The following is a 56,690-nucleotide window of genomic DNA, read 5'->3' as shown; positions in this document are numbered from 1 at the left end:
GAATTGAGAAATACATAAGGTTTTATAACCGAGAGCGACCACAGCGGAAACTAAAGAAACTGACGCCGGTAGAGTACCGACGCCAGTTTGCAGCCTAGGTGTTTTTTTTAATGTCTACTAAATGGGGTCTTGACCAAGCAGCATACGGGTTGTTTTCTCTGACAAGGCTCCAAGGAAGAATGCAGGCAAGCTCCAAAAAGTGCAGCTTCATCTTGCCAAACGACATACGGTTATCTTATGGCCGTTCCCGGATCATCTCCACGAAATTCATGGCGGCAGCGGATAACGCTTCATGCTTGCGGGTGCAGACCGCAATGATATTTTGCAGCTCGATGCCATCGACGTATACCTGGCTGAGCTCACCGCGCTCCACGTATTCCCGCACCACGAGCGAAGACACGAAGTTGGCCCCGTATCCGGCAATGACGGCCGTGATCGCTTCATGCAGGCCGTTGAATTGCAGCGTGATACGGGGCGAAGGGGAGCTGTGGGTGCGGCATAAGGCAAATAACCGTTCCCGCGTCGAGCTTCCTTCCTCCCGCATGACAAAAGGCTCTCTCATCATTTCATCCAGGGAGATATGCTGATTGGCATAACGGTGGTCGGGGGAGACGACAAACCACAGCTCATCCCGGAACAGCTCCTCGGTCTGTATCGTATCCGGCGATTCCTCAGGGAGGCCGCCGTATATCGCAAGATCCACGTCCATGTTCAGCAGCTGCTTAAGCGCATCGCTGGAATTCGTGGTGGTAATGCTCATTTCGACGTCTTCGTACCGCTGCTTGTATTTTGCAAGCCAGGCCGGCAGAAGAAAATGGGAGGGGAGGTAGGTTGCAGCCAGTCGGATATGCCCCCTCGAACCGCTGCGGTAATCCCGGCAGAATTGTTCGATCTGCTGCTCCACCGAGAAGAGCCTTTTGGCAAGCGGGAGCAGCTCGGCGCCAGCCTGCGTCAATCCGATGCCTCTGCCCTGCGGCTTGAACAGGGTAAGGGAAAGCTCCTTCTCGAATTTCTTAACCTGTGCCGTTATGGCCGGCTGGCTTATATTTAATAATTCGGCAGCCCGGGTGACGCTGCCCGTTGTGGCAATGACGTGAAACAGCCGTAAGGCATGTAAATTCATATGGAGCCGCACTCCTGTCTAATTTATATATTTTATTTATATAACCTACTTAATTATATATTATTTTTATAATATTAAATCACATACAATGAATGTGTAAAATCCAATTTGAAGTTTAAGGGAGGAAACAGGCATGAAAGCGAATGCGAATGATGCTGCGACTTGGGGCAAAGTGGACGATTATGTGACGGAACATTTGATTCCTTATGACGAGGTGCTGGAGAAGGTATTGGCCGCAAACCGGGAGGCAGGCTTGCCTGAGATCGATGTATCTCCCGCTCAGGGCAAGCTGCTGAACGTGATCGTTCAGATCAAGGGAGCGAAACGAATCTTGGAGATCGGTACGCTTGGCGGTTACAGCACGATTTGGATGGCTAGGGCGATCGGGGCAGAAGGGCGGCTGATTTCATTGGAGCTCGATCCGCATCATGCGAAGGTTGCCAAATCCAACGTAGCGTTGGCTGGACTGGAGGATAGGGTCAGCATCCGCGTAGGCGATGCATTGGCGCAGCTGGAGCAGCTGGCTAAGGAAAAGGCGGAGCCGTTCGATCTGATCTTCATCGATGCCGATAAACCAAACAATCCGAATTATTTGAAATGGGCCTTGCAGTTCTCCAAGGCTGGCACCGTCATCATTAGCGATAATGTCATCCGGAACGGAGAAGTCATCGATTATCACAGCACAGACCCTCGGGTGCATGGCATCCGAAAATTCATGGATCTGCTGTCGGCAGACTCCTCGATTGCCGGCACGGCCATTCAAACGGTTGGAAGCAAGGGATATGACGGGTTTTATATCGGAATTGTGCAGTAGAGGACATAACGGCCCGTACCATGCTCTGAATGCGATAGCCCTGCCCTTACGGGAGAGTAGTATGAAGATTCCGATGTTTGGGAGGAAACGACAAAAGGGCTGCATCCCCCGTATGCCTAACGCGGGTGCAGCCCTTTTTATCGTATTCAAATTGTTAATTACATCTTCAGATCATGTCCCGTTCTGGAAGCGTCGCCCTGTTCCTTAGGGCTGAACGGCCACCAGTTGGCCCGGCCGAAGATGCGAACCATCACCGGCACGAAGAATGGCAGGAACAGGAGTGCATAAAGCACAAGTCCAACCAAGACGACCGTGGCGATCTGCATCATGGACAATACGCCGGATGGATACATGGCCGCAAAGGTGCCGCCAAGAATGACCACCGCGGACAGAATGACCGTGCCCATGTTGCGCATGGCATGGAGAATGGCATCCTGAACGTTCCAAGTTTTGTTCTCGTTGAAGCGTGCCATCAGGAAGATGCTGTAATCCACCCCTAGCGCGATCAGCATGACAAAGCTGAAGAACGGCGTGGCCCAAGTAATGCCGGAATATCCGAAGCCGTGGACGAAAATCATCTCTGTAACGCCGACGGCGGTAAAGTACGTGATGACCAGCGAAATAATCAGGTAGATCGGCATCACGATGGATCGCAGCAGCACGACCAGGATAATGAAGATTCCGCTCAGCATGAGAATCACGGTACGCGTGTAATCTTCATTCGAGATGCTCTGCAAATCGTTGTTGGTGCTGGTAATGCCGTTGATGGCAACCTCGGCGTTCTCCAGCTTCGTGTCTTTTACTGCACGGTCGACGGCTGCCTGAATCTGTTCGACGCTGCCCAGCGCTTCTTCGCTGTACGGATTGGTTGACAGAACCACATCCAGCGTCATCACTTTGCGGTCATCGGACAAGTAGGTATCGAATACCGTCTGGAATTCTTCGTTCTCCAGGGCTTCCTGCGGGATGAAGAATCCGCTGAGATCCTCATCCTGAACGTCCTGAATTTGCTGCAGGTAATCCTGAGCGGAATGCAGTCCGTCCGAAATTTGTTTCAGCCCGTCGGCGCTGGAATTCAGTCCTTCCGTCAGCTCTCCGATCTGTCCGGTAAGATCGCCGAACCCGTCGGCAAGCTGCTTCTGGCCGCCCTGCAGCTGGTCCAGTCCGCCCGTAATGGAAGGGATCTGGCTTACGATTTGGCCCTGCCCGTTAGCGGCTAGCGAGAGGCCGGATTGAAGCTCTGCGATCCCGGACACAAGCTGCTGAAGACCGTCGGCAAGCGCCGTTTGCCCTGCGGCTGCCTTGGCGTAGCCGGCGTTGGCTTCCGATAAGCCTGCCGATGCGCCCTTAAGCTGCTCGGAGATCTGTCCCAACCCCGCGGCCAGCTCTGCCGTGCCTGCTGCCGTTTGGGTAACGGTGCCTTTAATCGTTTGATAATCGATATCCTGAACGAGTTCTGGATGGCTGCTCTCCAATCCCGTGAAGGAGCCTTCAAGTCCTTTCAGAGCCGCGGCAACGCCGCCCAGCTGTTCCTGGATTCCGGCAACGCCTCCGTTTAGGGCCGCTAATCCGGTGTCGAGCTGCTTGTAGCCTTGTAGAAGCTGGTCGTGGGCAGCGGCCAACTCTTTCGCGCTTTGCGCTGCCTTGGCGAGTCCGGCTTTGAGTTCACCGGCACCGGCGCTTCCGCTTTGAATCCCTTTTTGAATGGCGCTGAGACCCTGACCAAGCTCGGTGATGCCGTCCTTCAGGTCGGCCGTTCCCTTCGTCAGCTCTTGCGCTCCCGCAGCAGCCTCATTCAGCTTCGGCGCATTCTCGCTGAGCTGCTTGCCTGCTTCGGAAAGTCCGTTCTGAATTTGGGTCAGCCCGTCTTTGGACTCTCCCAATCCTTCGTTTAACGTTTTGACTTGAGTCGGAATGAGGAAATCGTTGATTTGCTCGCCGGTTGGACGCGAAAGTCCGCGAACGCTCGAAACGCCTTCAACCTTTTCCACTTCCCGGCTGATTTTTTCCGCGAGTCCCATGTACTCCGGCGTATCCATCCGGTCATCGTTCTTGATCACGATGGTGGAAGGCAGCGACTGCCCGGGACCGAAGCTGTCGGAAATGATATTAAAGCCCTTGACCGAATCATAACTCGGGCCGATTTCCTCCAGGCTGTTAAACGACAGCTTGCCGCTGTACGTAGCGAGGAAGGGCCCGACGATGACGGCCACGACGAGCATGGCGGCCCAAGGACGCTTGAGGGAGAAGGAACCGGCCGCTCCCCATAGTTTATTTTCGCTGTGTTCCAGCTTGCCGCGTGACGGCCAGAAGAGTTTCTTCCCGAGGACCGCCATGAAGAACGGCACGACCGTGACTAACGCAAGAAGCATAACCGCGATGCCGATCGCAACCGCAACCGCGGATTTATACAGAATGAACTTGGATAAACCTATGGCTGCAAAGCCGACGAATACGGCAAGCCCGGAATAAAGCACGGTGCCGCCGGCTTTCCGATAAGTTTCGATAATGGCCGATTGGGTATCTTCGGATGTGGTGAGTTCTTCCTTAAACCGGCTGATCAGTAGGATGCAGTAGTCGGTTCCGATCCCGAACATGACGGCCACCATAAAGATCTGGGTGAAGGTGGATATCGGGAAGTTGAACTGGTCCACGAGAAAGGACACAACCGACTGGGACACGAGATAACTGAGTCCTACGGTCAACAGCGGCACGAACGGTGCCACGAAGGAACGGAATACAACGAACAGGATCAACAGAATAAAGATGACCGTAATATATTCCGTTTTCTTCAGGCCTTCCTCGGAGCTGACGATGGTATCTTCGTTGATGAGACCTTCGCTGGTCAGGTAATGGTCGGCTTGAACGCCTTCGAGCACCTGATCGACCTTCCCGGGCAGCTCTTTCACGGCTTCCTCGCCCCCGCTGACCTGAAGCGCGACCATGATGGTCTTGCCGTCTTTGGCAATGAGCGTGTCTTCCAGCTCCGTCTGCGTGAACGGTTCATTTATGGAATCGATGTGAAGGCTGTCTTTATTGTCGTTTAAAGCTTGAACGCCCAGCCGGATGCTTTCTTTATCCGCTTCGCTTAACCCGTCGGGTTTGTTGAAGACAAGTGCAACCTGGTTCAGGGTTTCCCCGCCCTCGCCCCCGGAGGCTTCCTTCAGAATTTCAGCCGCGCGCGAAGAGCTATATCCATCCGGCACGGATAGCTGGCCCTTCTCCCGCACCAGGTCCGCCATGGAAGGCGCGAACATAAACAGCGCGACGGCGGCCACCAGCCACAGCACGATGATGGCCCATCTTGCTTTCAGTATAGCTCTCAATTCTTTCTCCCCCCTGATTCAAACATCAATTGCCCCAGTTTCTCGAACATCGAGATAAACATTTCGATATCTTTTTCTTCAAAATGCTGCAGGTAAGGGGAGATGATCTCCCTTATCTGCTCCTGGGCCGATTCAAAAATCGTATGTCCGTACTCCGTTAAAGTCAGATACACCAGCCTGCGATCCGCTTCGTCCCGGGTCCTGTCGATAATGCCGGCATCCACGAGACGGTTGACGATGGCCGTAACCGAGCTTTTGCCGACCGCGAGAGCTTCCGCGAGATAGGACGAAGTACAGCGATTCATGCCGTTGATCAAGCGGACAACCTGAAACTGGTCGCTGGTGAGGTCTTCGCCGAGCTGCTCCCGGATCTGGGCATTGATCCGCCGCGATACCAGCAGGTAGACATCGACATAACGGTCGATCCACTGCCTTGCTTTGTCGTTCAATGATAGTTCTCCTCTCAAACAGTTCACGTATGAAATAGTTTCATTAATGAACTATATGGCAGAAGGAAGGAAAAGTCAATCTCAGCATGACAGCACATGCAGACTGCCTCGGAATCAAGCCCTTAGGCAGGTCTGCAAGGCCTTTCGATAACGCGGGCAATGTCTGAGACAAAGAAGAGGGATGGAACGTTATCGCGGATAATACGAATATCCCGGATACTTTACGACAGGCCACTTCTCCTTGCGCAAAGCATCGGTGACTTCGTTTCCGACGTTCAGGTTATCCCGGACCAGGTCCCGAGGCGTCAAGGCCATCCATTGATTCAAGGATATATCCTCGAACCGGTCGCTTCTGAACATTTCCAGAAACCATAAGGATTCCGTGCCAGTATTCTGTATGTAGTGACCGAAGGCAAAGGGCACGTAACCGACGTCGCCGGCTCTGTAATCGAAGGTCCGAGCTGCTCCATTGCCGGCGAATACGGTCATTCTTCCCTGCCCGGTCAAGTAATACTGCCATTCGTCCTGATTCGGATGCCAATGGAGCTCCCGCATGGCGCCAGGCTTGATCTCGACCAGCGCGGCTGCAACGGTTTTGGAGATCGGGAAATTGCGGGAATCCACGATCCTTACGCTTCCGCCAGGGGTTATGATCGGTTCCTGCGCCAACAGCCGGTGCTTGAAGCTGAGCGGCACCGTTCCGTAGGGAGATTGCACCTCCTGGCTGGCAAGCGAACCCGGTACCTGGTCTTGAAAAATATAAACCTGCTCCTTCGGGATATGGGCAAACGCGTTCTCCGGCACGCCGAAGTTGGCGGACAACACGTCCTTAGGCGTGTGGGCAAACCAGTCGGAGATCGATAAGGTGTTCAGGTCCGAGAAGTGGCCGTCGTCAAAGACCAGCAGAAATTCACAGCCTTCCTCGAGTCCTTGGATCGAGTGGGGGAGGCCGGCCGGAAAATACCAAAGGTCGCCCGGTCCCACATCCGCTATAAAATTCCTGCCGCTTGCATCCATGGCCGTAATCCTGGCGCTGCCCCATATCATATAGGACCACTCCGCCTGCTGATGCCAATGCAGCTCCCGAACTCCGCCGGGCGTCAGGCTCATGTTCACGCCGGCCAGCGTGGTCGCAATCGGCAGGTCCCGTACCGTAATTTCCCGCGACCAGCCGCCATGATTCAGCTGCATATGCGTGTCGGAGAACGACATTTTCAGATTCGGCATCAAGCCCGCATCCGTGACCGGAGGTACTAGCATGTCGGGATTCTCGATATCCCTCATCACATCCCGCGGACCATAGTCCGGCCCGCCTGCACCGTCGCTGCGAATCGGCTGGGGTATACGGCCGGCATTTTCTCGTTTCTGGTTCTGATCCTCCATCATCGGTATCTCCCTCCATATGGTTTGTACGTAACGTATCCGGTTTAACTGCCATCCATTAAGCTTATGAGCCGGCGCTTGGCTAATATGTTGAGGAAAACGAAGTCGTCCAGGGAGAGATTCGCAATGACATATCTCACGTTTAATCGAAAAGAGTGTTGACTTTTGAAAGCGCTGTAATGCACGTTATCGGAGCCTACGTATTTATGCGGTGCGGCGCGATCCGTTTCCCAAGCGTTAAACCGAACCAGACCAGAAACAGAATGAGCGGCATGGAGATCAAAGTTCCCATTACGAATGCCGTGGCATCAACGATTCCAGTGGACAGCAGGCGGTTAAGCGCATAAAGTCCGTATGGAATTTCAAGGACCGCAGCTGTAATGACGCCAGGGGTGTATGCCTTCAGCGCGATTGAGGCGCCAACATGTTTCACGCCGTCCAGCAGGAACACCGTAACGAAGCCCGCGAACAGGGCGTTAGACGGGCTGCCGATATGGAAGGTATGCGCCGTTAGAAACGTTACGCAGGTGAGAACGATGCCAATCAGCAGTACGGCAAAGGAGAATTGCAGGGTGATGTTCTTATCCCACGGAATGGATACTGGCGAAAATTTCGTGATCCAGGGGCTGTTCTTGTTCTTCCTGAGCCACCATTCCATCGTGGCAATCTCTTCCCCGTCGTGAATGAAAAATACAACCGGCAGCAGCCACAACAACATGACGAAATTCCAATCCGGCATGAATGACAGCATAATCCTCATTTCTCCCTTCAATCTAACCATATTAGCGATGCCTAAAGAATAGAAACTGAGTAAATACTCAATTTCAGAGGATAAAAGAAGCCGATGCGGCATGCTATATACGGCCATCAGCTTTTTGTACTTCGCTCTTCACCTAGAAAAACGTTATGATCCGGATTCTTCGCCCATCCCATGCAGCAGCAGCCGGACGAGCTCGCGAATATAGGATTCGTCCCCGAGCGGGAGCGCTTCCTCTCCGAAACGGGAATGGAGCATGCAATAGACCAGGATGGAGGAGGTCATCATCATCATGGCAACCTGAACCGTGTGTTCCGGTTGATGATCGGGTCCCGCTGTCTGTCTGAGCATGCTGCTGCCTGCTGCCCCAAAACCTCCGATCAGCCGCGATACCTCTTTTGATACCTCGGCATCCCTTATGAGTTCAGGTGACCAAATGAGCATCAGATAATCCATGTTCGTCCTGAGGAATTGGAGATATGCCATGCCGTATTGAAACAGGGCCTCGTCCGCAGGAAGCTTCGACAGTTCCCCGGCATCCTCTTGAAGCTGCGCAGCAAAGGAAAAATTGTTCACAAGAAAGAGCAGCAGCTTCCGTTTATCACCAAAGTGGTAGAAGATCAGTCCTTCGGCCACGCCGCTTTCGGCCGCAATCTCTTTGGTTGTCGTTGCATGGAATCCCTGCTGGGAGAACAGCTTCAGAGCGGCGTTCAATATCCGTTCCTTCTTGGCATTTCGACGGGTTGTTGTTGGCATAGGCAGATGTCTTTCTCCTTTGAAATGAAATAGGCAAAGCTTCCTTGCGGAGCTACCGGTTTCCATGGATGCTAAATAGTCATGAGCGATGAATTCGAAAAAACTGAGTGTTTACTCAAAAGTATAATCATTCCCCAAATATTGTCAACCCTCGAAATATCAAAGCAGGGAAAGATCATTGTAGTCTTGTTCTACCAAGGTCCACGGACAGACGCGTGCCCAAGTGAGAATAGCCCGAGAATGAAACGGCGCTGCAGGGTTTGGAATTTCGATAACATAAAAAATCCACGTCGTTTACGACGTGGTGGTTATGTCTCAATTACCGTGATCCGCGTAATATTCAACGAGGTAATCGCGGAAGGAAATCGCGGCCTTGGACAAGTATCTGGATTCCAGCCATGCGATTTGAAATACCCGGCGTGCGAGAGGTTCTTGAATGCTGAGCTTCGTCAGCTTTAATTCCTCGCTGCTTCTGCATTCCCCGATTAAAGCCACGCCAAACCCCGAACGGACCAGATCAGCGATGGTCCTAGGGTCTTCCACCTCGCAGACGACCTTCGGTTGAAAACCGGCTTGCTTGCAAAACTCGTTATTCATCTTCTGATACGGATGGCCTTCTTTATAACCCACAAAGGCTTCTCCGGCAGCCTCAATTAAGCGGATGCGATTGTTTCCGGCTAAGCGGTGGGTGGGGGGAACGGCCAAGAACACCTCTTCCACGTGCAAAGGCAAGCTGCGTATATCCGGATGCCGAACGGGCATGGAAGTCAGAAAGAAATCCACTTCATTATGTTCAATCGTCTGAACCATATCCTCCATCGAGGACTGGATAATGTGAAAGTTGATCTTCGGATGCTCGCGCAGAAACAAGCGTAAAGGCTCGCGGAGCTGCTCCATGTTGGATAAGGCCAAATGAATGCGCCCATGCTCCAGCCCCGCAAGATCTTCCACTTCCCGCCGTCCCTCTTCCAGCAGCTGCAGGGCAGCTTTGGCTTTCGCCAAAAATGCTCTGCCGTACGGATTGAGACGGATTTGCCGGCCTTGGCGTTCAAATAACGGAACCCCGAGATTCTCTTCGAGTCTGGAGATGGTTTTGCTGAGCGCAGGCTGAGCAATATGGAGCTCCTCTGCGGCTTTGGTCATATGTTCAAGCCTTGCTACGGTAACAAAATACTTCAGCTGCAACATTTCCATTACGGTTCACCGTCCCTGCTTATATACTCCAGTATATATATACATAGACTATTTTGTATTTTTTATTATCTATCGATGATTATAGAATGGTCTCAGATACAAGATCAAGCGATGCAGGAAAGGATGATCGATATGAAAGCAGCTGCGTTCAGTACGATTGGACCGCCGGAAGTTTTGCGCGTTATGGACTTCGACGATCCTCAGGCCGGCAACGGCCAGATAAGAGTTAACATCAAGGCGGCAGGCGTGCAGCCGGCCGACTGCGGAATCAGGGGGAGCGGCTGGGCGCCGCCCGGTGTGACATTGCGGATGCCGCAAATCCTCGGTAACGAATTCGCCGGAACGGTTGATCAGGTAGGGGAGGGAGTGACGGATTTTAAAATGGGGGATGACGTCATTGGCTGGTCATTGCTCGCTTGTTACGCTGAATATGTCGTGGTCAGCGCAGACCAAGCTGTACGGAAACCCGATTCGATGCCATGGGAGGAAGCGGGTGCCTTGACCGCATCGGGGCAAACCGCCCATACGGCACTTGCGGTGCTAGGGATTGGCCATAGGGATACGGTTTTGATTCATGCGGCAGCGGGAGGAGTCGGCTCTTTTGCCGTCCAGATCGCTCGAGCCTGGGGAGCGCGGGTCATCGGGACCGCAAGCGAGCGAAATCATGATTATCTTCGTTCGCTGGGCGCCGTTCCCGTTGTTTATGGACCAGGCCTTGTAGACCGGGTCAAGGCTTGCGCAACCGAGGGAGTGACAGCCGCGCTTGATGCCGCCGGCGAAGAGGCGCTGCGGGCCTCGGTGGAGCTTGTCGGCGACCGGAGCCGCATCGGAACGATCGTGGCCTTCGATCTGGTGGAAGAATTGGGGGTGCGCCCCATCCGCAGCCAGCGCTCCAAGGATCGATTAGCGGAACTGGTCCAAATGTATGATCAAGGGAAGCTGAAAATCCATGTGTCGCAGACGTTCTCGCTGAGCGAAGCGGCGGAAGCGCATCGTGCCGTGGAATCCGGCCATGTGCGGGGAAAGGTCGTGCTGCGGATAGGCCAGCCATGAGATCCTCGCATGATTTTAGAGAAAAGGGATGTTCCAAGAGTAGATCTTATACTGCGGGAACTCCCGGGCAACAGCGATTGGAGGAATGATTCGTACGTGCATCATACAAAAGACGGAGGGGGTGTCCCAGACTAAGGTCCAGGAAGAAACTGGTCCGCGGCAGCGTGTGAACTTTTCCCTCCACGATATAATGGACATATACATAAACAGGAATGGACGTGGAGGATTTGAAGAGAAAACAGAGCATGATGGCCGTGAAAATTTCGTCGCTGTTGATATTTGCCGTGCTGGTCGGATGCGATGCTGCCCTAAATGCAGATGAATCGGTAAACCGGGAGCTTGATAAATTAGCGCAAATCGGGAACCTAGCCGGCGAATCGGCGATAGCCATCAGCGATCAAGTAAAACGGGAAGGGAAGGAGTTCGAATGGACGACGGCTCAGGAAGCCGGCACGGCCGAGGGACTGGTCATCGACCATGCCGTAGGCAATATCGAGCTTATCGCGGTACCCGGTAGCGAGGTCAACGTGAAAACAACCGTATGGTTCAACGACAGTTTTTTCAAGAACGATAACATTCGCACCCAGGTGACGGAGCAGGCCGCTACCTCCTTGACGCTCCAGGATGGCATGCTGGAATTAAGGACGCATCCTAGAGACGACTCCGGCATTAGCCTGTGGGACTGGTCGCAGAAGCAGTTCGGCGATTCCGGATTCATGATTGATTATGTGATCGAGGTACCGGAAGCCCTGCAGAATATCCGCATCAAGAATGATGTCGGTAAGGTAAGGGTGAACGAGTTGAAGGGGGCTTTCGAGCTGCAGCTGGGAGCCGGGGAAATTCAGCTCAACCAAACGGAAATCACGGGCAGCTCCAGGATCGTATCCGGAGCGGGCAGCATCAAGCTGGATCTTAAGCAGATCGACACGGACGGCTCGCTGACGGCCAACACATCGGCAGGCAGCATCACCGCTGCGTTCGCGCCGTCCATGAAATATACGCTGGATACCGAAACCGAGCTGGGACAGATTACAGGAGCAAGCCGGGGACAGAGTGACGTCAACGGCGGCGGAGCGAAAATATCCCTGACGACCTCGGTCGGTTCCATCAAGGTTAATCCATAAGCGGCACATACACACAAACAAACCCGGATGAGGCTCCGGGTTTGTTTTTTTGATACAGCAAAAACCAATGTGCGAATGGATAGCGATTACATTAACTTCAATACTTGGCACAACTGATATAAGTAGTGCACGCCGCGTATTTGGTTATGATTGAGGTAGTTGAGGTACACCAGCGTGTCCTTGAGGACCCGTCTGGCGTTATGAACCTGATGATGCTCGAGCTCTTGCAGGACGTCCTTGATGACTTCAAGCGGGTAATTGGCTGAGCGGAGAATCCGAATGATCATAATCTGCCGGATTTGGGCACCATCGAATTTCCGGTAGCCGTTATCCTGATCCCGCGGCAGGATAAGGACGCCCTCCTTCTCCCAATGGCGGATGGCCGAGGTGGGAACGCCGATCTCGGCTGCAACCTCCCCGATGGTCAGCTCTTTCTTGCGGCCTCGGGCATCGACTGCGTCAAGCTGCTCCGTTTCCAGAATGCGGATGGTGCGCTCCGCAAGGATTTTATCCTGCTGGAGGCGGGCCTGGGCCTCGCTTACGATCCAGAGCGCATCATCCAGCTCCCTTTCCTGCAGCTTCTTCATGACTTGCTTCGTCACGTCTACGCCGAAACCGGGGAACATGGCGCGGATGCACTCGAAATAAGCGGCATGCTCCTCGGTATATAACCGGTAGCCGTTCGGCGCACGCTCGGCAGGAGGGACGATTCCCCATTTCTCATAGTGCTTGAGCGCACTTGTGGTGATCCCCAGTTTCTTGGCGATATCAATCGGTCGGATGCCCATGATGTCCCCCCCTACCTCATTCGGATCTGCCTGAATCCTTACTTATTGGGGGATTGTATCATGAAGTGCGTTTCCGTGAAAAGACGGATGAAAAAATAGCTTGTCACCTTGGGTTTGAATCATGCTCAGAATCATTGCCGTTCCAAAAATGCCCGGATGTATTGAACGATTTCCGGTCCATGGGATTCCAATGCAAAATGACCGGCCCCCTTCAGGAGATGCAGCTCGGCATGAGGCAAATCACGCAGATACGGATGGGCGCCGTTCTCAGGGAAGATGTGGTCGCCTTGCCCCCACACAATCAGGGTTGGCGGCTGAGCATGGCGGAAATATTGCTGCCAAGCCGGATACAAGGGAGGATTCGATCCGTAATCCAGGAACAAATCCAGTTGAATTTCCTGATTGCCTGGACGGTCGAGCAGCGCTTGATCCAAGGTATAGGTGTCCGGGCTGATGAGGGAGGCGTCAGCGACTCCATGCGTATACTGCCACTTCGTTGCCTCGATGCTGGTTAGCCGGCGCAGGGTCTCGCGTTTATCCGGATTCGCGGGATCTTCCCAGTATGCTTTAATGGGATTCCAGAATTCTTCGAGTCCCTCATGGTAGGCGTTCCCGTTCTGAATGATCAGGCCTCGGATTCGCTCGGGATGTCGCGCCGCGATCCGGAACCCGACGGGTGCACCATAGTCCATCAAGTACATGTAGAAGGTCCGGATATTTAATTGTGCCAGCAATTCTTCGATGAGCTGACTGAAATGGTCAAAGCTGTACCGGAACTGATCATGTTCTGGCGCGCTGCTGTAACCAAATCCCGGATAATCAGGTGCGATCACATGATACTGATCGGCAAGGGCCGGAATCAAATGACGATACATATGGCTGGAAGTCGGAAAACCATGCAGCAGTAATACGACAGGCGAGCCGTGAGCTCCTGCTTCACGGTAAAAAATGTCCAAACCGTTGATTTGAGCCGTATGATACTGGACTTTATGTTCCATTGGATAAACGCCTCCTTGAATACCTGCGATTTTTTTATGAAGCGATTGCTATTTAGATCCTTTTGGCTGGTCGTTATGTTTGTAGAACACCTCTTTTCATTTTATTAACCATCATAACTAACTTAAGGGTATTATATATCCCGAAAATTAACCTGTAAAGTTTTATTTTGGGTATTAAAAAAGGAATCTTAGACGGTTTATCTAAGATTCCTTCGTTTGTTGTTTCTGACGCTCCAGATAGGCAGCGACCTTCATGCGGTTTCCGCATGTTTTGGGGCTGCACCAGCGCCTTGTGCCGTTTTTGCTATTGTCGTAAAAGCGAAGCACGCACGCCGGATTTTCGCATTTTTTCACCAGCTTCAAGTCATGGGTCGTTAAAAAATCAACGGCGGATACGGCGATCGGGCTCAGCAGGTCGAGCGGCTTCCGAAAAAGCATCCGGCTTTTGCGGCTGTAGGCGCTGCCTTCGGCCACAAGCACGGTGCGCATGATTTGCTCCTTCAGCAGCCCGTTAATGAACTGCAGGCTTGCTTCCGTTGAACTCTCGTTCGCACTGCCCGGCTGAATCAGATGAAAGAGGTGTTCGCGGAGCAATCTGGCGGACTCCACGATCCGGGCTTCCTCTTCGTTGCCGTTATACACCGCTTTGCGCAGGTTGCGTTCCACCTCCGACAGCAGGTTCGCCTTCACCATCCAATCCAATAAAGAATCGAATGTATCCAGCAAATCCAGCGGCTGACCGCTGACAGCGATCTTGGTATTCACGAAATCCAGCACGGGATGGTTGCCAATAAAATAAAATTCGGGTGCGATTTTTTTCGGCATGGGTACCTCTCCTCTGAAAACACATACGTAGATATCTATAGCCTATTATAAAGTCAACTGCAGTGCATAGACAACCAACAGGGCTTCAAACATTGTACATAAACCTTAAAGCTCCGTGACGGCTTTCGCCGTTATAAACAGTGATGGAGCAACCTTTGCAGGTTTGAAATTTTGTACTTGCATCAATGTTGTAAGATGGGTTTGTAAAATGAAGGATTGGAGCTAAGCTTCCAAACGAAAGCGTACGCTTTCGAAACGAGTTTCATGGCGAGGGCCTTAAATGAAGCTATGCTCCGCAAAACTTTTAGGAGGTAGGGAAGATGGAAGGAACGATTAAGATTCGCGGTGCCAGGGAGAACAATCTGAAAAATGTTTCGCTTGAGATTCCAAAATACAAACTGGTCGTCATGACAGGTCCGTCCGGCTCGGGCAAGTCTACGCTGGCCATGGATACGCTGCAGCGGGAATGTCAGCGGCAGTACATGGAATCCATGGGCATGGTGTCGGACTCGGTCAGCAAGCCGAAGGTGGATTCGATTGAAGGGCTCTCCCCGTCGATCAGCGTGGGTCAGCACATTACGAACCGAAACCCGAGATCCACCATCGGAACGGTGACGGATATCTACACGCTGCTCCGGATACTGTTTGCCAAGCTTGGGGAACGAAGCTGTCCTTCCTGCGGCGACAGGGTGATACCGAGCGTGGACGGAGAAGCCTATCACGGTCCCTCTGACGAGGAAGAGATCAGCGATTCCCACGAGACGGTTCATTGTAGGCGATGCGGTCATGGCCTCGACAAATTGACGATGTCGCATTTTTCCTTTAACAAGCCGGAAGGCGCATGCGAAACGTGCAGCGGACTCGGTCAAACGGTCAGCCTGAACCTGGATGCCGTGTTCCAGCTTGACTTAAGCCTAAGAGACGGCGGGGTGGCAATATGGTACAGCGCTCTCACCGATTATAACATCAGCATTCTGAAAGCAGCAGCCAAATATTACGGGTTTGTGTTCGATGAGTTTATGCCGCTTCGGGATTATGGCGACGTTCAGCGCGATCTCCTGTATTACGGCGTGGAGAGCGAGCCGTTCAGCCGGCATTTTCCTGACGTGAAGCCGCCGAAGTCCGTAGGACAAGGCAAGTACGAGGGCGTAGTCACAGGAATATGGAGAAGGTACCGGGAGAAGGGGAGCGAGTCCGGAGAAGCGTCCCTGTTTCATGAGCATGTCTGTCCGGATTGCCACGGAACAAAGCTGAAGGAGGACAGCCGCCGCGTCCGGATTGACGGCGTCTCCATTAACGAAGTTAACGCATGGTCGATCGGGGAAGCGCTGAATTGGATGGAGGCGCTGCTGAAGAAGCTGACGGCGGACCAATTAACGATCGTGGAACCGCTCATTTATGATTCCGTCGTGAGACTAAAGCGCATCATGGATGTCGGGCTGGGTTACATGTCCATGGAGAGGCAGGTCGTCACGATGTCGGGCGGGGAAGCCCAGAGGCTGCGGCTCGCATCGATTCTGGGCTCCGGCCTCACGGGCGTGCTGTACATTTTGGACGAACCGACGACGGGTCTGCATCCCAAAGATACCAGGGGACTTATCCAGGTTCTGAAACAACTGAGGGATCTCGGCAACACGGTGCTTGTCATCGAGCATGACGAAGAAGTGATGCGGGCCGCCGATCATATCATTGATATCGGACCGGGTGCGGGAACGATGGGCGGCACGGTCGTCGGTCAAGGAACGCTGGAGGAATTGATAGGGAATCCCGAGTCCGTGACCGGATCGTATTTCCGGGATCCCACGATGCTGACGGCTCCGAGTCGGCGCAGGACCGGAAACGGCAGCCTGCTGACGATTGAGGATGCACATCTGAGAAATCTGAAACATATTACGACCTCTTTTCCGCTAGGCTGTCTCATATCGGTGACAGGCGTATCGGGATCCGGTAAATCCACGCTTTTATTTGATCTTCTGGCGGAATCCGGAAGCGATCAATCAACTCCAATCGGCTGCAAAGCCATCACGGGCTGGGAATCGGTGGGACAGCTGATCAAGGTTGACCAATCGCCGGTATCCCGAATGCAGCGCTCTAACATTGCTACCTATACGGATGTTTACACTCATATCAGAAACTGGTACGCCAGCTTGCCGGAAGCTAAACAGAATCAATTGACGGCCAAGCACTTCTCCTTTAATACGCAAGGCGGGCGCTGTGAGACATGCCAAGGCCTTGGCGTCGTGTCCGTGCATATGCACTTTCTTCCGGAGCTGGAAGTACGCTGCCCGGACTGCAAGGGCAAGCGCTTCAAGGAAGAGGTTCTCCGCGTGACTTTTAACGGTTACACCATCTCCGATATTTTGGATATGACGATTGAGGAAAGTCTTGCCCTGCTGGAAGTGAAGCCAAAGATCATGGAATTGACCCGGCTGCTCTGCGATGTCGGACTTGGATATTTGAAGTGGGGACAATCGGTGAGCACCCTGTCGGGCGGCGAGGGACAGCGGATCAAATTAGCAAAGGAACTGAGTAAAAAAACGAAAAACCACACGCTCTATTTGCTGGACGAACCCTCGACCGGGCTTCACCCGGGAGATGTCCGGCAGCTTCTCGTCCTGTTAAACCGTTTGGTGGATGCGGGGAACACCGTGATTTTGGTTGAGCACAATCTGGACCTGATCTGGAATTCCGATTGGATCATCGATATCGGGCCTGGCGGGGGAGCAGCCGGCGGATCGCTGGTGGCGACAGGAACACCCGAAGAAGTGGCTGCAGTGGTAGCCTCGTTTACCGGCCGCTTTATCAAAGAAATCTATATGTGACAGGTTGAACGAGAAGGGAGGAAGTTTGTATGGAGCAAACCGTAGATGAGAAAGGCAAGGTAACAAAAACCACGGTTCGATATTTTATCAAGCTGCTGCGTTCTTCGGGCATTCCGAAGCTGGTGCTCTTTCTGGCGATCGTATTAAGTTTGGTCGGGGCGGTGACGGGACTTATCGTCCCGCTCATCACCGGCCAGCTCATCGATAATTTTGCCGCAGATGCGTTTAATATTCGCATGGTCGGCTTTCTGGCCGTCCTCTTCCTGCTGGAAGCCGTGGCCAGCGGACTTTCGTATTATATGCTTGCCTATGTCGGGAACCAGACGGTGAACAAAATTCGGAAACGGCTCTGGACGAAGGTGCTGGCCTTGCCGGTTCCGTTCTTCGACAAGCATCGCTCGGCCGAGACGATGAGCCGTGTGACCAACGACACGAATGAAGTAAAGACGCTGATCACGGATCATCTGATCGCTTTTTGCTCGAATCTGCTGACTGTTCTGGGGGCCGTTGCGATCCTGTTTTACCTGGATTGGCGGATGACCCTCATCATCCTGATTGCCGTTCCGGTCGGGTTCGGCATTTTGATGCCCATCGGCGGTAAAATGTACAAAATCTCCATCAGCATGTATGGACAGCTGGCCCAGCTGTCCGCCATGCTGACCCAGGTGATCGGCGAGATCAGGCTGGTGAAAGCCTCCAATGCAGAGCGGAGGGAGGAGAAAAGCGGGTATGAGGATATGGACAGCCTGTACCGTTTCGGCATGAAGGAAGCCAAGATTAACTCGGTTCTGATTCCGTTGATGTCGATGGTCATGGTCGTTCTGCTCGTGGTCATCATCGGATACGGCGGCGTTCGCGTTTCTTCCGGTGCGCTCAGCGCCGGCGAGCTGGTATCGTTTATCCTGCTGCTGTTCCAAATCATGTTTCCTTTCAGCCAGTTCGCCACGTTTTACTCCCAGCTCCAGAAGGTGATGGCGGCAACCGAGAGATTGCGGCTTATCCTAGAATTCGAACCGGAGAGCGATCATCGTGCGGTGCGACCGGCACCGGAAGGCCATCGGAACGTTGAATTCAAAGAGGTTACGTTTGCTTACCATGAAGGCGAAACGATTCTGTCCGATGTGTCCTTTTCCATTCCAGCCAAGAAGGTCACTGCCCTGGTCGGGCCCAGCGGCAGCGGCAAAACCACGGTATTCTCCTTGATCGAGCGGTTCTATGCACCATCCGGCGGGGAGATTTGCTTCGGCTCGGAAGCAATCCGCGATTATACGCTGGAGTCCTGGCGGCGAAAGCTCGGATATGTGTCCCAGGACAGCCCGCTCATGACCGGAACGATTCGGGACAATATCGTTTATGGACGGGAGGAGCCGGTCTCCGACGAGGAGATTGCGGAAGCAGCGAGGCTCGCCTACGCGGAAGGGTTTATCGAAGCTCTGCCGAGAGGGTACGACACGGAGGTTGGCGAGCGGGGCATCCAGTTATCCGGAGGTCAGCGCCAACGGGTCGCGATTGCAAGGGCTTTGCTGCGGAAACCGGACATCCTGCTTCTGGATGAAGCGACGGCAAGCCTGGACAGCGACTCGGAGCACGAAGTGCAGAAGGCGCTGAACAATTTGATGGTGGAACGCACGACCGTGGTCATTGCCCATCGGTTATCGACCGTCGTCGAGGCGGACCAGATTATTGTGCTTGAGAAGGGTCATATTACGGGAAGCGGTACGCATGAAGAATTGATCCGAAGCCATCCGTCCTATGTCGAGTGGGCGAAGAAGCAGTTCCAGACCGGGGAATAGGGACGGGGCAGGAAGGATTATTTACTGCCTGAAACGAATATAACGACAAAGTGACATAGCCTTTAGTTTAGATGAGTTTAGAGGAGATGAGCAGAGCATGGCGCAGATCAAAATTTACGGCGTCCGGGAGCAGCTGAACCCGGTGAAGGAGCAGCTGTCGGAAGTGATACATTCGTGCGTGGTAGACGCATTTGAACTTCCGGCGGATAAGAAATTTCATCGTTTCTTCCCCATGAGTCGGGAGGATTTCCGCTTCCCTGACGGGAGAACGGATCGTTACACGGTGATCGAGATCAGCATATTTGAAGGCCGGACGGTGGAGGCTAAGAAACAGCTGATTCGATTGCTGTTCGAGCGGATTCAGCATACGCTGCATGTTTCTTCCCAGGATGTGGAGATTACGATTTTCGAAACGCCGCAGCACAACTGGGGAATCCGGGGGCTTCCCGGGGATGAACTGGCTTTAGGGTATAAGGTGAATATTTAGAGGCTTAGCCTAGTCTTACAATTGCAAACAAGCGCTCGATTACCGCTGGCTCGGAAAGACTGGTGATCGGCGCTTGTTTTTTGTAATTATTCGTATCTATTTACGGTGGCACTCCCGATTTCGAAAGGCGTGTAAACCCCCTCATACATGAGATGCATCGACATCCCGGCCGCGGCATGGTCCAAATTGTGGCAGTGATCCATCCAAAGCCCCGGGTTGTCGGCTTCAAATGCAGCTTCATACGTCTCGCCGGGCGCTACATTCAGCGTATCCGTCCACCAGGGACTTCCTTCGACAGGTTCTCCATTACGCTTCAATACGAGAATATGGTGACCATGCAGATGCATCGGATGATCCATGAAGCCCCGATTCACAAACTTCATTTTTACGATATCCCCTTCGCGAACCATGAGAGACGGCGTATTCGGAAAGACATAACCGTTGATGGTCTGCACATTGGTCATCATGCCGTTATAGAAGCCCACGCGGTTGTCGAGAACAAGCGTAAAGTTACGGTCATAGACGGTATCAGCGTCAAAAGGAACCGAGGACGGCGTGCCGTATTTGGCCGGATTGAATACCGGGCCCTCCCGGCCAGGAAGCGGCAGGTCCCGATCATTGCCGGCCATAACAATCGCTTCGCTCCGTTCGTTGATCGCATCGGCAGTATGCGTCAACGATACCGCATGATCCGACATGGCAAAGGAAATATCGTAGCGTCCGCCGGCAGCCAGCAGCATCTTTTGATTTTGTATCCACTCGGGACCGCTCAGATCCACGCCGTCAATGGAGGTTACTTTAAAGGAGGCTCCTGACAAATAGAACATTTTAGGCATGTTATGTGCATTGATTATTCTTAACCTCACGGTTTTGCCCGGCATTACGGTCTGCCGCTGGAGCTTTCCCGTGGCTCCTAAGGTGATCGTTGTTCCATTGCTCGTTCCTTTCGGATGAGCCAACACGGTTAAATCGACATCTTCCAAAACGGTAGCGTCATCCGGTTCGATGACTAGCGTGCCATACAGCCCTTTGGCAACCTGGACCGAGGATTGCTGATGGGAATGATACCAGTATGTGCCCGTCTGTTCCGCGATGAACCGGTAGATATGCTGTTCTCCAGGCATGACGGCATTCTGCGTTAATCCTGCCACGCCATCTTCTCCGTTCGGAACATTTAGCCCATGCCAATGGATCGTAACGCCATCCTCCACATCGATATTGACCAGGGTAACCTCGACCAGCTCGCCTTCCTGAATACGGAGTTCCGGACCGGGAACGAGGCCATTAAAAGCCCATACCTCTTCGGTTTCGCCTGAGGGCATGGTGAGCAGCTTTTTCTGTGCGCTTAATTCGAATTTGCGGTCAGGCGTTGAGGTCTGCGGTCCGCGCAAGCTGGCTACACTGATCGATTCTATATTCTCTGCAGATATGCTCGATGCTTCCGCGTGACTTCCATGATGGCTATGGTTCCCGGGGCTTCCGCTGCTGTCATGACGACCATGGTCCATCATGCTCATTCGGTCCGGCAGCCGGGACGAGATCAAGCCCGCGGAAACCATTATGGAGGTGATGGCAATGACAAGCAGGCACTTCCATGAGAATCGGACAAGTCTCTGCTTGTAGGTTACACGGTGATCCATGTTCAATGAATGCTGCAATTCCTTGAATTGTTTTCTGCGTGAAACCCACGCCATGCCCATCAGAATACCGAATGCAATCCAGATGGTTATAAAACTCCTGAATCGGAGTGGAGATTGCGAGAGAAACAACATGTATAAGCAGGAGCATGCTGCTGCATAGAACGCTGCCGAAAAAGGTGCCACAAGGAAGCGGTTGTTCAGGTACCCGCTTGAACCGTCGTTTAACTTATCATCAAGGACTGTTAATTTGCGACTCGTTAATACGGGCAGTGAGAAGAAAAAGACGGCGGAAATCGAGATCGCATAAAGCGGCCACTGGATGAACACCTTGTCTTCGACAAACGCCCAATCGGCATTCCACAGCACCGCACCCGCAGCGAATTTAAGCCCTGTCATGATCATGGCGGGCCACAACCAGAAGCGAAGAATGTTTAGATGCTTAAGCAGGTCTTCCTTCGGTTGCGGCAGGCATGTTTTTTTTACTCTGTAATAGACGATCCACCATATAAAAAAATTTAGAAACGTTAGTACGTATTCAAACATTAGCCAGCTTCTCACCATTGTGTACGCCCCTTTACATTGGTTTTGCATTCAGTGTACAGATCAAATGTGTAGAACTGTTGGAGATGATCTTTTCATTCTGTGTAGGATCACTTCTTATGCTGGAAACGGGTTATAATGGTTCTAAAAAGTGAGAGGGTTATTCGCAATGGAGATGACGCTGTTGCTTGTGGAAGACGAAGTGGCGATGCTTGAAACTATGAAGCTTTATTTAGAAGGCGAAGGGTTCCGGGTTCTTGCCGTGACCAATGGTCAAGATGCGCTTGAGTGCGCCCGAAGAGAGCAACCCGCCCTTGTGGTGCTGGATTGGATGCTGCCTGGAAAGAGCGGAATCGAAGTGTGCAAGGAGCTGAGGCAATCCAGTGCTTGTGGAATCATCATGGTAACGGCGAAATCAGAGGAAACGGACAAAATTATTGGCCTGGAGCTTGGTGCGGATGACTACATAACCAAACCCTTCAGTTTGCGGGAACTGACTTCCCGCATTCGATCGGTTCTCAGACGAACGGCTCCAATCCAGGTTGAGGCGCCGCCCTTGCAGCGCGGGGATCTGTTGATATCGGAAACCCAATGCCAGGTTACGCGAAACGGGGAGCTCATCCCGCTGACCCCGACCGAGTTCAAGATCTTGCTGACGCTGGCCAACAGGCCGGGGGTTGTGTTCAGTCGATTGCAGCTTATGAAGGCAGCTATGGACGATGATTTCATGAATTATGAACGCACCTTGGACTCTCATGTCAGTAAACTGCGTAAGAAGCTTGAGCCTGATCCTGACCATATGAAATACATTCAAACGGTGTATGGGTTTGGATATCGATTCGGTGAGCCGAGATGACGGTGCGCGGCAAAATATTCATGGCGATGGGCGTCCTTGTCATGCTTGTAACGGCCGCGTATATCGGCACAACGCAAGGCTACTTGGGAAGCCTGTTTGCCCGGTATGTTCCCGAGGGAAGCGGGGGTGGCCTCGAAGGTCTCGAGGGGCTAAGCAAATATGTGCTTGGCGAAATGAAGCTCAAAGCTCTTATGGTGACGTTGTTTGTTGCATGCGCTGTGGTCATTTTGGGTTATTGGCTTTCAGGTCTAATCATTCATCCGCTCCATAAACTGATCGCGGTTATGCGAAAAGTAGCCGATGGAGACTTGACAACGGAAGTGCCGATCAAGCGAAAGGACGAGTATGGTCAGGTTGGGGAGGCGTTCAATTCCATGACGCACCAATTACGAGAGGCCATGGACCTCCGAAAAAGACTTGTCGAAGATATAGCGCATGAATTAAGGACGCCGCTATCCATCGTTCAATCCAAGCTGGAGTTGATTCAGCAGTCCCCAACCGATGTGAAGCCGGAAGTTTTGCTTCCCCTTCACGACGAGGTGCTGCGTCTGGTGCATTTGGTGGATGAGCTTCATCTTCTGAATACGGCAGAAGCGGGGGAGTTAGTCTTACATAAAGAGAAGACCGATCTGAACTTGCTATTGGTCAATCTCATGGAGCTCTTACAGCCGGAGGCGGATGCTTGCGGGGTTACGTTAAGGTCTGAATATCGGGATTCAGCATGGGCCCAGGTCGATCCGAAACGGCTGAAGCAGCTATTACTTAACTTGTTAACCAATGCGCTGCGGCATACGCCGGAAGGGGGAAGCATTTCGGTTCGAATCGATGCGAGGGATCTGTCCGGGCAGATTGCGATAGGCATAACGGACACGGGCACAGGAATACCTGCTGATGCACTTCCTCGTGTATTCGACCGTTTCTACCGGGTGGATAGCGGAAGAGGCAGGTCGACAGGAGGCTCCGGTCTGGGGCTTTCGATTGCTAAGCAGATTGCAGCGGCTCACGGTGGATACATCCAAGTACAAAGCGAGCTTGGCAAGGGGACGGAATTTACGGTAATCCTTCCCTGGAGCCATGATAGCAGTAAAAATTAACGTGCGAATGTTATCCTTGATAGTATAAAAAAGGGGGAATCACATTGACCTTACAACAATTAAAGTACGCCATCGAAGTTGCCAACCGTGGTTCCATGAACGAGGCGGCCAAACGATTATTTATTTCCCAGCCCAGCCTGTCCAACGCGATCAAGGATCTGGAAGAGGAGCTTCGTATTACGATATTCGAGCGGACCAACAAAGGCATATCCTTGTCCAAGGAAGGCGCGGAGTTTCTAGGCTATGCGCGGCAGGTGGTGGAGCAGGCTGAGCTTCTGGAGGGGCGTTATTTGAACGCAAAGCCTTCCCCGCAGCATTTTTCAGTATCCACGCAGCACTACGCCTTTGCGGTCAATGCCTTCGTGAAGCTGGTCCAGGAATACGGGCAGGATGAGTACGAATTGGCGCTGAGAGAGACGAAGACCTACGAAATCATCCAGGACGTCAAAACCCTGCGCAGCGAAATCGGCATTCTCTACCTCAATGAATTCAATGCCAAGGTGATCAACAAGTTGCTGAAGGATGCAGGACTGCAGTTTACCAGCTTGTTTACGGCGAGGCCGCATATTTTTATCAGCATCAAAAATCCACTGGCCAAGCAGTCGATCGTGACCATTGACGAGCTTCAGAATTATCCGTATTTATCCTTCGAGCAGGGGGAATACAATTCGTTCCACTTCTCGGAGGAAATTCTCAGCACGCTGTCTCATAAAAAAAGCATCCGGGTCAATGACCGTGCAACCTTGTTCAATCTGCTGATTGGTCTGAACGGTTATACCATTTCGACCGGGGTGCTGAGCGCCGACCTGAACGGGAACGAGATTATTCCGGTTCCGCTCGCCTGCGATGAGACGATCAACGTCGGATGGATCAGCCATAAAAACGCAACCCTGTCCAAGCTTGCCGCAGCTTATGTCGAGGCGCTGCATGAGGCGATTGCCACCTGATTTTTTCGATATAGATCAATAGGCTAATAGCTGGAGCTGGCTATAGTTTATTAGAGTTATTTATAACAACAGCATGATGGATACCTTCTTACTCACCCAAACGGAAGAACAGTCGTTGGAGAAGCTGAGATTCATTAAAGATTTCGCATACGAAATTTGGACCTCGTCATCATTCATTCGCCCTTTAGCGTTCATATAGGCAGGCTGACAGGCAGACTACCTATCGAATGCTGAGGGGATTTTTTTGCTAGAAAATCTAATATAACATATTTATGTACAGGATATTGCATGCGTGTGACTTTTTGCATACAATGGAAGGGTAAATGATATGTACGTTAAGATACTTCGGATCCACGGGAGGAATTTCATATGTCCAGTCAATCGTTAAGCGCTTTCTTACAGGATAATCTAACGGAACTCAAGCAGCAAGGGCTTTATAATACCATCCAGCCTCTTGAAAGCCCGAACGGTCCGCTCATTACCATTCAGGGTCGTGAATTCGTGAATTTATCTTCCAACAACTATCTCGGACTGGCAAATGATGAGCGACTGAAAGAAGCAGCCATCCGAGCTACGACCGATTTCGGAACCGGAAGCGGCGCCGTTCGCTCCATTAACGGAACCCTAATGCTGCATGTTGAGCTTGAGGAGAAGCTTGCGCAGTTCAAGGGAACGGAAGCGGTACTTACGTATCAGTCCGGTTTCAATTGCAATATGGCGGCGATCTCGGCGGTGATGGGTGCCGGGGATGCGATTTTGTCGGATGAGCTGAACCATGCGTCCATTATTGACGGCTGCCGGTTGACCAAAGCCAAAGTCATTCGGTTTAACCACTCGGACATGGATGATTTGCGTTTGAAAGCGAAAGAAGCGAGAGAGTCCGGTTTATACGGCAAGATTATGGTGATTACCGATGGCGTGTTCTCGATGGATGGCGACATTGCAAAACTCCCCGAAATCGTGGAGATCGCCGAGACCTATGATCTGATCACTTACGTGGATGACGCGCATGGATCGGGCGTGCTTGGCGGCGGTGCAGGCACCGTGAAGCATTTCGGGCTGTCGGATCGGGTGGATATCCAGATCGGAACCCTGTCCAAGGCGGTTGGCGTTGTCGGCGGTTATGTTGCCGGATCGCGGGACCTGGTGGATTGGCTCAAGGTCCGCAGCCGGCCGTTCCTGTTCTCCACAGCGCTGCCTCCAGGTACCGTAGCGGCTTGCATTACCGCTATCGACATCCTGCAGAACAGCAAAGACCTGCAAACGAAGCTATGGGAGAACACCCGTTATCTGCAGGAAGGACTTAAGCGCCTTGGTTATTCCGTCGGCCGCACGGAAACTCCGATTACGCCTTGCATCATCGGAGATGAAGCAACGACCCAGACATTCAGCACGAGACTGTACGAAGAAGGCGTGTATGCCAAATCGATCGTGTTCCCGACGGTGCCGAAAGGCACGGGAAGAGTTCGGAATATGCCAACCGCCATGCATACGAAGGAGATGCTGGATCGCGCACTTTCCGCATATGAAACCATCGGGCGCGAGCTGGGTCTGATCTAATAAGGGGGCACGAGCTTATGAGACGAATTATGGTAACCGGTGCACTCGGTCAGATCGGCTCAGACCTGGTGGCGAAATTGCGCCAGAATTACGGCGAAGAAGCCGTTCTTGCAACGGACATTCGTCAAATCCATCATGAAACGGTCCTATCGGGACCGTTCAAAACACTGGACGTAACCGATCACCATGCATTTCACGAAGCGGCAAAAGAGTTTCGGGCAGATACGATCATTCATCTAGCGGCTCTGTTGTCGGCCAAGGCAGAATCCAATCCGGCACTGGCCTGGAATCTGAACATGGGCGGTTTGTTAAGTGCGCTGGAGACGGCGCGGGCCTTGTCCTGCCAGTTCTTTACGCCGAGCTCCATCGCGGCATTCGGGGCAGACACCCCAAAAAACGCAACGCCGCAAGACACGCTGCAGCGCCCGCTAACCATGTATGGAGTCAGCAAGGTCTCCGGGGAGCTGTTGTGCGACTACTATTACCATAAATACGGAGTGGATACCCGGGGATTGCGCTTTCCGGGACTGATCTCCCATTCCGCGCCTCCGGGCGGGGGAACGACGGATTATGCGGTTGAGATGTATGTGGCCGCGATCCGCAGCGGAAGCTATACTTCTTTTATTGATAAAGGGACCTACCTTGATATGATGTACATGCCGGATGCGATCTCCGCCATCATTGCATTGATGGAAGCGGATCCGGCTAAGCTGAAGCATCGCAATGCTTTCAATGTTACGGCGATGAGCGTCGATCCTGAGGGAATTGCGGCCAGCATCCGCCGGCATATTCCGGATTTCAGCCTCGACTATGACGTGGATCCGGTCCGTCAAGCGATTGCAAGCGAATGGCCGGACTCGATTGACGCAACTGCGGCACGCGAAGAATGGGGATTTGATGTACAATATGATTTGAACCATATGACTGATGATATGGTGTCAAAGCTTATGGAGAAGCGGCGGGCTGATCAGAGCAAGATCAGTTAACGGCTTAGTTTCAGAAGGAGGATATGGTTACACTTGGAACCCATTCATAAAAAGGTAGGGAGAAATCTGCAAGCCATTCGTAAATCACGGGGCCTCAGCCTCGATAACGTAGCCGAGTTGACCGGTGTCAGTAAAGCCATGCTGGGACAGATCGAGCGTGGGGATTCTAACCCGACGATCTCGGTATTATGGCGCATCGTCAGCGGCCTCGGCATTTCATTCACCACGCTCATCGAGGAGGCGGAAACCGAAGTGACCGTGGTCGCTCCGGATGACGTGGAGCCTTTTCACGAGGCGGAAGGCGCATACCGGGTGCACCCCTTGTTCTCCTACAACCTGCGTACCAAATTCGAGTCTTATATGGTCATCATGGATCCGGGCTGCGACCACGGGTCCGAAGCTCATAATGACGGCGTGGAGGAGTATATTTTTGTGCATCAGGGAGAGCTTGAGCTTTGGCGCGAAGATGAAAGCTATACCGTGCCTGCCGGAAGCTCCGTCCATTTCTCGGCTAACCGGCCCCATCGGTACGTCAATCCTGGCAAGGAAACAACGAAATTTTACACGATTATATTCTATGCGGATGCCGCAGCCAGGGGATGATTGTATTGGCGGGCCAGTGATCGTGGTACCCTAAGCGCTAGTTTACGAGTTAAACGTGCTGTGAGTTGAGTTGTATAGCGGTGTGAGGGGGATTCTTATACAGGTGTATGAGCGGTACCTTCAGGGTGCTTGTCAGTGTGGCGCGGCTAAAGTCCGGCAATGCCGCTTGGTCTTGTGGTGTGGCGAAAGCCTGACAATGCCGCTTGGCCGTGTGTGGCGGCGAAAGTCTGGCAATGCCGCTTGGTCTTGTGGCGCGTCCAAAGTCCGGCAATGCGGCTCGGCCGTGTGGCGCGGCTAAAGTCCGGCAATGCGGCTTGGGCGTGTTGAGTGGTCAAAGCCTGGCAATGCCGCTTTGTCGAGTGGCGGGTAAGCCTGGCCTTGCGGAACAACGGTAATTGCCGCTCTGCCATGCCTCCATGAAGTTGCCCCGCGTACACGTGGTGTTTAGCGGACCACAGGGGACCTTATTTCGTAGAAAATAGAGGTTTGAGCGAAATTAACGGACAGGGAATCCGTTATTATCTGAAAACGGCGTTATTTTGGCCGTTTGCGAAGTAAGTAACGGATCTGGTGTCCGTTAGAACGTTTAATGACCTCTTATCTGGGAAATAACGGATCTGCTGTCCGTTAGCATGATACAGGGGCTTCTTATCTGGGGGAAAACGTATCTGATGTCCATTTGCTACGGCGTTGGGCGTTCGGCGGATGTTCTTGTCCGCCGTCGCCGCAGCTTCAATCTCGGCAGAATCACCAAAACCGAGTCTGGACCAACAAACGCTAGTTTCCTTTGCCGCCTATGCTCCTTTAAGTAGTTAGTTATCAATTTGTCTGACAGTGGATCACCGTTTTTTGCATACCCATTATGATCAGAGGCGAGATCAGGAATGTAGCCTGAAACTTGCCTTTTTGTTTTACCCTCCTGAAAGACAAACTCCGGTAGTATGGGTCATCCTGGTCATGTCCCAACCTATTCTCTGTGTACCTTATCCCGCATATTTCTCAAAGTACCGTTACCAGTTACCGCATTTTCCCCCATGTCTCTATTCAGAAAAAGAGGGGCATTTCTGCGCTTTCCCTTCCAAGTCATTCCCCCGTGTATCCAATCTCAATAAACACACTATGATCGACAGCCAACCAAGCAAGCCCGGACCACGCACCGTGGGCACGATGCACTTTACTTTGACAAAATAAATTAACTTGTGTTAATTTATTTATAAGAGTTAATCAAAGGTGGTGTGTTCCATTGCAACATCCGGATATCCCATTAAGGGAGTTAAAAAAAGCCAAGAACAAAATTGCGCTGTACGAAGCCGGATTATCCTTGATGAAGGATCGGATGTTCAGCCAGGTCATGCTGGAGGACATCTGCAGGAGCGCTGAAATATCCAAGGTCACTTTTTTCAAGTTTTATCAACGCAAAGAGGATCTGCTGATTTATTTTATGCGGGTTTGGCTGACCGAGCGGATGATCGAGATCGGCCAGGAAGGGATGGAAGGGTTTCAGGCATTCCGCCATCTGCTGTCCGAGGTCGCTAAGGAGCATCAAGTAAGGCCGGGCATGATGCCGAGTTTGATCTCTTTTCTCGCGGAGCAGAACATGCAGCCCTGCATGCCGGAGCTCAGCCGGGCGGAAGTAACGCTGCTCTTTCCCGGGCACGAGGAAGCGGGAAGCGAATCGCCCAACATGTATGCATTATTCAAGCGGTTCATGAAGGAGGAAGCTCAAGCCGGCAGGCTGAATAAAGCCTTAACCTTGGAGCAAGCCGTACAGATTTGTTTCACCGTTTTTTACGGGGCGTTTCTGACGGCCCAGTTGTACAATTCCACGGAAATCGGCTGCTTTTACGAAACGCACCTAGGTCTGCTCGAAATAAAGGAAGGGGAGTGAGCAAGCATGAGCAAAGTGATTCCAGGTCGATATACCGCCCACATGGACGGTTCTTTCGTTGTATTCGTCATCGGGTTTCGAATTAACAAATGGTGGGCGGTACATAAGTGGCTGCCGGTCATGAACGCCATGTCCCCGATGCTGCAGGAGTTATACCGGAACAAGGAGGAGCTCGGCTTCATGGACGGTACCTATCATTTTTCGGGGCGCGGGCTTACCCTCATCCAATATTGGAGAAGCTTCGAACACCTCGAGCACTATGCCCGCCACGGAGCCAACCACCTGACGGCATGGCGGGAGTTCAACCGCAAGGTCGGAACGGGAGGAGACGTGGGGATTTTTCACGAAACCTATCTGGTCCAGGAAGGCCAGTATGAATGCCTGTACAACAACATGCCGCGGTTCGGTTTGGCCAAAGCCGGAGCCCATGTATCCGCGACAGGCCGCAGGGAAACGGCAAGCCGGCGGCTTGGCCGCGAGGGTGAACCCGCTGTGCCGACTCCTCCCAATCCCTAGACCCTTATAGATTTACGGCGGCGAATCCTCTGCGTTTCCCTCAGCTAAAGATAAGTATGATTACCATAGGATCAAGACCAAGTCAATGCTATGGAAGTAATGATGCTTTAGACGCGTTTTTCTTCCGCGGTTCAAAAAAGTGTTGGTAAACCCCGTCCGTTCTTCTATGATGAAATTACTTTCAATCGATGACGAGACAAGGAATTAATCGCTCAGGGGGATGCCTATGGGAAGGAAAGCGTGGTTTTACCGTCAGCTTTTATCGTATATGCCGGTCTTCTTTATCGTGATTTCCTTTGTGTTTTTTGTCTTTTTCCAAATGCTCGGGGAACAGTCGCGGCAGGGCGCGATCCAGGCTAATGAGACGATGATTCAGCAGGCGATGCGTTCGGTCGACAATTCGCTGAAGGCCATCGATCAGATGCTGGTGCAGGAATTGCTGTTCAACCCTGATATGTCGGGATTTTTCAATCAAGAGGATCAGGACAACGTCTATTTGAACATGCAGGCCGTGAAGGCCATGAAGCAGTTCAAGGTTTCCAACCCGCTTGTGGATTCCACGGTCCTCGTTCGAACCCAGGATGAATTCGTCCTAAGCACTTCGTCCACCTTCCGTTTGCAGGATTATGCGGATTATGACTTTCTCCAGCCTTATCTGAGCCAGGTCAATAGCGAAGCAAAATGGAGTGCCCTGCGGAATTATCGGGAATTCAGCTTTAACAGCACGCAGCAGGTGGTCACCCTGGTACGGGATGCCCCCTTCGTTACCCATGGCAAAGGCGTGATTGCCGTCAATATCAAGGTGGACGCCATACATAACATGATTCAGGGCATGGTTAATCCGGAAGTCAGTTTCATTCATGTGATGGACACTGGGGGCAGATCCGTGATCGCCGGCACCTCGGGCGCCGATCACGGGGAACTTGTGTCCCAAGCGATATCCCCTTACACCGGATGGGTTTACGAAGGGGGGCGTTACCCAAGGCAGGGTGGTGGGTATCGTCAGCCAATTGTACAATGTCTGGTTTATCGTCGGCCTTCTGATGTGCATGGCCGGCGTGGCCTGGATCGTATTCGTCACGCGCCGGAACTATAAGCCGATTGAAGCCATCGTGTCCCGGATTTCAAAATATTCGCAGACCAAAACGAGCGTTCTGCTCCATGGCGGCAAACAGGATGAGTTTGCTTTTATCGAATCGGCGCTGGAGAGCCTGCTGGAACAGGCGAGCAGCTTTCAGCAGCAGCATCGTGAAGATTTGCTCCTGCGCAAAGCGTACCTGTTTCAGCAGCTGATGGAGGGACAGTATCCTTCTCATCTGGAGCAGTGGAACGAGCAGCGCGAAGCCATGGGGCTGCCGGACCTGTCCCAACCACAGATCGTCAATGTCATCGAAATCGATAAATACCCGCTGTTTTGCGAACAGTATCCCCAGCAGGACCAGTATCTGATCAAGTTTGCCTTAAAAAGCGTCGTTCAAGAAATTGCGGCCGGGCAGGAAACGATGCTTTGGACGGAATGGATTTCAGCCTCGAAGCTGGGAGTTCTCGCGGCAGCGGAAGATCAGGATCCGAATCGGCATGTGGCTACGCTGCTGGAGCAAGCCCGCCAGTGGGTGGAGGAGCACCTGAAGCTGACCATAACCGTTGGCATCGGGGAGAAAGTGGAGCGGTATACGGTTATCCCGGAATCCTATGAGCAGGCACGCGCCGCATTGAAATACAAAATGATCCTCGGCGACAACCGAATCATTCATTACGCCGAAGTATCCGGTGAGGACCGGGGGAATGCATTCGATTTTCTGAACCTGATCCGCTCGATGGCGCAGTCCTTCCGGCTCGTCAACAAGGATTGGCAGGAGAAATACAGCACTCTTATCCATAACATCGAGCAGAACATGCTGGACCGGGACGGCGTGGTGAACCTGGCGGATTACATGATGTACTCGCTGGGACGCGAAATGTCCTGCATGGCGAAGGAATTTCAGGAATTATGGCTTACGGAGGGGCAGCCTGCTTTACGGAACGCGCTTCAGTCGTCCGATACGCTGGAGGAGCTGGAACAGGAACTCGGGGAGGCTTTATCCGCTCTGTACGACAGCATCCTCGCTCTCATGGAGGGCCGAAATCATGCGGACACGATTCAGAAGGTGCGTTTGTTTATGGAGCAGAACTCGAGCAACCCGGACCTGTCCCTCAATTATTTAAGCGAACGCTTCGGCATGAACTGGAAAACGCTAAGCAAGCTGTTCCGGGAGGAGACCGGCCAGAAATTCGTGGATTATTTGATCGAGCTGCGGATGACCCATGCTCGGAGACTGCTGGAAGAAACCCTGCTGCCCGTACAGGATATTGCCACCGAAGTCGGGTATTCCAACGCCATCTCGTTTGGCCGGATGTTTAAAAAGCTGATGGGAATGTCGCCGGGGGATTATCGTGAGCAAGCTGCTATCAAGCAGCAGAAATTCGGGAATTAACGAGTCCTTCGGAGTCCCTTCCATGCATACTCGAACCAAGTATAGAGCCCTGCGGACGATGCTGTCCTGCGGGCTTTTTTGCCGTCAACGGAGAGAGGTTTAGCGGCGGAAAAAGGTTTATCGCTCTTTACGGCCTGCCGGCTCTGAAATTTTCCCCTGCTCGCGGAAATACGTTGATTCGGAGAATCTTGTATATTGATCGGATGGAACCGTCCGCTCTAAACTTGGGACCAACACAAAGCGAAGGAGGGTGACCCCATTGGCTCGTATGAGCAGCGCAATTTCAGTACCTGCAGATGCACAGGCACCAACGAATCTACCATCGAACAAGCCCATGAACCGAACGAGGAAGAAGCTGATGAAGCACTGGCAGTTCTACCTGCTCGTGTTCTTCCCGTTAGTCTACATCATCCTCTTCAAATACGTTCCGATGTTCGGCGTACTGATTGCATTCAAGGAATACAACGTCGTACAGGGGATCTTCGGCAGTCCATGGGTAGGGTTCGATTATTTCCGGCAATTGTTCGACGCGCCGTTCTTCTGGCAGTATGTCCGCAACACGCTCGAGATTTCCCTGTACGGCCTGCTGGTCGGATTCCCTGCACCCATTCTGTTGGCGCTGGCCCTGAATGAGATCAGGAACGGGCGATTCAAGAAAACCGTCCAGATGGTGACGTACGCGCCGTACTTTATTTCAACGGTTGTCATCGTCTCGATTCTGATCGTGAACCTCTCGCCCAACACCGGGCTGATGAGCAACCTGTTCCGGGCGCTGGGACTGGAAACCGTTGATTTTCTCGGCGTGCCGGAGCTGTTCAAATCGATCTATGTCTGGTCCGATGTATGGCAGTTCACCGGTTACGGCGCCATCATCTATATTGCAGCCTTGGCGGGAGTTAATCCCGATTTGTACGAGGCGGCCCGAGTGGATGGGGCGACCCGGTTTCAAAAAATCATCAATATCGATATTCCCAGCTTGTTTCCGGTCATCGTCATTTTGCTCATATTGAATCTGGGCAATTTGATGAGCCTGGGCTTCGAGAAAATCTATCTCATGCAAAACCCGCTGAATCAGAACACGTCCGAAGTCATCTCCACCTATGTGTACAAGGTCGGCCTGCTCGGTGCGAACTTCAGCTTCTCCGCCGCCATCGGCCTGTTCAATTCCGTTATCAATTTCATTCTCTTGGTCATCGTCAATTACGTATCCAGAAAAGTCTCATCCACAAGTCTATGGTAGGAGGAATCGCATGAGCAGATCAACCGTACGGGAGTCCGCTGCAGACCGGATTTTCCTTGGTATCGTGTATTTGTTTCTATCCGTCGTCCTGATCGTCATCCTGTTTCCGCTGCTGCATATTGTAAGCGCATCCTTCAGCTCCCCGGGCGCGGTGTCGTCGGGCAAGGTGTGGCTGTGGCCGGTGGACGTGACCTTGATCGGCTACAAAGCGGTATTCCAGAATTCCAATATTCTGATCGGGTTTGGCAACTCGCTGTTCTATGCCGTTGTCGGCACGCTTGTCAACGTCGCATTCACGGTGATGCTTGCATATCCGTTAGCCCGAAAGACGTTTTACGTTCGCAACATCATCATGATGCTGCTGGTGTTCACAATGTTTTTTGACGGCGGGCTCATTCCGAACTATCTTCTCGTGAAGTCGCTCGGCATGCTCGACACGCGCTGGGCCATGATCATACCGGGTGCGTTAGCCGTGTTTCAGGTCATCATCGCCAGAACCTTTTTTCAAACCACGATCCCGGAGGAGCTCGCCGAAGCGGCCGAAATGGACGGCAGCAGCGACATTACCTTTTTTCTGAAAATCGTCCTTCCGTTATCCAAGCCGATCCTGGCCGTGCTCGCGCTGATGTACGCCGTCGGCCATTGGAACTCCTATTTCAACGCCCTGATTTATTTAAAGGACAGCAGCCTGTTTCCGCTGCAAATCTTCCTGAGGGATATTCTGATCCTGAATTCCGTCAGCGCCGAGATGGTGACCAACGTGAATGAGCTGCTGGTCCGTGAAGGGCTGAAGGATCTGCTGAAGTATTCGCTGATCGTGGTGGCAAGCGCCCCGGTGCTGGTCATTTATCCGTTCGTGCAGAAGTATTTTGTCAAAGGCGTGATGATCGGGTCTTTGAAAGGGTGATTCCTGCTTATTGTGAAGGAGGTGAGGCCGGCAGTATAGAATGGGTAATTCCGATGATCGGACACATAGGGGGTATATGCAAAATTACGGTTCGTTTATGAAGTACGGGCAAGCATTTCATATTAGGGAGGAATTGATTTGAAAAGGTTCACTGGATTAGGATTAAGTCTGATTCTCGCGGCAGTGCTGGTTTTATCCGCTTGCGGCAAATCGAGCGAAACAGGAACTGGAAATCCGGCAAGCCCTCCGGAGTTGGGGGCACCCGTTGAACTATCGGTATTCGCTCCTCAGTCCGCCGGCATCGAGAGCCTCGATGTCAATCCATTCTCCAAGCATATCGAAGAGAAGCTGGGGATTACGTTCAAATGGAATACGACGCCCGACGCGGTATTCAACGACAAGAAACTGCTGATGCTGGCCAGCGGGGATTATCCGGCGCTTATTATGAATGCCGGCATATCCAAGGCGGATCAGATCAAGTACGGAATGCAGGGGGCCTTTATCCCTTTGAACGATTTAATCGACCAGCACGCGCCGAACATCAAGAAGGCATTGGAGGAAGTTTCCTATTTGAAATCCGCCATGACGGCCCCGGACGGCAATATATACGCGCTTCCGAAGGTGAACGAGTGCCTGCACTGCACGTATGGCCAGCGGATGTGGATCAATACGACCTGGCTGGAGAAGTTAGGGCTTGAAATGCCAACGACCACCGACGAGTTCTATGAAGTGCTGAAAGCCTTTAAGGAGCAGGACCCGAACGGCAACGGAAAGGCTGACGAAATTCCGATGACCACTTCCCTCGATGTATGGGGAGGAGGAGTTGACGCCTTTTTGATGAATGCTTTTATATACAACAATGGCACGACTTATCTAAGCGTGAAGGATGGCAAGGTGATTTTGTCCGCGGCTGAGCCCGAATGGAGGGAAGGGCTGAAATATCTGCGTAAGCTTTATAGCGAAGGACTGATCGATAAAGGAGCCTTTACGCAAAACGGCGATGCCGTCAAGCAGCTTGGCAACAAAGAGGAGAATGTGGTCGGCACCGTCGGTTATGCGCTGATCAGCAGCGTGCTGGAGCCGACCGACGCCAAGCCCCGCCATAAGGAATACGATGTCGTTCCCCCGCTGAAAGGACCGAATGGCGTGCAGCTGGCAGGATATAGCGTCGGAGCAGGGGACGGATCGTTTGTCATTACGAACAAAGCGACGGAGGAGCAGCGGATCGCAGCGATCAAGCTGGCGGATTACTTGTTCTCCGAAGAAGGCACCGTCATGACTTCCTGGGGGTTCGAGGGAGACGGATGGCGAAAGGCGGAGTCCGGTGCGCTTGATTACAACGGCGAGTCGGCCGCATACGAAGCGTTGAAGCGGGACGTGCCCGAGGGATCCCTTGACGTAACCTGGTGGCAGCTCGGCACGATGCTGATGGTGAATTCCCTCCGCGAATCCTTTGTTGCTCCTGAAGATCCGCTCGGCAACGGAGCCTACGAGTATCGTTTATGGCTGGCTGCCAAGAAATATGAGCCTTTTGCCAAACCGGAGCTAGTGTACCCGACCGATGTGTTCATCGATCCGAAAGACGCAACCTTTATCGCGCAGATTCAGAAGACGATTCAGGATTACGTGAAATCGAACCTGGCCCAGTTCGTAACCGGCAGCAAAGACATCGAGAAGGATTGGGATGCCTATGTCAGCGGATTTAAGGGGCTTCAGCTGGATAAGTATCTGGAGATTCATCAGAAAGCATTAGACAATCAAGGATGAGGTATGGGAGGTTTATCGCTTGCACAATTTCATTGAATACGCTGCCAACATCGAGCCCTCGGAACGTCAATTAGCCGTACAGGAGATGGAGTTCTACGCCTTCTTTCATTTTACCGTCAATACGTTCACGGATATGGAATGGGGCACGGGAAAGGAAGACCCGGCGCTGTTCAATCCGGCGCAGCTGGATGCGGATCAATGGGTCAGCGCTTGTGTCAGCGCCGGGATGCGCGGCTTGATCCTGACCTGCAAGCATCATGACGGCTTCTGTTTATGGCCGAGCCAGTATACGGAGCATTCCGTGAAGAGCAGTCCATGGCGAAACGGCCATGGGGATGTGGTGAAGGAGGTTGCCGATGCCTGCAGGAGAGGGGGGATCAAGTTCGGCATCTACTTGTCCCCCTGGGACCGGCATGAACCGTCCTATGGGGATTCGCCGCGGTACAATCAATTTTTCCTGAATCAGCTAAGAGAGCTCCTGACCGGCTACGGCGAGATATTCAGCGTCTGGTTTGACGGAGCCTGCGGCGAAGGACCGAACGGCAAGCGCCAGGAATACGATTGGGATGCGTATTACGCCCTGATTCGGGAACTGCAGCCGAATGCCGCCATCTCGGTATGCGGACCGGATATTCGCTGGTGCGGAAATGAAGCGGGGCATTGCAGGGAGTCGGAGTGGAGCGTCGTTCCGGCGTCGCTGCGCCAAAATGAAGCGATCCAGGAAAAGTCGCAGCAAACCGATGACCGGGAGTTTGCGCGCCGCTATGAATCCAGCGAAGAGGATCTCGGCAGCCGGAGCGTCATTCAAGGCGAGAAGGAGCTGGTATGGTATCCGGCCGAAGTGAATACCTCGATCCGTCCCGGCTGGTTCTACCATGCGTCCGAAGACGATAAGGTTCGATCGCTGGAAGAATTGCGGCATATTTATTACGGCTCGGTTGGCGGCAATGCCACCTTTCTGCTCAATATTCCGCCGGATACCCGCGGACTCGTTCATGAGAACGATCTGCGGCGTCTGCAGGAACTCGGGGACGCCATCCGAACAACGTTTAATACCGATTTGGCAGCCGGAGCGGATATTACGGCTTCCGAAACGAAAGCCGGATCGGATGCTCGAAATATGGTCGACGGTAACAAGGATACGTATTGGAGCCCTGAGGAGGGCACGGAATACGCCGTGATTGAGCTGGACCTCGGGCGGGCGATCGATTTCGATCATATCGTATTGGCCGAATACCGGTACGGGCAGCGGCTCGAGCGCTTCGAGCTTGAATATATGGAAAACGGGAACTGGCACACGATCCAATCCGGGACGGTAATCGGGCGCAAACGCATCTGCCGCTTTCCCGCCGTACGCGCTCAATATATTCGCCTGACCATTTTGGAATCGAGATGGTGCCCGCGCCTGTCCGGCATTGAAGTTTACCGGAGCTCGAGGGATTGAAGGGAGGACTGCAGATTTGCAGCCTCCCCTAAGGATTGGCAGTAATAAGGCGGCCATCGCAAAAGAGCGGTGGCTCCTTTTTTTCGAAAACGCAAAATTTACCTTCCGTTCCATCCAGATTAGTGTAAGATGTACGTGAAAGTACCTCATTCCATTGTAGAGAGGATGCAACCAGCATGAGTCATTCCGTAACGTTTGAAACCCGGCTGTTGAGCTCTTTGTCCAAAGTATTCGCCGATGAAGAAATGTCCCAAGCCGCCTACGACACAGGAGCAGCGTTTAACAATGAGACATTCTCGTTTCAAGTTGCCTACCGTTCCAATCGTTTGTTAAAAAACATCCGGGTCATTCTGCAATCTGAGTTAAGCGAACGAATTACCGTTCGTGCCGTAGGTCTAGTTCCGTCGGAGCTGCCTACATATCATGACCATGATGAGTTTGTCTTAAGAGCCACGCCCGGGTTGTATCCGGATCCGTTGCTGCCTCTAACATCAGAATCTGTTGTAAACGGTTACCCGAACCAGTGGAGAAGCCTATGGATCACGGTACGGCCTGATGGTGAGATCAAGGGCGGTACGTATGAAATCCGGATCCGCTTTGAAGCGGAATCGGGAGATACGCTTGGGGAAGAGGTATTTACACTGGAATTGATTCCGGCAGCTTTGCCTGCACAGACGCTGATTCATACGGAATGGTTCCATGCCGATTGCCTGGCGAACTACTATGAAGTGGGGATTTTTAGCGAACGGCACTGGACCTTGATCGATCAATTTATGCAGACCGCAGCTCAGCATGGGATCAATATGATCCTGACCCCGGTGTTTACGCCTCCGCTGGATACGGAAGTGGGCGGGGAGCGGCCGACGGTACAGTTGGTCGATGTCGATGTGAACGAAGATGGAACATATACGTTCGGGTTTGACAAACTCGACCGCTGGGCAGACCTGTGTGATTCCAATGGGATTCAGTACCTGGAATTCTCCCATCTCTTCACGCAGTGGGGAGCCCGCCATGCGCCGAAGATTATGGCTAACGTGAACGGACAGCCGGAGAAGCTGTTCGGATGGGAGACGGACGCGACGGGAGAAGCGTATCATGCCTTCATCCGGCAATTCATCCCTGCCCTGACCGGCTGGATCGAAAGCCGGGGGCTTGAGCAGCGCTGTTATTTCCATGTATCCGATGAGCCGTCAGAGTCCCATTTGGAGGCTTACGGCCATGCAAGCCGGTTGATGAACGAGCTGCTGCCGGATTACCCGATCATCGACGCGCTTTCCGATATTTCGTTCTATGAGCAGGGGTTGGTGAAGCGTCCGATTCCGGGCAATAACCACATCGAGCCTTTCCTGGATCAGCAGGTAACGCCGCTGTGGACCTATTATTGCTGCTCCCAGTACAAGGAAGTGTCCAACCGATTCTTCAACCTGCCTTCGGCGAGGAACCGGATCATCGGGATTCAGCTGTATAAGTTTAACATCGAGGGATTTCTCCATTGGGGATATAATTTTTGGAATTCGCAATACTCGAAACGCGCCATTGATCCGTTCAAGGTGACGGATGCGGATTGCGGTTTTCCTTCCGGAGATGCTTTTGTGGTATATCCCGGCGAAGAAGGGCCGATCGAATCCATTCGGCTGAAGGTATTCCAGGAAGCGCTTCAGGATTTGAGAGCGCTTCAACTGCTGGAGACGCAGATCGGCAGGGAGGCAGTTCTGCAGGCGCTGGAAGAAGGGCTTGAAGAGCCGATCACCTTCAAAACGTACCCGAGGGATCCGGAATGGCTGCTGTCGAAGCGGCAGTGGATCAATGATAAGATCAGGGAAAGCTTGGCTGTGAAGTAAGCGGGCCGGGCATACGGCTTATTTTGACGAATCAGGGCCATTTAGGCCTAACGAATCCAGCGTTATACTGCCCCATCTTCCTTTGAGAAGGTGGGGCAGTTTTTGATTTTTCGATCTGTTTTTTCGCCTGACGGGTACCAAGAAGGTTTCATTCTTGCTTGTGCATGATCCCGTATGGTTCCATGATAAAGAGAACGTGCATGTCATCAAGGTATATTGGCGCAAAGGGCAGTCCAATCCTAGAGATGAGATGGCCAGGATGCGGCAAACGATATCGGCAAACCACGCCCGAGGCGAAAGAGGCCTGCTGTGGTTCTAGTGGTGCCGCCGAAATTATGCCATCATAAGAGCAAGGGGGAAATGAACGATGTATTTGGATTTCAAGTTGGCGAATGACCGCCCGGCGTATATTCAAGTCAAGGATTACATGAAGCGCTTGATGACAACCGGGGCGCTGCAAGCCGATCAGAAGCTTCCCTCCACGCGTGAGCTAAGCGCGCTGTTTCGAGTGGGCCGCAATACGGTGCTGAGCGCATACTCCGATTTGGAGGATGAAGGCTATATCTACGCGGTTAAAGGGCAAGGACACTTTGTTTCCCCTTCGATCAGCGGGGCATCCGCACAGCCTGAAGGTAAACGGCTGGACTGGGGTCCTCGCCTGAACGAGTATGCCAGGCTTGCGGAAGCGAATGATCTGATGAAGCACGGGATCCGTGCTGAGAAGGGCTCCATATCGTTTACAAGCATCGCTCCCGATGAGAAGCTGTTCGACCTGCCCAATGTCAAGCGCGCATTCCTGGACCGGATGTCGCTTGAAGGGGATATTCTACTAAATTACGGTTACGCCAAAGGCTATAAACCGCTTATTGATTACCTTCTCCGTTACATGGAGAACAAAGGCGTGAATATTCAGGGCAAAGATATGCTGATCACCAGCGGTTTTACGGAAGGCTTAAGTCTGGTGCTATCCGCCTTGAACCAAGGGCATGGCCGCATTCTATGCGAGAATCCCACCCATCATACCGCCATTAAAAATTTTAAAATGCACGGGTACTCCATTACCGGCGTCGAGATGGAGCAAGACGGCATCAGCCTGACAGGGCTCTCACGCGAGCTGTCGGAGCGGTCGTACGACATGGCGTACCTTGTGCCTTCCTATCATAATCCTACCGGAATCGTGATGTCCCACCAGAAGCGGCTGGAAGCGCTGCGGCTGCTGAACGAGCACGAGATTCCCGTGATCGAAGACGGCTTCAACGAGGAGCTGCGTTATTCGGGCTCCCACATCGCGCCTCTCGTTGCATGTGCAGGGGGAGAGAACAACAGCGTGATTTACTTGGGCAGCTTCTCCAAGATTCTGTTTCCCGGCTTGCGAGTCGGATGGGTGCTGGCCGACAAGACCCTGATTCATTATCTGGAAAGCGTGAAGCGGGCCCGCAGCATTCATACGTCGACGCTGGATCAGTCCCTGCTCTTTCAATATTTGTACAATGGCAACTTCGAGAAGTATTTAAAGAGAGCGAAGGCCGAGTACAAGCGAAAATATGAGCTTGCGATCCGCTGCTGCGAGGAGTGGATTCCGATGGAGCGGCTGTCCGGCGACGGCGGGCTACACCTGTTCGTTGAATTCGGTCCCGAATTCCGAACCCGCGAGCTGCTGGAGGCATGTTCCGCCCAGGGCGTGGTATTCACGCCGGGCGATATTTTCTATACCGATGGCGGCGGCCAGCACACCATGCGTCTTGGATTCTCACGCGTCTCCGACGAGAACATCGAGAAGGGGATTCGGATCATCGGCGAGACGGCAAGGAAGTTGGTGTGATCGGGCTGCAACGGAGAAGGCGGAATTATTGTGGAGAAGCGGAGCGTTCACCTTTGCCGTCGGATTTCAACTTATGAATATTCAAATCAGTAGAAATCTGAGGGCAACGAAAGATCGGAAGAATAATCCGCATGCGGAGTGATGATTAGCATACAAAAGAGATTTAGCTTACGGAGCATGTTTAACTCGTTGGAGCTTTAGAAATTCATATTTTTCCACCACAGTTTTAGGAGGTCTACATCATGAAGGTTGGCGTCATCATGGGAGGCGTATCATCCGAGAGGGAAGTTTCGCTCATGACCGGCAAAGAGATGATCGCTCATTTGGATAAAAGCCGCTACGAGGTCTATCCGATCGAGATTCACGATAAACGCGAGCTGATCAGCAAAACCGAAGGCATCGATATTGCGCTGCTCGCCCTGCACGGCGCGTTCGGGGAAGACGGCACGGTGCAGGGCACCCTCGATACGCTGGGGATTCCGTATACCGGCAGCGGCGTTCTGGCCAGCAGTCTCTGCATGGATAAAGATTTGAGCAAGAAGCTGCTGCGTTACGAAGGATTGCATACGGCTGACTGGATCATGGTCAGCTGCATGGAAGAGCTGGCGGCCGCCGACGTGGAGGGGCTCGGTTTTCCCGTTGTGGTGAAGCCGAATGCGGGCGGGTCCAGCATCGGTACCCGGATCGTGCGCGACTCGGCTGGCCTAGCATCCGCCGTCGAAGAGGCGCTGCGGTGGGACCGCTTCGTCATGATCGAGCAATGGATCGAGGGAGAGGAAATCACCTGCCCGGTCCTGAACGGCGATATGCTTCCGATTGTGTCGATCAAGCCGAACTCCGAATTCTTCGATTATGCATCCAAATACGAAGAAGGCGAAGCGGATGAGCAGGTGATCGAGCTTCCCACAGAACTTCAGGAGCAGGTGCGCACAGCCGCGCTTCAATGCTATAAGGCGATGAAGTGCAGTGTATATGCCCGGATCGATATCATCCTGAAGGGAAAGATTCCTTATATTTTGGAGGTCAACACGCTTCCGGGTTTAACGAAGACCAGTCTGCTGCCAAGAAGCGCGGAAGCGGCGGGATATTCGTTCAGCGGACTTTTGGATGCCTTGATTGAAACCTCATTATCGGAACGAAAAAGCGAAGGCAAGGAGTAGAAGGATATGAAGACAACGAGCAGCTTTCTAACATCGACGGTGCAAGTCATGCCGCCATCCGGCATCCGGCAATTTTTTAATGCTGCGGAAGCGGATGACGAGGTCATTTCGCTCGGCGTGGGCGAACCGGATTTCGTGACGCCCCAGTGTGCGATCGACGCATGCAAACGGGCGCTGGAGCATGGGCGCACGATGTACACGCCGAATGAAGGGCTGATGGAGCTGAGGGAAGGAATTGCTGACTATCTGCATGCCGGCTTCCAGCTGCAATACGAGCCGTCGAGGGAGGTCCTGGTTACGGTCGGCGGCAGCGAAGCGATTGATCTTGCGCTGCGGGCGCTCATCTCGCCGGGCGATGAAATTATCATTCCCGTACCGGGATATGTCGCCTATGCTCCTCTAGTGCAATTGAACGGCGGCACCGTCGTCGAGCTGGAGCTATCCGCGGAGCATGACTTCAAATTGACGGCGGATGCACTGCAGCAGGCGATTACGCCCCGGACGAAAGCGATCGTTGTTAACTTTCCGAGCAATCCGACAGGAGCCGTCATGACCCATGAAGATTGGCTTCCGATTGCGCGCCTTGCGGTCGAGCACAATTTGGTGGTGATTTCAGACGAAATGTATGCCGAGCTTACTTATAGCGGCACGCATACGAGCGTTGCTTCCCTGCCGGGGATGCGGGAGCGGACCGTCATCATCGGCGGATTCTCCAAAGCCTTTGCCATGACGGGCTGGCGGGTCGGTTACCTCTGCGGCGATGCCGGGCTGGTGAGCGCTATGGTCAAGATCCATCAGTATACCGCGCTCTGCGCGCCCATCATGGGACAGATTGCGGCCATCGAATGTTTAAGGAACGGGCTCGGGGATCGGGATGTGATGAGGCAAGCTTACGATGAGCGCCGACAAATGTTTGTGCAGGGACTGAGCGATATCGGCCTGAGCTGCCGCGATCCTCAGGGAGCCTTCTATGCATTCCCCAGCATAACCGGAACCGGCCTCGGCTCGCAGCAGTTCGCGGAGCGATTGCTTCGGGAGGCCAAAGTAGCCGTTGTGCCGGGCCATGTATTCGGTGCCGGGGGCGAAGGCTTTATCCGCTGCTCGTATGCCGCTTCATCCGCTCGACTCTGCGAAGCGCTCGAACGAATGGAACGCTGGCTTCAAACGCATGTACGTGCCGAAGATCTTCATGCCTTACAGAATTCTTGACAGCTTCCGGTAATCGGTAGCGGTAATCCCCTCCAGCCTCCGGAAGATCCGGCTGAAATAATGAATGTCCGGGTATCCGACGCCTTCGCCAACCATCTCGATCGAGATGTCGGATTCCCGGAGCAGCCGGCGCGCTTCCCGGTGGCGAACGGATTGCACGAATTCGCTCGGCGGCATCCCGGCAAGGCGCTTAAACAATTTGGCGGTATGATCCGCGCTTAACATCAAATGCTCCGCGATGACTTTGTTGCTCCAGTCTTTGGCTGGAGCTTTTTCGATTTGCGCCATCAGCTCGATCAGTTTGGCCTCGTGCGGCGACGTTTCCGTCAATGCCCGGGAGGGGTGCGTCCGAAACAGCTGAACCAGCACATCCAGCATCAGTCCCTTGCAGGCAAGCTCATAGCCGGCGGGACGCAGGGTGAATTCCTCTACGATGCGTTCCATCATCTGTACGCATGGCAGGGGAGGCGTGTAGATAATCCGGGAAGAAAGGGCAGGGAAAGCGGATGACACGGCTTCATGCGCGAACTTATCCGTATCCACCACGGCTTCGTTCACGATCATATCGGCTTCCGTTTGGATGTCCAGCTCATCGAAAAAATCAAAATGGATGCCCAGAAAACGCGCGTCGGGATGGGAAACCACCTCATTCTGGTGGTAAACGCCGGACGGCAGGAAGATCAGCTGGCCTGCTTCAACGACATGCCGGTTCCCGTACATCGTGGTAACGGCTTCCCCATGGCATACATAGAGCAGCTCGAAATCATATAACCTGCGCTGCGGGAGAGCTCCCGTCGCCATGCGTTGAAACTGTGCATAATGAATGCTGGGCGACCATTCGCAAAAAGGCGCTTCGCGTTTTACCGGATAATCGGGTTCCATATCGGCCATCGTAGATTCACTCCCGAATGTTATTAAGAGAATAGAACGGAATTGTCCAAATAATCACTTTTCTTTCTAAATCATTTTTTGGAATATTTATTTATTATATAAGTATTATTACATCCAATTGGTTTATTTACAACTTGACGGAAAAAGTCAAATGATGCGTTTCAGAAAACGTTTGCAACATCATCAACCCATAAATTTTAGGAGGGATTTGCGATGAAAAAAGGGATTAATATCTGGTCGTTCCCGGGAGAGGCTTCCATCTCCGACTGTATCCGATTGGCAAAAGAAGCGGGCTTTGACGGAATCGAACTGTCGCTGAACCAAACGGGGGAGCTCGGGCTCCAGGCAGGCGATAAGGAAGTGCAGAACATAGCGGCACAGCTGAAGGACGCGGACCTCGAGATTGCAGGATTGGCGACCGGCTTGTATTGGGATTATCCGATGACCAGCGACGACCCGGCTATCCGTGAAAAGGCTATGGACGTTTGCAAGAAGCAGCTGGAGCTCGCGGCTGCATTCGGAGTGGACGCCATTCTTGTGATACCAGGGGCGGTCGGCGTCGATTTTGTTCCCGGTTCCGCAGTCATCGACTACGAATATGCCTACGAGCGGGCACAAGAATCCATTCGCAAGCTGGTTCCGTACGCGGAAAGCGCCGGCGTTGCGATCGCGCTCGAGAATGTCTGGAACAAATTCCTCTTGTCCCCGCTGGAATTGCGAACCTTCATTGATGAGATCGGTTCCGACTATGTAGGCTCTTATTTTGATGTAGGCAACGTCGTGCACAACGGTTATCCGGAGCATTGGATTCGAATTTTGGGCGAGCGGATCAAGAAAGTCCATTTCAAGGATTACCGCAGGCAGGCAGGCGGATTGCACGGCTTTGTCGACCTGCTGGCAGGAGACGTCAATTATCCTGCAGTGGTGGAAGCTTTGCGCCTGATCGGCTACGACAACTATGTCACAGCAGAGATGATCCCGGCCTACACCCATTACTCGGAGCAGATCATATTTAACACATCCAATGCGATGGATGCGATTCTCGGACGGACGCCGTCTTTGCGCAAGCCGGACGCGCGGCAGCATCAAGGACAATCATAATCATAAGGAATACGGAGGGAATAAGAATGCTTAAAATCGGAATATTGGGTTTTGGTTTCATGGGCCGCATGCATTTCGACAATTATCTTCGTTTGGCTCAAGAAGGTGCGGACATCGAGCTGGTGGCGATTTGTGATCTGCGCATCGATGAGCTTAAAGACAGCAAAGCCAACGGGAATATGGCGACCGAGCGCGATGTCTACGACCTGGAGCCCTATCGTCTTTACGACCACGTGGACAAAATGCTCGAGCATGAAGAGCTGGATATCGTGGATGTATGCCTGCCGACGTATTTGCATGCGGATATGTCCTGCATGCTGCTGGAGCGCGGCATTCACGTCCTGTGCGAAAAACCTGTTGCGGGCAGCTCGGAAGAAGCCTGGCGCATGGTGAAAACAGCGGAACGCACGGGCAAAACGCTAATGATCGGACAATGCCTGCGTTTCTGGCCGGCTTATGAATATTTGAAAGATTGCGTGGAGGACGGCCGCTACGGCAGCATCGTTGCAGGCGAATTCTTCCGGGGATCGGAGCCGCCTAAGGGCTGGTTCCTGGAAGGGGAGAAGAGCGGAGGCTGCATCACGGACATGCATGTGCATGACGCGGACATGATCCACTGGCTGATGGGCAAACCGGAGCGGGTGTCCACATTCGCCAAAACGATCATTGAGGGAAGCTCGTACGATATCGTATCTACCCATTACACATACCCTGACGGGAAAGTGATTAACGCCCATGCGGATTGGACGCTGCACGGCGAACATGGCTTCTATATGGGATACCGGGTAAATTTCGAGGCGGCTACCCTGGTGTTCGAGAATAATGAATTGAAGGTGTATCCTGAAGACGCACCGGGCTTTTCAGCCGAACTGTCCGGAGATTCCGGCTACTACCGCGAGCTTCAGTATTTCATCGAGCATGTTGCGCAAGGGAAGCCGGTAGCGGTATGCACGCCAGACAGCGCGGCCGGGTCGCTGGAAATTATCGAAGCCGAGATCCGTTCCGCGAGAGCGAACGGGGCTTTGGAGAACGTGACGGGGAAACAGGCGGTATCTTAAGGTACACAAGTTTCAAGTTCCAACACATCATGGTAAAGACAATGAACAGGCCGATCAGGAAATTTCCTGATCGGCCTGTTGTTTGGGTTTATCGAGACCGTGCCAAGCGAACGCTGCGGTTTGCTTGGCACGGTCTCAAAGCTTGCGTCGGTTTATGCTCTGAACGTCTTCAAGAAGTCAACGGCAAGCTTGATGTCCGCTTCCGGATTAGCCTTCACTTCGCGTTCGATTGTCAAATACCCGGTATAGCCGATATCCTTAAGGGCCTGCAGGTAAGCATTCCAGTTAACGCCGCCTTCGCCAAGCGGAACCTCACGGAACTTCTCGCCGGACTCCGCCATATCGGCAATTTTGTCATGGTCAAGCGCGGGTGCTTCATATCCGAAATCGCCGTATACGTCACGAGGGTCGATGTAGTCTGCCAGCTTGATTCCGTCCTTCGCGTGGGTATGCACGATGTAATCCTTCAGGTTATATACGCCCTGTACTGGATCGTCACCCGTAACCATGACCATGTTGGCCGGGTCGAAGTTAACGGATACGCCGTTGGAACCGAGGCCGTCCAGGAATGATTTCAAGTGAGCCGAAGGCTCCGGCCCCGTCTCGATGGCAAAATATGCGTTCATCGAGTTCGCGAAGGTGCTGAGCTCTACGCAGGCCTTATGCATCGTTTCATATACGCGGCCGTTGTGATCCTGCGGCACGATGCCGATATGGGTCGTAATGATATTGGTTCCAAGCTCCAAACCGAGCTCCATGATCCGTTTGGATTTTTCGATTTTGGCCGCATTCTCGGCGGGATCCTGAAAGCCGTGTCCGCCAAGGTCACCGACGAGGGCGGAGATTTCAAGTCCCAGGGAATCGATATAATCCTTCAATTCTTTCCGCGCGGAAGCCGAGAGGTTGGCCGGATCCATTTCGCCGTGAACGGCATAGATCTGAACGCCGTCCGCGCCGACCTCCCGGGCTTTAACAAGACCTTCTCTTACTCCTACCCGAAAGCTGTCAACAATAACGCCAATTTTGTTAGGCATGATAGGCTTCGACATCCTAATATCCCCCTTGTATCATCCTTATGTCATTCGTGGTCCGTCTAAGTTAAGCTTCTTTCCAGGCTTTACGGACATATTCCAATCCGAATTTGGCTCCCGTACGGCAATCTTCCATTCCCTCGAATTCAATCGAGATATAGCCGTCATACCCGGATTCCTTCACGATGCGAACGACTTCCGGCATATCGATATCGCCTTGGCCGACAATCGCGCCGCGCAGCCAGTTGCCGCTGGAGGTGTTAAACCAGCCGGATCCGGGTGCACGGTGAGCCGGACGATAGTAGAAGTCCTTGAAGTGAACCATCGAAGCCAGGCCGATGTTGTTCGCCACTGCCACCGTGGATACCTCGTCTGCGCAGAGGAAGTTCCCGATATCCAGAGTAGTTTTGAAGTTAGGGTGATTCACGGTTTGAACCAACGCTTTGACACGGTCGCTGTGCTGAATGAAGTAGCCATGGTTCTCCACGCTGGTGGTGATGCCGCGTTCTGCCGCATAATCGGCAATGATACGGCATGCATTGGCCATCCGCGGAAGCTCCTCCAGGAAATGAGTGATGGACAAGTCTTTGGAGGAACCTACGTCATGGCGCATGAGCTTGGCGCCAAGCGCAGCCGCTATGTCCACTTCGCCTTTGACTCGTTCAATCTCCGCTGCATAAGCAGCGTCATCCAATTCCGCAAAATTGGCGCCGATGGCATAGTTGGAGATGTCAAGTCCTTTAGAAGCGGCGTGGGATTTGATCGTATCAATCAGCTCCGGCGTTTCCTTCAGGTTAAAGCCGATCGGAACGATCTCGATATGCTCTCCGCCGATCTCCGCAACGTAATCGATGACGTCGGTAATGGTCATTTCGCCTTTGTTAATGGCTTGGTACAGGCTGTACGAGCTTACTCCGAGTTTCATAGGAGAACTTCAGCCCCTTTCTCAGCGGATTCATAGATGCCGCACAGAATTTTCATGATCTCAACGCCGTCTTCAACCGGGCTGAGCGGTGTCGTGCCGTTCTCGATACAGGAAATGAAATGATTGACTTCGCTTTGGAAAGCGGCATCGAAATCGAATCCCTTGCTGTCCGTTTGCGGCTGGATGTTGATGATGGTATCGTGTTTCTCGGTCACGATGGATACCTCAGGATCAATCTCGAATCCGCCCTTGTCTCCATACAATTTAACGGATTGCAGATTTTCCTTCGAGTGCAGCGTGAAGCTCACGTCCACCAGCAACGAAGCGCCGTTCTCAAAACGGATCATCGCGTTCGCCATATCCTCGACCGTGTTCTTCTCGGCATCATAATCCGCTGCTTTATAGAAGGACAGGTTGCGCACGTTGGAGCGGTTGCCCAGCTTCCGGTATGTATTGGCACTGACGGCAACCGGCTTCGGACGGCCCATCATGTACCAGCACAGGTCGATGACATGCACGCCGATATCGATGAGCGGTCCGCCGCCGGAACGTTCGATGTCGGAGAACCAGCCGCCCGGATTGCCAAGGCGGCGAATGGAGGAAGCCTTCGCGAAGTAGATCTCCCCGAATTCACCCTTGTCTGCAAACTCGCGGAGCATTTGAGCGTTAGGGTCATAACGTCTTACGAAACCGACCTGGAGCATCTTGCCGGAGGATTTCACGGCCTCCTGTACTTGAAGCGCTTCCTCAACGGTGCGGCAAAGCGGTTTCTCAACCAGAACGTGTTTGCCGGCATTCAGTGCCGCAATGCTGATTTCGGCATGCGTATTGTTCCAGGTACAGATGCTTACCGCATCGATTTCCGGATCGGCCAGAAGTTCTTTATAGTCCGTGTAGACTTTGGTAGCGCCGTATTTTTCAGCTGCGCGCTGTGCTCTTTCTTCGTTTAAATCGCATACGGCGAGCAAATTCGCGTTCGCATGTTTTTGATAGGATTGCAAATGCATAGCAGAGATTGATCCAGTGCCAATGACGCCAACATTAATAGATTTCATGAGTTCACTCCTCTGAATTTACTGCATTACACTTTCGTATTATAATGCTTTTAGAGGAAGACACCATGATAAACCGTGCTGTTTGTTTGTACAATTGTGCTGTCTTACTGGAAGGAGATCAGAGCATTGGACAAAACACTGCGAGAACCGATGACGATGCCGGATCCTCAGTTTCCGATCAAGGTTCATCGTTGCGAGTTTGATGGCCGGGGACAGGTATTATTTAATCATCACTGGCATGAGCATCTTGAAATATTATATTTTGTTTCGGGGGAAGCGACGCTGGAATGCGGCTCGACCACCTTTACCGCCAAGGAAGGCGATATGATCGTCATTAACCGGAATGAACTGCATTATGGCCTCAGCCAGTCGGACCATTTGTTTTATTATGCGTTAATCGCAGATTTCTCGCTGCTGCAGAGCCATTCCCTGGATGCGCCCGAGATGAAATTCATCACGCCGATCACCCAGAACCGGCTGATCTTCGAGAACCGAATCAGCGGGGATGATGCGCTGGCACCCATGCTATCCATTATCAAGGAGCTGGAACAGCAGGAGTTCGGCTATGAGCTGGCCATCAAATCGGAGCTGTACCGGCTGCTTACGCTTCTGCTGCGAGGTTATGTCGCGACGGTTCTGACGCAGGATGAATACGTCGAGCGGATGAAGAACGTCGAGCGGTTTGCACCGATATTCAAGTATATCGAGGAGCATTACCGTGAGGATCTGTCGGTGGAGCAGTTATCCGGCATGGCAGGTCTCAGCCGGTTTCATTTCAGCAGATTGTTCAAGGAAATCAGCGGCAGGACCGTAACGGAGTACGTGAATGAAACCAGGCTCAACCGGGCGGATTACCTGCTCCGCGAAAGCCCGCTTACGGTATCGGAAATCGCCGCTGCTACAGGATTCAACGATATTTATTATTTCAGCCGGACCTTCAAGAAATATAAGCGGATGGCTCCATCGGCTTTACGGAAAAAGTGATCCTGAGGGTTTTGCGGTTCTATTAGGTTCCATATAGACATAAATATAAAAGCGACATATAATGAGTAATCATATTGATTGCATAAAGCGGCGGAGACGACGGAGAACCCTTTTGCTTACATGCATACCGTATTTGGTATGCATTCCGAGCAGATGCGGTTCTTTTTTTAGATTATTGAATGTAAAAGTTTTCAGCGAAGCTGAACCCATTCGATAATCGCAAGAAAAACGTCCACTAAATGCGGTCTGTCTTCTGTGAAGGTACGTCGATAGATGTTTTTCTTATTATATGTTGAGAGAGGAGAATGTCAGGTGGGCACAAGCTTATCCGCCAAGATGCGGACCCGTTATTTACAGGACATGTCGGCAAATAAGCTGGATGTGCTGGTGATTGGCGGCGGTATCACGGGGGCGGGCATTGCTTGGGACGCCAGCTGCAGAGGGATGAGCGTCGGCTTGGTGGAGATGAATGATTTTGCTTCGGGAACGAGCGGCAGATCAACGAAGCTGATTCACGGGGGACTCCGGTATTTGAAGCAAGGGGAAATCGGCCTGGTACGGGAGGTGGGCTCCGAACGGGCACTGCTTCACCGCAGCGCTCCGCACCTGGTGGAGCCGATCCCCATGCTGCTCCCTATTTATAAAAAAGGCACCTATGGTTATTTTGCCAGTTCCGTCGGATTGTATCTGTATGATTGGCTGGCGGGTGTCAAGCGCAGCGAACGGCGGAAGATGTTTCGAAGGGAGAGCACCCTGGCCCTTGAACCGCTCTTTCGGAAGGAGGGATTGAAAGGTTCCGGTTATTATTACGAATACCGCACCGATGATGCGCGTTTGACGGTCGAAGTGGTAAAGTCTGCAAGGGCTAAGGGAGCGCACATCGCGAATTACGCCAAGGTGCAGGAATTTATATATCGAGGAGGAAAAGTAGCAGGAGCACAGGTGGAAGACCTATTGAGCGGGGAGACCTATGCGATATATGCCAAAAAAATCATAAACGCCGCCGGTCCATGGGTGGATCAGGTCAGGCTGAAGGATAATTCGCTCAAGGGCAAGCAACTGCTCTTAACAAAGGGCGTTCACCTGGTGGTGGATCATGCCAAGCTTCCCGTACGACAGGCCGCTTATTTTGATGTGCCGGGCGGCCGAATGATTTTTGTCATTCCGCGGGAGGGCAAGACATATATCGGAACGACCGATACTCTCTATAAAGGGGCGATTGAGACGCCCGGCATTACCGAGGAGGACCGCCGCTATCTCATCGATGCGGTCAATCATGCGTTTCCGGATGCAGGGCTGAAGCCAAGCGATATCGAATCCGGATGGGCGGGGCTGCGGCCGCTCGTTCGCGAGGAAGGAAAAGGTCCTTCGGAAATATCGCGAAAAGATGAGTTGTTTATATCCGATTCCGGGTTGATCACGATTGCGGGCGGAAAGCTGACCGGATTCCGGAGAATGGCCGAAAAGGTCGTCAACCTTGCAGCTAGACAGCTTCAGGACGCAGATGGCACCATCTATCCTCCCTGTACGACGGATCGGGTTCCGATAAGCGGAGGAGACCTGAACGGACTCACTTATGCGGAAGCTCAGGAGAAGCTTATTAAACAGGGGGAAACCCTCGGCATCAGGCCTGATGACGTGAGGAGTTTCATGGCCAGGTATGGTACCGATACCCTTGAACTGTTTAAACGGATCAAGGCTGCATCCGACAAAACAGAAGCTATCGGATTTAGATTGCTGCGTGCCGAAATCGAGTATTCCATCGAATGCGAAATGACGATGAGTGCCGTGGATTTTCTGTTAAGAAGAACAGGCTGGATGTTATTCGACCGGCCCAAAACCGAGCGGGTCATTGCTTCCGTCATGAGCTTGATGGGGGAATGCTTAGAGTGGGATCATGAGGAAGTCGACAGGCAATGGGAGCTGCTGCAGGACCAATTGCAAGCGGCATGGGGAGTGGCGGAAGGAAGCAGAATAGAGCTGGCTGCAGCTCCGGCGGATCGGGAACACGCCAATGATGCGGTTTCCGAAGATGAAGCAGGGCATCCGTCGGCCGTGTCGGCGATGAACCGATAAGGTTTATCATCATGATGATCTTGTCAAATGTAAAATGTGGATGTAGTATAACCATATAAAGTTATAGAGCGGGCAGAGATGATGAGAAGCCCTTTGCATAACGAGAATCTTTCATTTGTCATGAATGAAGGTTTCTTCCATGCAAAGGGCTTCTCATTTTTTTGTATCCGCAAGGAACCGCCGGTCAGGGACTAAAGGACATGGCGCTGTCATATGTATACCTTACGGACAGGGGCTGGAGATATAACATAGCGATCTGACCGGACATATGTCCGTGACGTTTGTAGGCAAATTTACAGATTGAACATGCAGAGGAGAACGAAGTATGGATCATTTTGCAGGGTATATTTTTGATTTGGACGGTACGATTTACCTTGGGGCCGAGGCCATCGACGGTGCCGTGGAGACCATTCATTACTTGCAGGGACTGGATAAGAGGCTGTTGTTTTTGACCAACAAAACGATAGACTCTAGGGAGAATTATTTGAAGAAATTAGCGAAGCTTGGCATTCAGGTTGAAATGAATCATATTCTGAATCCCGCGCTTGTTACGATTCATTATCTTCAGAAGCATCATCCGGATGCAAAAGTATACGTTATTGGCGAGGATATATTGAAGAATGAGCTGCTGGACAATGGGATACGATTCGCCTCATCTCCGGAGGAAACCGACGTCGTGGTCGTATCGTGGGATCGGGATTTTCACTATCGTCATCTGGATTTTGCATATCAGGCGATCAAGGGGGGCGCCGAGGTTATTGCTACCCACCCGGATCGAACATGTCCGATGCCTGGCGGTGATGTGCCGGATGCCGGCGGCATGATTGGTGCCATCGAAGGCACTGCCGGCATTACCATTACGACGGTCATGGGCAAACCCTCCGTCTTGACGGCATTGACGGCTCTTGATATTTTGGGAGTGAAGGCCGAAGATTGCCTGATGTCGGGGGATCGGCTGGAGACGGATATCAAGATGGGCAATCAGGCGGGAATGAGCACGGCTTTGGTGCTGACCGGGGTTTCGACCAAGGAGGATCTGATGGACAGCAGCGTGAAGCCCACCTATGTGCTGAATTCGGTTCACGATATTTATCTCAGCGGTACTGCCTTGCAGCAGGCAAACGAAGCACAATGACGAGTATCTACAAAAATATGCCGGGGCAACGGGAGAATTGGAGAGGTTGCGGCGGCAACGAGGTGAAGACATGAAAACCAGTGTTGAAGGTGCACAGCGAATTTCGTATTGCTTGAAGCGTAAACCCATTATTACTTCATTAATGAATGCGGATGAACTTCCTGCCGTGTTAGCGACCGAATCGAACATCGTATTTATTCTCAAGACCGATATTTTTATCATTGAATCGATCGTCGAGGAGATTCGCGAGGCAGGCAAGCTTTCGTTTGTGCATTTTGATCTGATTGAAGGGATCGGCAAAGATAAGACGGGAGTTAAGTACTTGGCTGAGAAGGTTGGCATCGACGGGATTGTCACGACAAAAAACACGGCGATTGTGGAAGCGAAGAAGCTGGGCTTGTTAACGGTTCAACGTCTGTTCGTATTTGACTCCGTCTCCCTGGACAACGGGATCAAAATGATTAAGGCCTCCAATCCCGATGCCATTGAAGTGCTCCCGGGCATGGTGTGCCAGCGGATTATGGAACGTATCCGCGCAGAGGTGGACGTGCCCGTCATTGCAGGGGGGCTCATGATCGATTTGGAGGATTTTGATACGGCTCTAAAGAGCGGTGTAATCGGCATATCCACCTCCAGCAAAGAGTTATGGCGCTGGCAGGATGAACATATGGCATAACGAAGAGCCGCCTTACAAGATGAAGATGGGTGGAGATTAGGAATGGATGTGTTTCAACTGGATACGGAGACCATGCTGATGCGGCTGCTGTTCGCTGCATTGCTCGGCGGTTTGATCGGTTGGGAGCGGGAACGCCGGAATAAGCAGGCCGGGTTAAAAACCCATCTCTTGGTGGCCGTCGGATCGACGCTGATTATGCTGACTTCCATCTACGGGTTTGACTCTGCACTAATCAATCATCCCAATGCGAGGTTTGATCCTGCCCGGCTGGCAGCACAAGTTGTAAGCGGTATCGGTTTTCTTGGTGCCGGAGCCATATTGCGGCGTTCCAATCATATCATTTCAGGTCTGACCACGGCCGCCACTTTATGGGTGGCAGCGGCTATCGGTTTAAGCGTGGGCTCCGGTTTTTACTGGCCTGCAATCATCACGACAGCGATCGTTCTGGTCAGCACGCTGGTGCTGAATAAATTGGAATCGAGGTTTCTCTTTATCAAAAAGTCCGGCAGCTTAAAGATTATCATCGAGGCGGGTGACCGTCCGGTACATGTGAGCACGATTACGGAATTGCTGCAAAAGGCCAATATGACGGTGGAAGGCATGATCGTGAACAATGACACGACGGAAGACGATTCGACCAAGGTCACAATGGAATTCCGGGTGTACTCGTTCAACAGCAAGGGAATTAACGGATTGTTCGAGCAGTTGTGGCAGGTAGAGGGGATTAAGCAGGTTCGCATGAACTGGCGTGATTAAGGACTCGGCGTTGCTTCGTTGCTTGATGGGGGAGTTTTGGACCGACATATCATGGAACATGGAGCGGTGAAATGTCCTGTAAAAGCTGAGCCCGGGGGAACCCGGACTCGGCTTTTTTTGGTTTTCTAATGGATGGCGGAAGCATTGAGTGACGAGTCGCCCCTGCTCCGCGCTTTCGTCCAGTTAAAAGCCGAGATGCTTCTGGCTATCAGGAACTGGGCTGCGTAATACGTGGTCATGATCCATACGTTCGAATAAAGGATATCGGAAACAAACATGTTCCAGGACAGGATCGAGTCCGAGATGACAAAGAGCAGGCTTCCAAGCATGGCTAACCGGTTTCCGGTCATGACGGAGGTCCAGAGCATGGTCGAGATGACCGCAATATAAGCGATGACGGGAAATATCAAAGCCTGCTCCCCATTTGAGTCGAGAGAGGTCACCAATTGAATGCCCATCCAGACCGAATAGGCCGCAATCGGAACGATGCTGAGGAGGCGGGGAAGCGAAGATCGCCATTGTCCCAGGAAGCCGACCGTATAGAACAGGTGACCGATCAGAAAAAAGGTAAGGCCGACGACAAACCAGACGAGCGTACCATCACCAATCATGCAGAAGAACAGTCCCGATAACAGAAGATAGTGAACTTTCGTGGCACGGGGCGGGAACTGGCGATATGCAAACAGGATGATGAGCCACATGGGGATGAGCTTGAACAGCAGTTTGATTAGCAAGGGCTCGGAAGGAATGAAGAAAATGTAAAGCAGACTCATGATCAGGATAAACAACGGCAGCGCATATCGTTTCAAATCAATT

Annotated in this window: 49 protein-coding genes; 33 read left to right on the top strand and 16 right to left on the bottom strand. The window is 52.5% G+C overall.

Going from position 1 to position 56,690, the window contains the following annotated elements:
- Positions 1-2: 2 nt before the first annotated feature.
- Complete coding sequence (locus HMPREF9412_RS32170; RefSeq protein WP_302621999.1) at positions 3-98, top strand: IS3 family transposase; 96 nt, start codon at positions 3-5, stop codon at positions 96-98.
- 137 nt (positions 99-235) lie between these two features.
- Here HMPREF9412_RS32170 and HMPREF9412_RS20370 read toward each other — a convergent pair whose 3' ends face one another.
- The gene (locus HMPREF9412_RS20370; RefSeq protein ID WP_036672903.1) at positions 236-1,123 is read right to left on the bottom strand and encodes a LysR family transcriptional regulator; all 888 of its coding nucleotides are present in this window, start codon (positions 1,121-1,123) and stop codon (positions 236-238) included.
- A gap of 133 nt (positions 1,124-1,256) precedes the next feature.
- Here HMPREF9412_RS20370 and HMPREF9412_RS20365 point away from each other — a divergent pair, with 133 nt between their 5' ends.
- Positions 1,257-1,937 (top strand): O-methyltransferase, encoded by a 681-nt coding sequence (locus tag HMPREF9412_RS20365; protein ID WP_009593580.1) that lies wholly within the window; start codon positions 1,257-1,259, stop codon positions 1,935-1,937.
- A gap of 158 nt (positions 1,938-2,095) precedes the next feature.
- Here the strand turns inward: HMPREF9412_RS20365 and HMPREF9412_RS20360 are convergent, their stop codons facing one another.
- The 6 genes from HMPREF9412_RS20360 to HMPREF9412_RS20335 form a co-directional block, all read right to left on the bottom strand.
- Positions 2,096-5,263 (bottom strand): MMPL family transporter, encoded by a 3,168-nt coding sequence (locus tag HMPREF9412_RS20360; protein WP_009593594.1) that lies wholly within the window; start codon positions 5,261-5,263, stop codon positions 2,096-2,098.
- Positions 5,260-5,712: a MarR family winged helix-turn-helix transcriptional regulator gene (locus HMPREF9412_RS20355; RefSeq protein WP_009593603.1), complete on the bottom strand. Its 453-nt coding sequence runs from the start codon at positions 5,710-5,712 to the stop codon at positions 5,260-5,262. Before HMPREF9412_RS20355 ends, HMPREF9412_RS20360 begins: the two co-directional genes overlap by 4 nt.
- 189 nt (positions 5,713-5,901) lie before the next feature.
- Positions 5,902-7,098 (bottom strand): oxalate decarboxylase family bicupin, encoded by a 1,197-nt coding sequence (locus tag HMPREF9412_RS20350; protein ID WP_009593592.1) that lies wholly within the window; start codon positions 7,096-7,098, stop codon positions 5,902-5,904.
- A gap of 193 nt (positions 7,099-7,291) precedes the next feature.
- The gene (locus HMPREF9412_RS20345; RefSeq protein WP_009593588.1) at positions 7,292-7,846 is read right to left on the bottom strand and encodes an HXXEE domain-containing protein; all 555 of its coding nucleotides are present in this window, start codon (positions 7,844-7,846) and stop codon (positions 7,292-7,294) included.
- A 153-nt stretch (positions 7,847-7,999) separates the two neighbouring features.
- A complete protein-coding gene (locus HMPREF9412_RS20340) occupies positions 8,000-8,608 on the bottom strand; it encodes a TetR/AcrR family transcriptional regulator (protein WP_009593606.1) in 609 nt (202 codons plus the stop codon).
- Between the two features lie 315 nt (positions 8,609-8,923).
- Positions 8,924-9,802: a LysR family transcriptional regulator gene (locus HMPREF9412_RS20335; RefSeq protein ID WP_009593590.1), complete on the bottom strand. Its 879-nt coding sequence runs from the start codon at positions 9,800-9,802 to the stop codon at positions 8,924-8,926.
- 132 nt (positions 9,803-9,934) lie between these two features.
- Between HMPREF9412_RS20335 and HMPREF9412_RS20330 the strand changes: the two genes are divergently transcribed.
- Positions 9,935-10,855: an NADP-dependent oxidoreductase gene (locus HMPREF9412_RS20330; protein ID WP_036672897.1), complete on the top strand. Its 921-nt coding sequence runs from the start codon at positions 9,935-9,937 to the stop codon at positions 10,853-10,855.
- Positions 10,856-11,073: 218 nt separating this feature from the next.
- The gene (locus HMPREF9412_RS20325) at positions 11,074-11,979 is read left to right on the top strand and encodes a DUF4097 family beta strand repeat-containing protein (RefSeq protein WP_139084029.1); all 906 of its coding nucleotides are present in this window, start codon (positions 11,074-11,076) and stop codon (positions 11,977-11,979) included.
- Positions 11,980-12,065: 86 nt separating this feature from the next.
- On the opposite strand, the gene HMPREF9412_RS20320 is transcribed toward HMPREF9412_RS20325, so the two are convergent.
- The 3 genes from HMPREF9412_RS20320 to HMPREF9412_RS20310 all read right to left on the bottom strand — a co-directional run bounded on the left by HMPREF9412_RS20320 (position 12,066) and on the right by HMPREF9412_RS20310 (position 14,590).
- Positions 12,066-12,767, bottom strand: coding sequence for a MerR family transcriptional regulator (locus HMPREF9412_RS20320; protein WP_009593595.1), 702 nt, complete (start codon positions 12,765-12,767; stop codon positions 12,066-12,068).
- A gap of 131 nt (positions 12,768-12,898) precedes the next feature.
- Positions 12,899-13,765 carry an alpha/beta fold hydrolase gene (locus HMPREF9412_RS20315; protein WP_009593578.1) on the bottom strand — a complete coding sequence of 289 codons (867 nt, stop codon included), beginning with the start codon at positions 13,763-13,765 and terminating at the stop codon, positions 12,899-12,901.
- A 201-nt stretch (positions 13,766-13,966) separates the two neighbouring features.
- Positions 13,967-14,590 (bottom strand): CGNR zinc finger domain-containing protein, encoded by a 624-nt coding sequence (locus HMPREF9412_RS20310; RefSeq protein ID WP_009593586.1) that lies wholly within the window; start codon positions 14,588-14,590, stop codon positions 13,967-13,969.
- Between the two features lie 320 nt (positions 14,591-14,910).
- Here HMPREF9412_RS20310 and uvrA point away from each other — a divergent pair, with 320 nt between their 5' ends.
- The 3 genes from uvrA to HMPREF9412_RS20295 all read left to right on the top strand — a co-directional run bounded on the left by uvrA (position 14,911) and on the right by HMPREF9412_RS20295 (position 19,692).
- On the top strand, positions 14,911-17,412 hold the full coding sequence (gene uvrA, locus HMPREF9412_RS20305; protein WP_009593623.1) for an excinuclease ABC subunit UvrA: 2,502 nt from the start codon (positions 14,911-14,913) through the stop codon (positions 17,410-17,412).
- A 29-nt stretch (positions 17,413-17,441) separates the two neighbouring features.
- Complete coding sequence (locus HMPREF9412_RS20300; RefSeq protein ID WP_009593608.1) at positions 17,442-19,205, top strand: ABC transporter ATP-binding protein; 1,764 nt, start codon at positions 17,442-17,444, stop codon at positions 19,203-19,205.
- 97 nt (positions 19,206-19,302) lie between these two features.
- Complete coding sequence (locus tag HMPREF9412_RS20295) at positions 19,303-19,692, top strand: tautomerase family protein (RefSeq protein WP_009593610.1); 390 nt, start codon at positions 19,303-19,305, stop codon at positions 19,690-19,692.
- An 86-nt stretch (positions 19,693-19,778) separates the two neighbouring features.
- Here the strand turns inward: HMPREF9412_RS20295 and HMPREF9412_RS20290 are convergent, their stop codons facing one another.
- Complete coding sequence (locus tag HMPREF9412_RS20290; protein WP_254664087.1) at positions 19,779-21,893, bottom strand: multicopper oxidase family protein; 2,115 nt, start codon at positions 21,891-21,893, stop codon at positions 19,779-19,781.
- A 148-nt stretch (positions 21,894-22,041) separates the two neighbouring features.
- Here HMPREF9412_RS20290 and HMPREF9412_RS20285 point away from each other — a divergent pair, with 148 nt between their 5' ends.
- The 19 genes from HMPREF9412_RS20285 (at position 22,042) to HMPREF9412_RS20205 (ending at position 44,186) form a co-directional block, all read left to right on the top strand.
- A complete protein-coding gene (locus HMPREF9412_RS20285; RefSeq protein ID WP_009593581.1) occupies positions 22,042-22,728 on the top strand; it encodes a response regulator transcription factor in 687 nt (228 codons plus the stop codon).
- Positions 22,725-23,822, top strand: a complete 1,098-nt coding sequence (locus tag HMPREF9412_RS20280; protein ID WP_009593601.1) for a HAMP domain-containing sensor histidine kinase — start codon at positions 22,725-22,727, stop codon at positions 23,820-23,822. Before HMPREF9412_RS20285 ends, HMPREF9412_RS20280 begins: the two co-directional genes overlap by 4 nt.
- 44 nt (positions 23,823-23,866) lie before the next feature.
- Complete coding sequence (locus HMPREF9412_RS20275; RefSeq protein WP_009593611.1) at positions 23,867-24,769, top strand: LysR family transcriptional regulator; 903 nt, start codon at positions 23,867-23,869, stop codon at positions 24,767-24,769.
- 369 nt (positions 24,770-25,138) lie between these two features.
- Complete coding sequence (locus HMPREF9412_RS20270) at positions 25,139-26,329, top strand: glycine C-acetyltransferase (RefSeq protein ID WP_009593593.1); 1,191 nt, start codon at positions 25,139-25,141, stop codon at positions 26,327-26,329.
- A gap of 17 nt (positions 26,330-26,346) precedes the next feature.
- On the top strand, positions 26,347-27,315 hold the full coding sequence (locus HMPREF9412_RS20265; protein WP_009593583.1) for an NAD-dependent epimerase/dehydratase family protein: 969 nt from the start codon (positions 26,347-26,349) through the stop codon (positions 27,313-27,315).
- A 33-nt stretch (positions 27,316-27,348) separates the two neighbouring features.
- Positions 27,349-27,918 (top strand): helix-turn-helix domain-containing protein, encoded by a 570-nt coding sequence (locus HMPREF9412_RS20260; protein ID WP_009593589.1) that lies wholly within the window; start codon positions 27,349-27,351, stop codon positions 27,916-27,918.
- A gap of 1,243 nt (positions 27,919-29,161) precedes the next feature.
- Positions 29,162-29,806 carry a TetR/AcrR family transcriptional regulator gene (locus tag HMPREF9412_RS20255; RefSeq protein ID WP_009593614.1) on the top strand — a complete coding sequence of 215 codons (645 nt, stop codon included), beginning with the start codon at positions 29,162-29,164 and terminating at the stop codon, positions 29,804-29,806.
- Between the two features lie 6 nt (positions 29,807-29,812).
- Positions 29,813-30,322 carry a DUF4188 domain-containing protein gene (locus HMPREF9412_RS20250; protein ID WP_009593576.1) on the top strand — a complete coding sequence of 170 codons (510 nt, stop codon included), beginning with the start codon at positions 29,813-29,815 and terminating at the stop codon, positions 30,320-30,322.
- A 226-nt stretch (positions 30,323-30,548) separates the two neighbouring features.
- Positions 30,549-31,418: a cache domain-containing protein gene (locus tag HMPREF9412_RS33415; RefSeq protein WP_009593596.1), complete on the top strand. Its 870-nt coding sequence runs from the start codon at positions 30,549-30,551 to the stop codon at positions 31,416-31,418.
- Positions 31,333-32,796, top strand: a complete 1,464-nt coding sequence (locus tag HMPREF9412_RS20245) for a helix-turn-helix domain-containing protein (protein ID WP_254664086.1) — start codon at positions 31,333-31,335, stop codon at positions 32,794-32,796. The genes HMPREF9412_RS33415 and HMPREF9412_RS20245 overlap by 86 nt, the downstream gene beginning before the upstream one ends.
- Before the next feature lie 268 nt (positions 32,797-33,064).
- Positions 33,065-34,036, top strand: a complete 972-nt coding sequence (locus tag HMPREF9412_RS20240) for an ABC transporter permease (RefSeq protein WP_441295377.1) — start codon at positions 33,065-33,067, stop codon at positions 34,034-34,036.
- Positions 34,037-34,046: 10 nt separating this feature from the next.
- Positions 34,047-34,943, top strand: a complete 897-nt coding sequence (locus HMPREF9412_RS20235) for a carbohydrate ABC transporter permease (RefSeq protein WP_009593621.1) — start codon at positions 34,047-34,049, stop codon at positions 34,941-34,943.
- A gap of 138 nt (positions 34,944-35,081) precedes the next feature.
- Positions 35,082-36,710, top strand: coding sequence for an ABC transporter substrate-binding protein (locus tag HMPREF9412_RS20230; RefSeq protein WP_009593584.1), 1,629 nt, complete (start codon positions 35,082-35,084; stop codon positions 36,708-36,710).
- A 19-nt stretch (positions 36,711-36,729) separates the two neighbouring features.
- On the top strand, positions 36,730-38,154 hold the full coding sequence (locus HMPREF9412_RS20225; protein WP_009593620.1) for an alpha-L-fucosidase: 1,425 nt from the start codon (positions 36,730-36,732) through the stop codon (positions 38,152-38,154).
- Positions 38,155-38,330: 176 nt separating this feature from the next.
- Positions 38,331-39,995 carry a DUF4091 domain-containing protein gene (locus tag HMPREF9412_RS20220; RefSeq protein WP_009593622.1) on the top strand — a complete coding sequence of 555 codons (1,665 nt, stop codon included), beginning with the start codon at positions 38,331-38,333 and terminating at the stop codon, positions 39,993-39,995.
- Between the two features lie 154 nt (positions 39,996-40,149).
- Positions 40,150-40,314, top strand: coding sequence for a hypothetical protein (locus tag HMPREF9412_RS32995; protein ID WP_009593612.1), 165 nt, complete (start codon positions 40,150-40,152; stop codon positions 40,312-40,314).
- Positions 40,315-40,362: 48 nt separating this feature from the next.
- Positions 40,363-41,817 carry an aminotransferase-like domain-containing protein gene (locus HMPREF9412_RS20215; protein WP_009593604.1) on the top strand — a complete coding sequence of 485 codons (1,455 nt, stop codon included), beginning with the start codon at positions 40,363-40,365 and terminating at the stop codon, positions 41,815-41,817.
- Between the two features lie 242 nt (positions 41,818-42,059).
- Positions 42,060-42,977 (top strand): D-alanine--D-alanine ligase, encoded by a 918-nt coding sequence (locus tag HMPREF9412_RS20210; protein ID WP_009593585.1) that lies wholly within the window; start codon positions 42,060-42,062, stop codon positions 42,975-42,977.
- Between the two features lie 6 nt (positions 42,978-42,983).
- Positions 42,984-44,186, top strand: coding sequence for an aminotransferase class I/II-fold pyridoxal phosphate-dependent enzyme (locus HMPREF9412_RS20205; protein ID WP_009593609.1), 1,203 nt, complete (start codon positions 42,984-42,986; stop codon positions 44,184-44,186).
- Here the strand turns inward: HMPREF9412_RS20205 and HMPREF9412_RS20200 are convergent.
- Entirely contained in the window at positions 44,172-45,077 is a 906-nt protein-coding gene (locus HMPREF9412_RS20200) for a helix-turn-helix transcriptional regulator (protein ID WP_009593605.1), read from the bottom strand. The genes HMPREF9412_RS20205 and HMPREF9412_RS20200 overlap by 15 nt on opposite strands.
- 213 nt (positions 45,078-45,290) lie before the next feature.
- On the opposite strand from HMPREF9412_RS20200, the gene HMPREF9412_RS20195 reads away from it, so the two are divergent.
- Entirely contained in the window at positions 45,291-46,178 is an 888-nt protein-coding gene (locus HMPREF9412_RS20195; protein WP_009593599.1) for a sugar phosphate isomerase/epimerase family protein, read from the top strand.
- 26 nt (positions 46,179-46,204) lie between these two features.
- Complete coding sequence (locus HMPREF9412_RS20190; protein ID WP_009593615.1) at positions 46,205-47,236, top strand: Gfo/Idh/MocA family protein; 1,032 nt, start codon at positions 46,205-46,207, stop codon at positions 47,234-47,236.
- A 152-nt stretch (positions 47,237-47,388) separates the two neighbouring features.
- Here HMPREF9412_RS20190 and HMPREF9412_RS20185 read toward each other — a convergent pair whose 3' ends face one another.
- Genes HMPREF9412_RS20185 through HMPREF9412_RS20175 form a run of 3 tightly spaced genes read right to left on the bottom strand, consistent with a single transcriptional unit; the run spans position 47,389 to position 50,247 of the window.
- Entirely contained in the window at positions 47,389-48,285 is an 897-nt protein-coding gene (locus HMPREF9412_RS20185) for a sugar phosphate isomerase/epimerase family protein (protein WP_009593618.1), read from the bottom strand.
- 49 nt (positions 48,286-48,334) lie between these two features.
- On the bottom strand, positions 48,335-49,192 hold the full coding sequence (locus HMPREF9412_RS20180; protein ID WP_009593626.1) for a sugar phosphate isomerase/epimerase family protein: 858 nt from the start codon (positions 49,190-49,192) through the stop codon (positions 48,335-48,337).
- Positions 49,189-50,247, bottom strand: a complete 1,059-nt coding sequence (locus HMPREF9412_RS20175; protein ID WP_009593602.1) for a Gfo/Idh/MocA family protein — start codon at positions 50,245-50,247, stop codon at positions 49,189-49,191. Before HMPREF9412_RS20175 ends, HMPREF9412_RS20180 begins: the two co-directional genes overlap by 4 nt.
- Positions 50,248-50,373: 126 nt before the next feature.
- Between HMPREF9412_RS20175 and HMPREF9412_RS20170 the strand changes: the two genes are divergently transcribed.
- The 5 genes from HMPREF9412_RS20170 (at position 50,374) to HMPREF9412_RS20150 (ending at position 55,874) form a co-directional block, all read left to right on the top strand.
- Positions 50,374-51,231, top strand: a complete 858-nt coding sequence (locus HMPREF9412_RS20170; RefSeq protein ID WP_009593625.1) for an AraC family transcriptional regulator — start codon at positions 50,374-50,376, stop codon at positions 51,229-51,231.
- A 312-nt stretch (positions 51,232-51,543) separates the two neighbouring features.
- Positions 51,544-53,307, top strand: a complete 1,764-nt coding sequence (locus HMPREF9412_RS20165) for a glycerol-3-phosphate dehydrogenase/oxidase (protein WP_009593616.1) — start codon at positions 51,544-51,546, stop codon at positions 53,305-53,307.
- A gap of 325 nt (positions 53,308-53,632) precedes the next feature.
- A complete protein-coding gene (locus HMPREF9412_RS20160) occupies positions 53,633-54,442 on the top strand; it encodes an HAD-IIA family hydrolase (RefSeq protein ID WP_009593587.1) in 810 nt (269 codons plus the stop codon).
- Positions 54,443-54,512: 70 nt separating this feature from the next.
- Positions 54,513-55,118, top strand: a complete 606-nt coding sequence (locus HMPREF9412_RS20155) for a glycerol-3-phosphate responsive antiterminator (RefSeq protein ID WP_009593577.1) — start codon at positions 54,513-54,515, stop codon at positions 55,116-55,118.
- A 42-nt stretch (positions 55,119-55,160) separates the two neighbouring features.
- A complete protein-coding gene (locus HMPREF9412_RS20150) occupies positions 55,161-55,874 on the top strand; it encodes an MgtC/SapB family protein (RefSeq protein ID WP_009593619.1) in 714 nt (237 codons plus the stop codon).
- A gap of 125 nt (positions 55,875-55,999) precedes the next feature.
- Here the strand turns inward: HMPREF9412_RS20150 and HMPREF9412_RS20145 are convergent, their stop codons facing one another.
- Positions 56,000-56,683: a lysoplasmalogenase gene (locus tag HMPREF9412_RS20145; protein WP_009593624.1), complete on the bottom strand. Its 684-nt coding sequence runs from the start codon at positions 56,681-56,683 to the stop codon at positions 56,000-56,002.
- Positions 56,684-56,690 lie beyond the last annotated feature (7 nt).

The organism is Paenibacillus sp. HGF5 (genome assembly GCF_000204455.1).
Lineage (GTDB): Bacteria > Bacillota > Bacilli > Paenibacillales > Paenibacillaceae > Paenibacillus_AQ > Paenibacillus_AQ lautus_A.
This window is presented reverse-complemented; position numbering and strand designations above follow the sequence as displayed.

Bases quoted from the DNA above. Each gene is read 5' to 3' on its own strand.
- HMPREF9412_RS20265 (WP_009593583.1), top strand. From the start codon at position 26,347: ATGAGACGAATTATGGTAACCGGTGCACTCGGTCAGATCGGCTCAGAC.
- HMPREF9412_RS20270 (WP_009593593.1), top strand. From the start codon at position 25,139: ATGTCCAGTCAATCGTTAAGCGCTTTCTTACAGGATAATCTAACGGAA.
- HMPREF9412_RS20340 (WP_009593606.1), bottom strand. From the start codon at position 8,608: ATGCCAACAACAACCCGTCGAAATGCCAAGAAGGAACGGATATTGAAC.
- HMPREF9412_RS20290 (WP_254664087.1), bottom strand. From the start codon at position 21,893: ATGGTGAGAAGCTGGCTAATGTTTGAATACGTACTAACGTTTCTAAAT.
- HMPREF9412_RS20350 (WP_009593592.1), bottom strand. From the start codon at position 7,098: ATGATGGAGGATCAGAACCAGAAACGAGAAAATGCCGGCCGTATACCC.
- HMPREF9412_RS20185 (WP_009593618.1), bottom strand. From the start codon at position 48,285: ATGTCGAAGCCTATCATGCCTAACAAAATTGGCGTTATTGTTGACAGC.
- HMPREF9412_RS20195 (WP_009593599.1), top strand. From the start codon at position 45,291: ATGAAAAAAGGGATTAATATCTGGTCGTTCCCGGGAGAGGCTTCCATC.
- HMPREF9412_RS20160 (WP_009593587.1), top strand. From the start codon at position 53,633: ATGGATCATTTTGCAGGGTATATTTTTGATTTGGACGGTACGATTTAC.
- HMPREF9412_RS20200 (WP_009593605.1), bottom strand. From the start codon at position 45,077: ATGGCCGATATGGAACCCGATTATCCGGTAAAACGCGAAGCGCCTTTT.
- HMPREF9412_RS20220 (WP_009593622.1), top strand. From the start codon at position 38,331: ATGAGTCATTCCGTAACGTTTGAAACCCGGCTGTTGAGCTCTTTGTCC.
- HMPREF9412_RS20150 (WP_009593619.1), top strand. From the start codon at position 55,161: ATGGATGTGTTTCAACTGGATACGGAGACCATGCTGATGCGGCTGCTG.
- HMPREF9412_RS20335 (WP_009593590.1), bottom strand. From the start codon at position 9,802: ATGGAAATGTTGCAGCTGAAGTATTTTGTTACCGTAGCAAGGCTTGAA.
- HMPREF9412_RS20175 (WP_009593602.1), bottom strand. From the start codon at position 50,247: ATGAAATCTATTAATGTTGGCGTCATTGGCACTGGATCAATCTCTGCT.
- HMPREF9412_RS20295 (WP_009593610.1), top strand. From the start codon at position 19,303: ATGGCGCAGATCAAAATTTACGGCGTCCGGGAGCAGCTGAACCCGGTG.
- HMPREF9412_RS20235 (WP_009593621.1), top strand. From the start codon at position 34,047: ATGAGCAGATCAACCGTACGGGAGTCCGCTGCAGACCGGATTTTCCTT.
- HMPREF9412_RS20210 (WP_009593585.1), top strand. From the start codon at position 42,060: ATGAAGGTTGGCGTCATCATGGGAGGCGTATCATCCGAGAGGGAAGTT.
- HMPREF9412_RS20285 (WP_009593581.1), top strand. From the start codon at position 22,042: ATGGAGATGACGCTGTTGCTTGTGGAAGACGAAGTGGCGATGCTTGAA.
- uvrA (WP_009593623.1), top strand. From the start codon at position 14,911: ATGGAAGGAACGATTAAGATTCGCGGTGCCAGGGAGAACAATCTGAAA.
- HMPREF9412_RS20320 (WP_009593595.1), bottom strand. From the start codon at position 12,767: ATGGGCATCCGACCGATTGATATCGCCAAGAAACTGGGGATCACCACA.
- HMPREF9412_RS20330 (WP_036672897.1), top strand. From the start codon at position 9,935: ATGAAAGCAGCTGCGTTCAGTACGATTGGACCGCCGGAAGTTTTGCGC.
- HMPREF9412_RS20315 (WP_009593578.1), bottom strand. From the start codon at position 13,765: ATGGAACATAAAGTCCAGTATCATACGGCTCAAATCAACGGTTTGGAC.
- HMPREF9412_RS20240 (WP_441295377.1), top strand. From the start codon at position 33,065: ATGAGCAGCGCAATTTCAGTACCTGCAGATGCACAGGCACCAACGAAT.
- HMPREF9412_RS20155 (WP_009593577.1), top strand. From the start codon at position 54,513: ATGAAAACCAGTGTTGAAGGTGCACAGCGAATTTCGTATTGCTTGAAG.
- HMPREF9412_RS20205 (WP_009593609.1), top strand. From the start codon at position 42,984: ATGAAGACAACGAGCAGCTTTCTAACATCGACGGTGCAAGTCATGCCG.
- HMPREF9412_RS20365 (WP_009593580.1), top strand. From the start codon at position 1,257: ATGAAAGCGAATGCGAATGATGCTGCGACTTGGGGCAAAGTGGACGAT.
- HMPREF9412_RS20190 (WP_009593615.1), top strand. From the start codon at position 46,205: ATGCTTAAAATCGGAATATTGGGTTTTGGTTTCATGGGCCGCATGCAT.
- HMPREF9412_RS20180 (WP_009593626.1), bottom strand. From the start codon at position 49,192: ATGAAACTCGGAGTAAGCTCGTACAGCCTGTACCAAGCCATTAACAAA.
- HMPREF9412_RS20310 (WP_009593586.1), bottom strand. From the start codon at position 14,590: ATGCCGAAAAAAATCGCACCCGAATTTTATTTTATTGGCAACCATCCC.
- HMPREF9412_RS20370 (WP_036672903.1), bottom strand. From the start codon at position 1,123: ATGAATTTACATGCCTTACGGCTGTTTCACGTCATTGCCACAACGGGC.
- HMPREF9412_RS20280 (WP_009593601.1), top strand. From the start codon at position 22,725: ATGACGGTGCGCGGCAAAATATTCATGGCGATGGGCGTCCTTGTCATG.
- HMPREF9412_RS33415 (WP_009593596.1), top strand. From the start codon at position 30,549: ATGGGAAGGAAAGCGTGGTTTTACCGTCAGCTTTTATCGTATATGCCG.
- HMPREF9412_RS20300 (WP_009593608.1), top strand. From the start codon at position 17,442: ATGGAGCAAACCGTAGATGAGAAAGGCAAGGTAACAAAAACCACGGTT.
- HMPREF9412_RS20345 (WP_009593588.1), bottom strand. From the start codon at position 7,846: ATGCTGTCATTCATGCCGGATTGGAATTTCGTCATGTTGTTGTGGCTG.
- HMPREF9412_RS20215 (WP_009593604.1), top strand. From the start codon at position 40,363: ATGTATTTGGATTTCAAGTTGGCGAATGACCGCCCGGCGTATATTCAA.
- HMPREF9412_RS20250 (WP_009593576.1), top strand. From the start codon at position 29,813: ATGAGCAAAGTGATTCCAGGTCGATATACCGCCCACATGGACGGTTCT.